Origin of the sequence: Azospirillum palustre (assembly GCF_002573965.1) — a bacterium.
GTDB classification, from domain to species: Bacteria; Pseudomonadota; Alphaproteobacteria; order Azospirillales; family Azospirillaceae; genus Azospirillum; species Azospirillum palustre.
Genome location: NZ_PDKW01000043.1, coordinates 2688008 through 2743327 on the forward strand (window position 1 = coordinate 2688008; position 55320 = coordinate 2743327).

General features: G+C 68.9%; 57 protein-coding genes and 1 tRNA gene (2 of these 58 only partly in view). 18 read left to right on the forward strand and 40 right to left on the reverse strand.

What is annotated here, in order from left to right:
- The 13 genes from infB to CRT60_RS35070 form a co-directional block, all read right to left on the reverse strand.
- Window positions 1-2404, reverse strand: partial view of a translation initiation factor IF-2 gene (infB, locus tag CRT60_RS35010; RefSeq protein WP_098740926.1) — the 5' portion only. The gene continues 479 nt to the left of window position 1, outside the view; 2404 of the gene's 2883 nt are visible here — the first part of the coding sequence; it begins with the start codon at window positions 2402-2404; its stop codon lies beyond the left edge, outside the window.
- A gap of 21 nt (window positions 2405-2425) precedes the next feature.
- A complete protein-coding gene (locus tag CRT60_RS35015; protein WP_098740927.1) occupies window positions 2426-3226 on the reverse strand; it encodes an RNA-binding protein in 801 nt (266 codons plus the stop codon).
- 74 nt (window positions 3227-3300) lie between these two features.
- Window positions 3301-4857 carry a transcription termination factor NusA gene (gene nusA / locus CRT60_RS35020; RefSeq protein ID WP_098740928.1) on the reverse strand — a complete coding sequence of 519 codons (1557 nt, stop codon included), beginning with the start codon at window positions 4855-4857 and terminating at the stop codon, window positions 3301-3303.
- A gap of 113 nt (window positions 4858-4970) precedes the next feature.
- Window positions 4971-5471, reverse strand: a complete 501-nt coding sequence (gene rimP / locus CRT60_RS35025) for a ribosome maturation factor RimP (protein WP_098740929.1) — start codon at window positions 5469-5471, stop codon at window positions 4971-4973.
- 264 nt (window positions 5472-5735) lie between these two features.
- The gene (gene trmB / locus CRT60_RS35030) at window positions 5736-6488 is read right to left on the reverse strand and encodes a tRNA (guanine(46)-N(7))-methyltransferase TrmB (RefSeq protein ID WP_098740930.1); all 753 of its coding nucleotides are present in this window, start codon (window positions 6486-6488) and stop codon (window positions 5736-5738) included.
- 164 nt (window positions 6489-6652) lie between these two features.
- A complete protein-coding gene (metK, locus tag CRT60_RS35035) occupies window positions 6653-7834 on the reverse strand; it encodes a methionine adenosyltransferase (protein WP_425290426.1) in 1182 nt (393 codons plus the stop codon).
- Window positions 7835-8163: 329 nt separating this feature from the next.
- Window positions 8164-8661: a helix-turn-helix domain-containing protein gene (locus CRT60_RS35040; RefSeq protein ID WP_098740932.1), complete on the reverse strand. Its 498-nt coding sequence runs from the start codon at window positions 8659-8661 to the stop codon at window positions 8164-8166.
- Window positions 8662-8791: 130 nt separating this feature from the next.
- Entirely contained in the window at window positions 8792-10405 is a 1614-nt protein-coding gene (lnt, locus tag CRT60_RS35045; protein WP_098740933.1) for an apolipoprotein N-acyltransferase, read from the reverse strand.
- A gap of 122 nt (window positions 10406-10527) precedes the next feature.
- Entirely contained in the window at window positions 10528-11484 is a 957-nt protein-coding gene (locus CRT60_RS35050; RefSeq protein ID WP_098740934.1) for a hemolysin family protein, read from the reverse strand.
- Complete coding sequence (gene ybeY / locus CRT60_RS35055; RefSeq protein WP_098740935.1) at window positions 11481-11987, reverse strand: rRNA maturation RNase YbeY; 507 nt, start codon at window positions 11985-11987, stop codon at window positions 11481-11483. The genes CRT60_RS35050 and ybeY overlap by 4 nt, the downstream gene beginning before the upstream one ends.
- Window positions 11984-13093, reverse strand: a complete 1110-nt coding sequence (locus tag CRT60_RS35060) for a PhoH family protein (RefSeq protein ID WP_098740936.1) — start codon at window positions 13091-13093, stop codon at window positions 11984-11986. The genes ybeY and CRT60_RS35060 overlap by 4 nt, the downstream gene beginning before the upstream one ends.
- The gene (gene miaB, locus CRT60_RS35065) at window positions 13090-14484 is read right to left on the reverse strand and encodes a tRNA (N6-isopentenyl adenosine(37)-C2)-methylthiotransferase MiaB (protein WP_098740937.1); all 1395 of its coding nucleotides are present in this window, start codon (window positions 14482-14484) and stop codon (window positions 13090-13092) included. Before miaB ends, CRT60_RS35060 begins: the two co-directional genes overlap by 4 nt.
- 181 nt (window positions 14485-14665) lie before the next feature.
- The gene (locus CRT60_RS35070) at window positions 14666-15370 is read right to left on the reverse strand and encodes a GNAT family N-acetyltransferase (protein ID WP_098740938.1); all 705 of its coding nucleotides are present in this window, start codon (window positions 15368-15370) and stop codon (window positions 14666-14668) included.
- 457 nt (window positions 15371-15827) lie between these two features.
- Between CRT60_RS35070 and apaG the strand changes: the two genes are divergently transcribed.
- From apaG to ybaK, 3 genes are all read left to right on the forward strand, one after another.
- Window positions 15828-16220 (forward strand): Co2+/Mg2+ efflux protein ApaG, encoded by a 393-nt coding sequence (gene apaG / locus CRT60_RS35075; protein WP_098740939.1) that lies wholly within the window; start codon window positions 15828-15830, stop codon window positions 16218-16220.
- Between the two features lie 394 nt (window positions 16221-16614).
- Entirely contained in the window at window positions 16615-17289 is a 675-nt protein-coding gene (gene folE, locus CRT60_RS35080) for a GTP cyclohydrolase I FolE (RefSeq protein WP_244592912.1), read from the forward strand.
- Between the two features lie 94 nt (window positions 17290-17383).
- Window positions 17384-17866, forward strand: a complete 483-nt coding sequence (gene ybaK / locus CRT60_RS35085) for a Cys-tRNA(Pro) deacylase (RefSeq protein ID WP_193548476.1) — start codon at window positions 17384-17386, stop codon at window positions 17864-17866.
- 17 nt (window positions 17867-17883) lie between these two features.
- On the opposite strand, the gene CRT60_RS35090 is transcribed toward ybaK, so the two are convergent.
- Both CRT60_RS35090 and CRT60_RS35095 read right to left on the reverse strand, forming a co-directional pair.
- Window positions 17884-17960: transfer RNA gene (locus CRT60_RS35090), tRNA-Arg, on the reverse strand.
- A gap of 330 nt (window positions 17961-18290) precedes the next feature.
- Window positions 18291-19028, reverse strand: coding sequence for a sulfite oxidase-like oxidoreductase (locus CRT60_RS35095; protein ID WP_244592913.1), 738 nt, complete (start codon window positions 19026-19028; stop codon window positions 18291-18293).
- A 323-nt stretch (window positions 19029-19351) separates the two neighbouring features.
- Here CRT60_RS35095 and CRT60_RS35100 point away from each other — a divergent pair, with 323 nt between their 5' ends.
- Complete coding sequence (locus CRT60_RS35100; RefSeq protein ID WP_244592914.1) at window positions 19352-21604, forward strand: mechanosensitive ion channel domain-containing protein; 2253 nt, start codon at window positions 19352-19354, stop codon at window positions 21602-21604.
- Between the two features lie 120 nt (window positions 21605-21724).
- Window positions 21725-22201 (forward strand): low affinity iron permease family protein, encoded by a 477-nt coding sequence (locus CRT60_RS35105; protein ID WP_098740941.1) that lies wholly within the window; start codon window positions 21725-21727, stop codon window positions 22199-22201.
- 8 nt (window positions 22202-22209) lie between these two features.
- Here CRT60_RS35105 and CRT60_RS35110 read toward each other — a convergent pair whose 3' ends face one another.
- On the reverse strand, window positions 22210-22794 hold the full coding sequence (locus tag CRT60_RS35110; protein WP_098740942.1) for a DUF2244 domain-containing protein: 585 nt from the start codon (window positions 22792-22794) through the stop codon (window positions 22210-22212).
- A 67-nt stretch (window positions 22795-22861) separates the two neighbouring features.
- Window positions 22862-23338: a hypothetical protein gene (locus CRT60_RS35115; protein ID WP_098740943.1), complete on the reverse strand. Its 477-nt coding sequence runs from the start codon at window positions 23336-23338 to the stop codon at window positions 22862-22864.
- A gap of 319 nt (window positions 23339-23657) precedes the next feature.
- On the opposite strand from CRT60_RS35115, the gene nth reads away from it, so the two are divergent.
- Window positions 23658-24293 (forward strand): endonuclease III, encoded by a 636-nt coding sequence (nth, locus tag CRT60_RS35120; protein ID WP_098741196.1) that lies wholly within the window; start codon window positions 23658-23660, stop codon window positions 24291-24293.
- A gap of 85 nt (window positions 24294-24378) precedes the next feature.
- Here the strand turns inward: nth and CRT60_RS35125 are convergent, their stop codons facing one another.
- From CRT60_RS35125 to CRT60_RS35140, 4 genes are all read right to left on the reverse strand, one after another.
- The gene (locus CRT60_RS35125; protein ID WP_098740944.1) at window positions 24379-25230 is read right to left on the reverse strand and encodes a bactofilin family protein; all 852 of its coding nucleotides are present in this window, start codon (window positions 25228-25230) and stop codon (window positions 24379-24381) included.
- 121 nt (window positions 25231-25351) lie between these two features.
- Window positions 25352-26047 carry an EI24 domain-containing protein gene (locus tag CRT60_RS35130; protein WP_098740945.1) on the reverse strand — a complete coding sequence of 232 codons (696 nt, stop codon included), beginning with the start codon at window positions 26045-26047 and terminating at the stop codon, window positions 25352-25354.
- Window positions 26048-26167: 120 nt separating this feature from the next.
- On the reverse strand, window positions 26168-27439 hold the full coding sequence (fabF, locus tag CRT60_RS35135) for a beta-ketoacyl-ACP synthase II (protein ID WP_098740946.1): 1272 nt from the start codon (window positions 27437-27439) through the stop codon (window positions 26168-26170).
- Window positions 27436-27909, reverse strand: a complete 474-nt coding sequence (locus CRT60_RS35140; protein WP_098740947.1) for a winged helix-turn-helix transcriptional regulator — start codon at window positions 27907-27909, stop codon at window positions 27436-27438. The genes fabF and CRT60_RS35140 overlap by 4 nt, the downstream gene beginning before the upstream one ends.
- Window positions 27910-28074: 165 nt before the next feature.
- Between CRT60_RS35140 and CRT60_RS35145 the strand changes: the two genes are divergently transcribed.
- Window positions 28075-29082, forward strand: coding sequence for an adenosine kinase (locus CRT60_RS35145; RefSeq protein ID WP_161958154.1), 1008 nt, complete (start codon window positions 28075-28077; stop codon window positions 29080-29082).
- 103 nt (window positions 29083-29185) lie between these two features.
- Here CRT60_RS35145 and CRT60_RS35150 read toward each other — a convergent pair whose 3' ends face one another.
- Complete coding sequence (locus tag CRT60_RS35150; RefSeq protein WP_244592915.1) at window positions 29186-29659, reverse strand: hypothetical protein; 474 nt, start codon at window positions 29657-29659, stop codon at window positions 29186-29188.
- Here CRT60_RS35150 and CRT60_RS35155 point away from each other — a divergent pair.
- From CRT60_RS35155 to CRT60_RS35185, 7 genes are all read left to right on the forward strand, one after another.
- Window positions 29658-30329 (forward strand): hypothetical protein, encoded by a 672-nt coding sequence (locus tag CRT60_RS35155; protein ID WP_244592916.1) that lies wholly within the window; start codon window positions 29658-29660, stop codon window positions 30327-30329. The genes CRT60_RS35150 and CRT60_RS35155 overlap by 2 nt on opposite strands.
- A gap of 81 nt (window positions 30330-30410) precedes the next feature.
- The gene (locus tag CRT60_RS35160; RefSeq protein WP_244592917.1) at window positions 30411-31130 is read left to right on the forward strand and encodes a hypothetical protein; all 720 of its coding nucleotides are present in this window, start codon (window positions 30411-30413) and stop codon (window positions 31128-31130) included.
- Window positions 31131-31297: 167 nt separating this feature from the next.
- Window positions 31298-32215, forward strand: coding sequence for a sulfite exporter TauE/SafE family protein (locus CRT60_RS35165; RefSeq protein ID WP_098740949.1), 918 nt, complete (start codon window positions 31298-31300; stop codon window positions 32213-32215).
- 11 nt (window positions 32216-32226) lie between these two features.
- Window positions 32227-33015, forward strand: coding sequence for a TIGR02186 family protein (locus CRT60_RS35170; RefSeq protein ID WP_098741199.1), 789 nt, complete (start codon window positions 32227-32229; stop codon window positions 33013-33015).
- Window positions 33016-33033: 18 nt separating this feature from the next.
- On the forward strand, window positions 33034-33543 hold the full coding sequence (locus CRT60_RS35175; protein WP_098740950.1) for a universal stress protein: 510 nt from the start codon (window positions 33034-33036) through the stop codon (window positions 33541-33543).
- Window positions 33544-33726: 183 nt separating this feature from the next.
- A complete protein-coding gene (locus CRT60_RS35180; protein ID WP_098740951.1) occupies window positions 33727-34284 on the forward strand; it encodes a NifU family protein in 558 nt (185 codons plus the stop codon).
- A 67-nt stretch (window positions 34285-34351) separates the two neighbouring features.
- Window positions 34352-35221 carry a DUF1848 domain-containing protein gene (locus CRT60_RS35185; RefSeq protein ID WP_098740952.1) on the forward strand — a complete coding sequence of 290 codons (870 nt, stop codon included), beginning with the start codon at window positions 34352-34354 and terminating at the stop codon, window positions 35219-35221.
- Window positions 35222-35237: 16 nt separating this feature from the next.
- Here the strand turns inward: CRT60_RS35185 and CRT60_RS35190 are convergent, their stop codons facing one another.
- The 4 genes from CRT60_RS35190 to CRT60_RS35205 form a co-directional block, all read right to left on the reverse strand.
- Window positions 35238-35603, reverse strand: a complete 366-nt coding sequence (locus CRT60_RS35190; protein ID WP_098740953.1) for a response regulator — start codon at window positions 35601-35603, stop codon at window positions 35238-35240.
- Window positions 35604-35762: 159 nt separating this feature from the next.
- On the reverse strand, window positions 35763-36362 hold the full coding sequence (grpE, locus tag CRT60_RS35195) for a nucleotide exchange factor GrpE (protein ID WP_098740954.1): 600 nt from the start codon (window positions 36360-36362) through the stop codon (window positions 35763-35765).
- A 51-nt stretch (window positions 36363-36413) separates the two neighbouring features.
- The gene (gene hrcA / locus CRT60_RS35200) at window positions 36414-37454 is read right to left on the reverse strand and encodes a heat-inducible transcriptional repressor HrcA (RefSeq protein ID WP_098740955.1); all 1041 of its coding nucleotides are present in this window, start codon (window positions 37452-37454) and stop codon (window positions 36414-36416) included.
- A 168-nt stretch (window positions 37455-37622) separates the two neighbouring features.
- Window positions 37623-38369, reverse strand: a complete 747-nt coding sequence (locus CRT60_RS35205) for a creatininase family protein (RefSeq protein ID WP_098740956.1) — start codon at window positions 38367-38369, stop codon at window positions 37623-37625.
- Between the two features lie 221 nt (window positions 38370-38590).
- On the opposite strand from CRT60_RS35205, the gene CRT60_RS35210 reads away from it, so the two are divergent.
- Window positions 38591-40123, forward strand: coding sequence for a YifB family Mg chelatase-like AAA ATPase (locus CRT60_RS35210; protein ID WP_098741200.1), 1533 nt, complete (start codon window positions 38591-38593; stop codon window positions 40121-40123).
- A gap of 27 nt (window positions 40124-40150) precedes the next feature.
- Here CRT60_RS35210 and CRT60_RS35215 read toward each other — a convergent pair whose 3' ends face one another.
- Together CRT60_RS35215 and CRT60_RS35220 are read right to left on the reverse strand one after the other, a co-directional pair.
- Window positions 40151-40405: a Pathogenicity locus gene (locus CRT60_RS35215; protein ID WP_098740957.1), complete on the reverse strand. Its 255-nt coding sequence runs from the start codon at window positions 40403-40405 to the stop codon at window positions 40151-40153.
- A gap of 22 nt (window positions 40406-40427) precedes the next feature.
- Complete coding sequence (locus CRT60_RS35220) at window positions 40428-41921, reverse strand: alpha/beta fold hydrolase (protein WP_244592918.1); 1494 nt, start codon at window positions 41919-41921, stop codon at window positions 40428-40430.
- Window positions 41922-42907: 986 nt separating this feature from the next.
- Here CRT60_RS35220 and CRT60_RS35225 point away from each other — a divergent pair.
- Window positions 42908-43282, forward strand: coding sequence for a MarR family winged helix-turn-helix transcriptional regulator (locus tag CRT60_RS35225; protein ID WP_014249257.1), 375 nt, complete (start codon window positions 42908-42910; stop codon window positions 43280-43282).
- Window positions 43283-43289: 7 nt separating this feature from the next.
- Here CRT60_RS35225 and CRT60_RS35230 read toward each other — a convergent pair whose 3' ends face one another.
- The 3 genes from CRT60_RS35230 to CRT60_RS35240 all read right to left on the reverse strand — a co-directional run bounded on the left by CRT60_RS35230 (window position 43290) and on the right by CRT60_RS35240 (window position 45424).
- Complete coding sequence (locus tag CRT60_RS35230) at window positions 43290-43949, reverse strand: pyroglutamyl-peptidase I (RefSeq protein WP_098740958.1); 660 nt, start codon at window positions 43947-43949, stop codon at window positions 43290-43292.
- 13 nt (window positions 43950-43962) lie between these two features.
- Entirely contained in the window at window positions 43963-44961 is a 999-nt protein-coding gene (gene trpS / locus CRT60_RS35235) for a tryptophan--tRNA ligase (RefSeq protein WP_098740959.1), read from the reverse strand.
- A 94-nt stretch (window positions 44962-45055) separates the two neighbouring features.
- Window positions 45056-45424 carry a cupin domain-containing protein gene (locus tag CRT60_RS35240; RefSeq protein ID WP_098740960.1) on the reverse strand — a complete coding sequence of 123 codons (369 nt, stop codon included), beginning with the start codon at window positions 45422-45424 and terminating at the stop codon, window positions 45056-45058.
- Between the two features lie 108 nt (window positions 45425-45532).
- On the opposite strand from CRT60_RS35240, the gene CRT60_RS35245 reads away from it, so the two are divergent.
- A complete protein-coding gene (locus tag CRT60_RS35245; RefSeq protein WP_098740961.1) occupies window positions 45533-46402 on the forward strand; it encodes a LysR family transcriptional regulator in 870 nt (289 codons plus the stop codon).
- A 72-nt stretch (window positions 46403-46474) separates the two neighbouring features.
- Here the strand turns inward: CRT60_RS35245 and gshB are convergent, their stop codons facing one another.
- Genes gshB through rsmI form a run of 4 tightly spaced genes read right to left on the reverse strand, consistent with a single transcriptional unit; the run spans window position 46475 to window position 49603 of the window.
- Window positions 46475-47422, reverse strand: coding sequence for a glutathione synthase (gshB, locus tag CRT60_RS35250; RefSeq protein WP_098740962.1), 948 nt, complete (start codon window positions 47420-47422; stop codon window positions 46475-46477).
- A 22-nt stretch (window positions 47423-47444) separates the two neighbouring features.
- Window positions 47445-48290: a SirB1 family protein gene (locus tag CRT60_RS35255; RefSeq protein ID WP_098740963.1), complete on the reverse strand. Its 846-nt coding sequence runs from the start codon at window positions 48288-48290 to the stop codon at window positions 47445-47447.
- 27 nt (window positions 48291-48317) lie between these two features.
- Window positions 48318-48686, reverse strand: coding sequence for a YraN family protein (locus tag CRT60_RS35260; RefSeq protein WP_098740964.1), 369 nt, complete (start codon window positions 48684-48686; stop codon window positions 48318-48320).
- Complete coding sequence (gene rsmI / locus CRT60_RS35265) at window positions 48683-49603, reverse strand: 16S rRNA (cytidine(1402)-2'-O)-methyltransferase (protein WP_244592919.1); 921 nt, start codon at window positions 49601-49603, stop codon at window positions 48683-48685. The genes CRT60_RS35260 and rsmI overlap by 4 nt, the downstream gene beginning before the upstream one ends.
- A gap of 104 nt (window positions 49604-49707) precedes the next feature.
- Between rsmI and CRT60_RS35270 the strand changes: the two genes are divergently transcribed.
- Window positions 49708-50865: a penicillin-binding protein activator gene (locus CRT60_RS35270; RefSeq protein WP_244592920.1), complete on the forward strand. Its 1158-nt coding sequence runs from the start codon at window positions 49708-49710 to the stop codon at window positions 50863-50865.
- Between the two features lie 203 nt (window positions 50866-51068).
- On the opposite strand, the gene CRT60_RS35275 is transcribed toward CRT60_RS35270, so the two are convergent.
- The 5 genes from CRT60_RS35275 to CRT60_RS35295 all read right to left on the reverse strand — a co-directional run.
- A complete protein-coding gene (locus CRT60_RS35275; protein ID WP_098740967.1) occupies window positions 51069-51758 on the reverse strand; it encodes an ABC transporter permease in 690 nt (229 codons plus the stop codon).
- A gap of 4 nt (window positions 51759-51762) precedes the next feature.
- Window positions 51763-52467: an ABC transporter permease gene (locus CRT60_RS35280; RefSeq protein ID WP_098740968.1), complete on the reverse strand. Its 705-nt coding sequence runs from the start codon at window positions 52465-52467 to the stop codon at window positions 51763-51765.
- 161 nt (window positions 52468-52628) lie between these two features.
- The gene (locus CRT60_RS35285; RefSeq protein ID WP_244592921.1) at window positions 52629-53483 is read right to left on the reverse strand and encodes a lysine/arginine/ornithine ABC transporter substrate-binding protein; all 855 of its coding nucleotides are present in this window, start codon (window positions 53481-53483) and stop codon (window positions 52629-52631) included.
- Window positions 53484-53569: 86 nt separating this feature from the next.
- Complete coding sequence (locus tag CRT60_RS35290; RefSeq protein ID WP_098740970.1) at window positions 53570-54376, reverse strand: ABC transporter ATP-binding protein; 807 nt, start codon at window positions 54374-54376, stop codon at window positions 53570-53572.
- A 137-nt stretch (window positions 54377-54513) separates the two neighbouring features.
- Window positions 54514-55320 carry the end of a putative transporter gene (locus CRT60_RS35295; protein WP_244592922.1) on the reverse strand. The gene runs 873 nt beyond the window's last position, so the window shows 807 of its 1680 coding nt (coding positions 874-1680); its start codon lies off the right edge, out of view — the gene reads right to left on this strand; its stop codon occupies window positions 54514-54516.

Genomic DNA, 55320 nt, shown 5'->3' on the forward strand with positions numbered 1-55320 from the left:
ACTCGTTGATCGCACCGACCGAGTTGTGCAGGACGCGGACCTTGACCTCGGTGTTCTCGGCCGTGAGCTTCTCCAGCGAGCTGGCGATGGCTTCGATCGAGCCCTGCACGTCGCCCTTGATGACGACCGGCAGTTCCTTGGCCTCGCCGGCCTGGATGCGGCTGAACATGTCCTGCAGCGAACCGCGGGCCGAGGCCGCCACCGCCGCTTCGCGCTTCTTGCGCTGGCGGAACTCGGCGATCTCGCGGGCACGGGCTTCGGACTCGACGACGGAGAAATCGTCGCCGGCCATCGGCGTGCCGTTCAGGCCCAGAACCTCGACCGGGACGGCCGGGGCCGCCTCGTTGACGTTCTGGCCGCGGTCGTTGATCAGGGCGCGGACGCGGCCCCATTCGGCACCGGTGACGAACACGTCGCCGACCTTCAGCGTGCCGCGCTGGACCAGCACGGTGGCGACCGAACCGCGGCCACGCTCCAGCTTCGCCTCGATGACGACGCCTTCGGCGGCGCGCTCGGGGTTGGCCCGCAGCTCCAGGATTTCGGCCTGGAGGAGGATGGCCTCTTCCAGCTTGCTCAGGTTGCGCTTGGCCTTGGCCGACACTTCGACGTCGAGCACGTCGCCGCCCATCTCTTCGACCACCAGCTCGTGCTGGAGCAGTTCCTGGCGGACGCGCTCCGGCTTGGCATCGGGCAGGTCGCACTTGTTGATGGCGACGATGATCGGAACCTTGGCCGCCTTGGCGTGGCGGATGGCCTCGATCGTCTGCGGCATGACGCCGTCGTTGGCGGCGACCACCAGAACGACCACGTCGGTGACGTTGGCGCCGCGGGCACGCATCTCGGTGAAGGCGGCGTGACCCGGCGTGTCGATGAAGGTGATCTTCGCACCCGACTCCAGCTGCACCTGATAGGCGCCGATGTGCTGGGTGATGCCGCCGGCCTCGCCCGACACCACGTCGGTCTGGCGCAGCGCGTCGAGCAGCGAGGTCTTGCCGTGGTCGACGTGGCCCATGATGGTGACGACCGGCGGACGCGGCACCAGGACGGCGCCCTCTTCCTCGGTGGCACGCAGGCCGATCTCGACGTCGGACTCCGACACGCGGCGGACGCGGTGGCCGAACTCGGTGATCAGCAGCTCGGCGGTGTCGGCGTCGATGGTCTGGTTGATGGTCGCCATCACGCCCATGCGCATCAGCGCCTTGATGACGTCAGCGCCACGCTCGGCCATGCGGTTGGCCAGCTCCTGGACGGTGATGACCTCCGGCAGGACGACGTCACGGGTGACCTTGGCGGTCTCCTGACGGCTCATCTGGCGCAGGCGTTCACGCTCGCGGGCACGGCGCACCGCGGCCAGCGACCGGGTGCGGTCGCTGCCGTCGTCGCTGAGCGCCTGCGAGACGGTCAGCTTGGTGCCCTTGCGGCGGTCGGCGCCGGCGGGAGCCTTGGCGGCCGGACGGGCCGGCGCGGCCTTGGCCGGGGCGCCGCCGCGACCACCCTTGCGGCGGTTGTCGTCCTCTTCCTCGGCACGGGCCGGCGGGGCGCCGACGCCCGGCTGGGGGCGGCCGGGAGCGGCGTCGGCGGCGGGACGGGCGGCGGGACCGCCGGGGCGCTGGTCGCCGGCCGGGCGGGCACCGACCGGACGCGCGCCGTCACGGCCCGCACCGTCGCGGGCGCCATCGCGGGCACCGTCGCGGCGCGGGGCCGGCTCGGCGTCGCGACGCTTGGCGTCCTCAGCTTCCTTGCGCTTGGCCTCTTCCTCCTTGCGGCGGCGTTCGGCCTCGGCGGCGATCTTGCGATCTTCCTCCTGGATGGCGCGCATCTCGTCCAGCTCACGCTGGCGCAAGGTGTCGGCATCCAGGATGATCGGCGGCATTTCCGGCGTGGCCGGCGCCGGAGCGTCGGACGGGGCGGCGGCGGCGGGAGCAGCGGCTTCGGAGGGGGCGGCCGGAGCGGCGGCCTCGTCTTCGGCGATCTGGGCGGCGCGGGCCTCGGCCTCGGCGGCGCGGGCTTCGGCCCGGGCCACTTCCTCTTCGGCGTCGATCCGGCGCTGCTCTTCGAACGCGGCGGCGCCACGAAGCGCACGCAGGCGGGATTCCAGCTCCTCGCGGGTCAGCTGGCGCCCGGCAGGGGCACCGCCGCCACGGGGGCGCTGGCCCTGTGCGCCGCGCATGGGCAGGCCCTGGGCGGCTTGACGCGCAGCGGCGCCGCCGTCGGCAACGCCGGGCACGGCGCCCTTTTCAACATGACGCTTGCGCTTGACCTCTACGGTCACCGCTTTTGACCGGCCATGGGAGAAGCTTTGCCGGACCTGGGTCTCGACCGGCTTCTTCGACTCCAGCTTTCCTTTGCTGGCGCCGGTTAGGTGCAAGACTTTTTTCTGGTCCTGGTCGTTGCTGTCGGTCATCGGTTCCCGAATGGTCAGACGTTACATCGCAGGCCGGCCGGCCGAATCGCCGACTCCCAAGCCCTTATCAGAGTCCCGGTGCGCGTCCCGGTCCCCTTCGGGACCTGTCGAGCCCAGCTGCCCCTGGGGACCTTTCAGCCCCCTCAGGCGTGCCGCATCGCGGGCCAGCCCTGCGGCCAGCCTGCCCCGCGCCACCACGGCGTGCACCGCGTGATCGCGTCCCAGCGCCGCGGCCAAGGCCGGGGACTGGAAGAGGTCGATCACCGGCAGCGACGGCGCGAGCGCCGTCACCTTGCCGCGCTGGTCCAGCGAGCCGTCCGCGGCTTCGACCAGCAGGGCCGGCGGGGGACCCGCACGGCCGACCTGGTTGGCCCTCAACGCCTCGCGCACCTTCTCGTATCCCGCCAGAACGTGGCCGGCACGGCGGGCAAGGCCCAACGCGTGCAGACAGCGCCGCTCCAGCAGCCGTTCCAGCCTTTCGGCCAGATCGGGCGGTACTTTCACCGCCCGGCGGGCCGCTTTGGCGAAAACGGATTTACCCGTGGCTTTCGCCAGGGCATCCCGGTCGGCCGTGACCCAAAGGCCGCGGCCGGGCAGACGTTCCTCCAGGTCCGGAACCACCTCGCCGTCGGGGCCGATCACGAAGCGGATCATGCTCTCCTTCGGCCCCACCGTGCCCGACGCGATGCAGCGGCGCAGAGGCCCCTTCTCGTCGTCGGCCGGCAGGCGGTCCGTACCGGCACCTTCGTCCTGTGCCAAATCCTGGTCCGGCACCGCATCCGCGGTGGCGGTCGGTGTCCGTTCGTCGTTCCGTTCGGTCATCCGATCGTCATCCGCTCGCGCGGTCCCGAATAATCGTTCCTCTTGGGCGCAGTTCCAACCGGCATTGCTGCCGGTCAGGCCTGCGCGCCCTGGCCGTCGGCCGAGCCCCCGGCGGCGGGAGCCGCGGCGGCGCCCTCGCCCTCGCCCTCGAACCAGTGGGCGCGCGCGGCCATGATGATCGCGTTCGCCTCCTCTTCCGAGGGAGCGTCCTTGGCGCCGTCCTTGCCCAGGATCTCGACCAGCTCGTCGCCGGCCAGATCGGCCAGATCGTCCAGCGTCTTGACGCCGTTCTCGCCCAGTTTCACCAGCTGCGTGGCGCTGAAGCCGGTCAGCTCGGCGATGATGTCCTCGACGCCCAGCTCCAGCCGGCGCTCGTTGGCCTGCTCGTCCCGGACTTCCAGGAAGGCCAGGGCGCGCTGCTTCAGCTCGTCGGCGACCGACTCGTCGAACCCTTCGATCTCGGCCAGCTCCTCGGTCTCGACATAGGCGATCTCCTCGACCGAGGTGAAGCCTTCGGCGACCAGCAGGTGGGCGATCACGTCGTCGACGTCCAGCGCCTGCATGAACAGGGCGGAGCGGTTGTGGATTTCCTCCGACCGGCGCTCCGACTCTTCCTGTTCGGTCAGGATGTCGATGTCCCAGCCGGTCAGCATCGAGGCGAGGCGCACATTCTGGCCGCGGCGGCCGATGGCCAGCGACAGCTGGTCGTCGGGCACCACCACCTCGATGCGGTGGTTGTCGTCGTCGAGCACGACCTTGGCGACCTCGGCCGGGGCGAGCGCGTTGACGACGAAGGTCGGCGCCTCGCCGTTCCACGGGATGATGTCGATCTTCTCGCCCTGCAGCTCGCCGACGACCGCCTGGACGCGGCTGCCGCGCATGCCGACGCAGGCGCCGACCGGGTCGATGGAGCTGTCGTGGCTCAGCACCGCGATCTTGGCGCGCGAACCCGGGTCACGGGCGACCGCCTTGATCTCGATGATGCCGTCGTAGATTTCCGGCACTTCCTGGGCGAACAGCTTCGCCATGAACATCGGATGCGTGCGCGACAGGAAGATCTGCGGCCCGCGCGGTTCCTCGCGGACGTCGAAGATGTAGGCGCGCACGCGGTCGCCGTTCTTGAAATGCTCGCGCGGCAGCAGCTCGTCGCGGCGCAGGATCGCTTCGGCGCGGCCCAGGTCGACGGTGACGTTGCCGTATTCGACGCGCTTGACCAGACCGTTGACGATCTCGCCGTTGCGGTCCTTGTACTCGTTGAACTGGCGCTTGCGCTCGGCGTCGCGCACCTTCTGCACGATCACCTGCTTGGCGGTCTGGGCGGCGATGCGGCCGAAATCGATCGGCGGCAGCGGGTCGACCAGGAAATCGCCGAGCTTGGCGCCGGCCTTGCGCTTCTGGGCGTAGGGCAGGGTGACCTGGGTCGCCTCGTTCTCCACCGTCTCGACCACTTCGAGGTGGCGGGTCAGATGGATGTCGCCGGTCTTGCGGTCGATGCGGGCGCGGATGTCGTGCTCATGGCCGTACTTGGAGCGGCCGGCCTTCTGAATCGCCTGCTCCATCGCCTCCAGGACTTCGTCCCGGTCGATGTTCTTTTCGCGGGCGACCGCGTCAGCGACTTGCAGCAGTTCCATCCGTTACACTTCCTGAATCGGTCTTGTGTGGTGCCGGTCTTGTGTGATGTCCGGTCGGGTCGGCGGGTTCGGGGCGGGGGTCCTGGCGGCTATCGTCCTGGCGGACCGGGCCGTCAGTGCTCCAGGCCCTCCTGCTGTTCCTGGCTGGCGCGGATCAGCTCGTCCGTCAGCACCAGCTTGGCGCGCAGGATGTTGTCGAACTCCAGCCGGGCGGGTCCCTGTTCGGTGTCGACGCACACGAGGCCGTCCTCGACGCCCTTCAGCATGCCCTTGAAACGCTTGCGGCCGTCGATGGCCATGCGGCTTTCCAGCCGGGCTTCGAAGCCGGCGAAGCGCTCGAAATCCTTGAGCCGGGTCAGCGGCCGGTCGATGCCGGGCGAGCTGACTTCCAGCGTGTAGGCCTCGCGGATCGGGTCTTCCACGTCCAGCAGGGCCGAAACGGAGCGGCTGATGTCGGCGCAATCCTCGACAGTCATGGGCGCGCCGTCGGCGCGCTCCGCCATGATCTGGAGTATCGACCGCTGGCCGCCGGAGATCTGAACGCGCACGACCTCATAGCCCATGGCTTCGACCGACGGCGTGATGATCTGTTCGATGCGACCTGTAGCGTCCATTCCACCTGACCCAAAGCCTGCGGCCGGGATCGAACCGGACGAGGTTTCCACAACAGAAGGTTCAACAAGCGCGTGCTTCCACACGCTCATAAAAAAATAAGTGGGCAAAAGCCCACCCGCAAAGCGTCTCGCCGGCCCGGTTGCCCGGGCCGCCGATCCGTATGGGTTCTCAGAGGCTGAATATAGTCATTCCGGCCGATGCCGCAAGCCTTTTCGGGACCGATCGTCGTCGCGGCCCGGATTCTCAAGCGGAACGGGTATGCGTCACCCCCGCGGGCGGCGGACGAAGCGCAGGAAGACCGGCTTGCGACCGGCGGCAATGGCCTTTTCCTCATAGCGCGTCGCCGGCCAGTCGTCGGGGCGGATCCGCCAGTCGGACGGGCGGCGCGCCGTCCATTCGAAATCGGGATGCTTCACCGTATGGTCGAGCATCCAGCGCACCAGGCCCATGTCGTCGCTGGCCAGGCGCAGCTCGGCGCCGTCCTTCAGCACGCGGGCCAGCCGCGGCAGGTTCTCCGGCCCGATGAAGCGGCGGTCGGCATGGCGCTTCTTCGGCCAGGGGTCGGCGAACAGCACGAAGGCGCGGCCGACCGAGGCGTCGGGCAGGGCGTCCAGCAGCGGCCGGGCATCGTCGGGATGGATGCGCACGTTGCCGAGATCGTCGTCGTCGATCATCCCCAGGAGGCCGGCGATGCCGTTGAGGAAGGGTTCGGCGCCGACGATGCCGACATCCGGGTTGTGCTTGGCCTGCCAGGCGAGGTGATGGCCCATGCCGAAGCCGACCTCCAGCCAGATCTCGCGTTTCGGCGTGTCGAACAGGCTGGCGGGGTCCCAAGATCCCGGTGTCGGGCCGTCGCCGGATTTCGGCACCGTGATCTGGAGCTGCGGCAGCAGATCCTCGATCAGGCTCGTCCGGCGCTTGCGCAGGGGGCGGCCCTTGCGCCGGCCGAACAGCCGGTTTCCGGTTTCGCTCTGCGGAGCGTCGTCAGTCGGTCGGTCGGTTTTGCTGTCGGTCATCGGCTGTCGGTTATGGGCTGTCGATTATGGGCTGTCGATCATGGCGGCCGATGCGGTTCGAAGAGCGGCACCGGCAGGAAAAGGGCTTACACAAAAAGGCGGCGGAGGCCGTTTCCAGCCTCCGCCGCCTCATTTCATGTCTGGCGATCCGCCGGTCTGGGCGGTCAGAAGGCGCCGCGCAGGGCCTCGACCAGATCGGTCTTCTCCCACGAGAAGCCGCCGTCCACCTCGGGCTCGCGGCCGAAATGGCCGTAGGCGGCGGTGCGGGCGTAGATCGGCTTGTTCAGGCCGAGATGCGTGCGGATGCCGCGCGGGCTGAGGTCGACCAGCTGCTGGAGGATGTCGGACAGACGGTCCTCGTCGACGTTGCCGGTGCCGTGGGTGTCGACATAGACCGACAGCGGCTTCGACACGCCGATGGCGTAGGAGACCTGGATCGTGCACTTGTCCGCCAGTTCCGCCGCGACGACGTTCTTGGCGAGGTAGCGGGCGGCGTAGGCGGCCGAGCGGTCGACCTTGGTCGGATCCTTGCCGGAGAAGGCGCCGCCGCCGTGCGGGGCCGCACCGCCGTAGGTGTCGACGATGATCTTGCGGCCGGTCAGGCCGGCGTCACCGTCCGGGCCGCCGATGACGAAGCGGCCGGTCGGGTTGACGTACAGGTTCCTGTCGTCGCACATCCAGCCTTCCGGCAGGCAGTTGACGATGTGCGGCAGGACGATCTCGCGCACCGCGTCCTGGTCCAGCCCCTCGGCATGCTGGGTCGACAGCACGATGGCGGTGGCGCGGGTCGGGCGGCCGTCGATGTACTGCAGGGTGACCTGGCTCTTGGCGTCCGGGCCCAACTGCGGGGCGGCGCCGGAATGGCGCGCCTCGGCCAGCGACTTCAGGATGGCGTGGCTGTAGTAGATCGGCGCCGGCATCAGGGCCGGGGTCTCGCGGCAGGCATAGCCGAACATGATGCCCTGGTCGCCGGCACCCTCGTCCTTGTTGCCCGCGGCGTCGACGCCGACCGCGATGTCGGCGGACTGGGAATGGACGAAGCACTTGACGTCCATCTTCTCCCAGTGGAAGCCGTCCTGCTCGTAGCCGATGTCCTTCACCGCGGCACGGGCGGCTGCGACCAGCTGGTCGGCCTTGATGCTGTCGGGGCCGCGAACCTCGCCGGCCAGCACCACCTGGTTGGTGGTCGCCAGGGTCTCCACGGCCACGCGGGCCTGCGGGTCGTGCGAGAGGTAGAGATCGACGATGGCGTCGGAAATGCGGTCGCAGACCTTGTCGGGATGACCCTCCGACACGGACTCGCTGGTGAAGACGTAGTTCAACTTTGCCACGGGAAACCTCGGCATTCGGCGGCACGCTATTTCATGAGCCGAAACGGCAGACCGGTACAGCGGCCGCAGACACCGATCCAAATCCGGTTTTGACAAGGTTTCGGGCCGGGGTCAAGAAGCCTACCGGCGGTAAGGCCTTGGGCCTATCATCGCAGGCACCACACGAAGGGGGTGGATACGGTCGCGCCGCATCTTCCCCGTTCGGTGGGTGTCGCAGGCCGCGGACAACCGGCAGGAGGTGCTGCCGGGAGCCCAACGCCCCCAGTTTGCCGCTCCCCGTTGCCGCCGCCGATTGCCGCGGTGAATTGCTGGCGTGGGTCACTGCCGCAACGTACCGCCGCAACTTACTCCGCGGCGGCTTCCGCCACGGCGGCGCTGGCCACTGCCTTGGTCAGCTCGAACAGGCGCTTGCGCACCGACGGATCGCTGATCTTGTAATAGGCGCGGACCAGTTCCAGCGTCTCGCGCTTGGCCATCGGATCGGGCTCGTAGGTGCTGGCCGACCGCTCTTCCGAGCCACCCGCCTCGTCGTCGTCCTCGACGCGGGCATTGGCGGCATCGGCCGGCATGTCGTCGAAGAAGAAGGACACCGGCACGTCCAGCACGCGGCTGAGATCGAACAGGCGCGATGCGCCGATGCGGTTGGCGCCGCGCTCGTACTTCTGCACCTGCTGGAAGGTCAGACCGATGGCCTCGCCCAACTTTTCCTGGCTCATGCCGAGAAGGGTGCGGCGGAGACGGACGCGGGATCCGACATGGACATCGATGGGATTCGGCTTTCCGGTCTTCGGACGGCCCGCACCCGCACGGCGCCCGCGCGGCGCTCCAGTTTCAGTCTGCATCTCGTTTATCCCTGTAACGGTTGTGCAACCTAGTTACGACATATCCACGTATGCAGTCAAGCCCGCTCCGGTCATGCCGGTTACACGAATTTGTTCTGCCTGTGGCGGGCAGAATGCCCGTATTGCAGCGTCATCGGTGATATCGCGAAGCCAAGGCCGCCATGAAACAGCCTAGAAGCACTATGCCGAAAATCCAGTCGCCCATACGGGCATAGGCTGTAACGCCAGATGAAGCTTTCGGCAACGTGGTGTCGATGAAGCCACGCTCACCCAGACCGAGCAATTGTCGCACACGACCGTAGGAATCCACCACCCCGGATATTCCCGTATTCGCCACCCGGACGAGCGGCAGCCCTTCCTCGACGGCGCGCACCTGATTGATGGCGAAATGCTGGTGCGGACCGGCGGTGCGGCCGTACCAGGCGTCGTTGGTCAGGTTCAGCAGCCATTGCGGCCGGTCGGCGGCATCGACCACCGCGCCGGGGAAGATGCTCTCGTAGCAGATCAGCGGGCTGAAAGGCGGCAGGCCCGCCACGCGGTCGCCCAGATGCAGGGTGCGCGGGCCGGGACCGGCGGAGAACTCCGCCCCGTTGCCGGCGATGGGGTCGACCGGCAGCCATCGCCGCAGCGGCATATATTCGCCGAAGGGGACGAGGTGGAACTTGTCGTAGTCGGCGACCGCGGCGCCGCTGCCGTCCACCGCCACCATGCCGTTGAAATAGCGGCGCTCGCCGTCGGCATCCACCGTCGTCCGCGGGGCTCCGGTGATCAGCAGCCCGCCGGACGGCGTGACCGAGGCCAGGGCCTGCCGCACCCGCGCATCGTCCTCGATGAAGAAGGGCACGGCGGTTTCCGGCCAGATGATGACGTTGGGCGGCGGGGTGGAGGGATCGGCCGGGGCGGCGGCGGACAAAGCGAGATGGCTCTGGAAATTCTGCACCCGTTCGCCGGGCGCCCATTTCAGCCGCTGGTCGATCGCCGCCTGGACCAGCCGCAGCCGCACCCCCGGCACCGGTTCGTCGACCGCACCGGCCAGCCGCCACGCTCCCCAGCCGCCGAGGACCGCCAGCAGCGCCAGGCCGGCGGCGACGGCGGCGCCGGCCCGGCCGGGCGTGGTGTCGCGGTCGGGCAGGGCGGCCGGCAGCGACGCCACCAGCACCGTCACCAGCGTCAGGCCATAGATGCCGACCAGCGAGGCGGTCTGCAAAACCGGCAGCACCCCGACCCAGCCATAGCCGATCAGGTTCCAGGGGAAGCCGGTGAAGACATGGCCGCGCAGCCATTCCCACAGGCACCAGCAGGCGGCGAACAGCAGCGGGCGACCGAGCCCGGCGCCGAAGCCGCGCCGGCGCAGCAGTTGGAAGGTCAGGGTGGCGCCGCCGCTGAACATCGCCAGCACGACCGGCAGGCCGACCGCCGACAGCGGCAGCGCCCACCAGAAGCGGTCGATGTCGGTGAACAGCGCGGCGCTGATCCAGTAGAGCCCCAGCAGGTGGTGGCCGAAACCGAAGAACCAGCCGACGGCGAAGGCGCTCTTTTTGGTCTCCGCCCCGTCCAGCAGCCAGATCAGGCCGGGAAAGGCCACCAGCACGACCGGCATCAGGTCGGCCGGCGGCAGCGCCAGCGTGGCGAACCCGCCCAGCAGCATCGCGGCGGCCAGCCGGCGCCAGCCGGTCAGCGCGGCCAGCCGCGCGGAAACGCGGCCCAGCTTGGCCGGGACGGGCAGGGTGTCGGTGGCGGTCAAGGCGGAAACTCCGGCAGCGGCAAGGCGGGCGGCGCCATAGGTAATGCTGCCGGGCAGGGGTGCCAAGGTCCTTGTGGGCGGGGCTGTGTTGTGGGGGTGGGGAGGCCGCCCCCACCCAGTCTTCAGGCCGTCTCCGCAAGCTCCACGCTGTTGGCCGGCACGTTGTGGACGCGCAGGCGCTTCAGCCGGCGGGAATCGGCGTCGACGATCTCGAACTCCAGGCCCGAGGGGTGGACCAGCCGTTCGCCCAGCCCCGGCACGCGGCCGGCGATGGAGACGACCAGACCGCCGAGCGTGTCGATGTCCTCGCGCTCCTCCTCGGTCAGCACCGGGCCGACCCGGACCTCGAAATCCTCGATGGGCAGGCGGGCGTCGGCGATCAGGCTGCCGTCGGGACGTTCGACCAGCCGCGGCGCCGCGGCCTCGTCATGCTCGTCCTCGATCTCGCCGACGATCTCCTCGACCAGATCCTCGATGGTGACGAGGCCGTCGATGCCGCCGAACTCGTCCACCACCAGCGCCATGTGCTGGCGGGTCTGGCGCATCTGCACCAGCAGGTCGAGCACATGCATGGAGGGGGCGACGATCTTCGCCTCGCGGATGATGCCGCTCAGGTCCGGCTTCTGAAGAAGCCCCTCGGCGGAGATGGCCTGCTTGGCCATCAGGGTCATCACATCCTTGATGTGGATGATGCCGACCACGTCGTCCAGGGTCTCGCGGAACACCGGCAGGCGGGAATGGCCTTCCTCGGCGACGCGCTGGACCAATGCCGGGAAGGGGGTGTCGATGTCGACGGCGATGATGTCGGCGCGCGGCACCATGACGTCGGCGACGGTGCGGTCGCGCAGCTTCAGGATGTTGGTCAGCAGCGCCCGCTCGCCGGTTCCCAGCGAATCCTCGCCGTCCTCGCTGGCCGCATCGTCCAGGCCGGAGATCAGCTCTTCGATGGTGCCGCGCAGGGATGTGTCCTCGCGGCCGCCCCAGACGGTGCGGAGCCACCCCTTGAACAGGTGGCCCAGGGAATGGTCTTCGGCCCCGTTGTCATCACGGGGCGTGCGACTGTCGGATATTTCGCTCATCGGTCCGGCGGTTGGTGGTTGGCAGCGTAAGGATCGGCGATTCCGAGCGTGGCGAGCAACCGGGTTTCCAGCGCCTCCATCTCCTCGGCCTCGTCGTCCGTCTCGTGATCATACCCCAGCAGATGCAGAACGCCATGCATCACAAGGTGAGTCATGTGGTCGTTGAAGCTTTTCCGCTGTTCGGCGGCTTCGCGTGCAACCGTTTCATAGGCGAGGATGACGTCGCCCAGCATCACCGGCACGCCCTCCTGCGCTTCCGGTTCCTCCGCCTCGGTCAGGGCGAAGGACAGGACGTTGGTCGGCTTGTCCTTGCCGCGATACTCGCGGTTCAGGCGGTGGACCAGTTCGTCGTCGGCAAGCACGACCGACAGCTCGGCCGGGCCCTCCTCGTCGTCATAGGCGGCAGCCAGTGCGGCGAGTGCCGCGCGCTCGGCCAGCCACTCGGCATCCTCGGCCCAGGCGCCGGCTTCACGTGAAACAGCGATATCGACCGAAGTGGTCATTCCGGTTCTCCAACGATCCCAGCATCTCTGCCGGTCGTTTCGGATGCGTAACCGGCCGGCGCGGCGTTGGTGCGGCGGGCCTGCCTGCGCTCCGCCTCGCGGGCATCGGCCTGGTCATAGGCGCGGATGATGCGGGCCACCATCGGGTGGCGGACCACGTCGGCGTCGGTGAAGCGGACGAAGCGCACGCCCTCCACCCCGCCCAGGATGTCCAGCGCGTCGCGCAGGCCGGACCGGGTGCCGGTCGGCAGGTCGATCTGCGAGATGTCGCCGGTGATGACCATCCGCCCGCCTTCGCCCAGCCGCGTGAGGAACATCTTCATCTGCATCGGCGTGGTGTTCTGCGCCTCGTCGAGGATGACGAAGGCGTTGCCCAGCGTCCGGCCGCGCATGAAGGCCAGCGGCGCGATCTCGATCTCGCCGGACTCCAGCCGCTTCTTGACCTGCTCGGCCGGCAGCATGTCGTGCAGCGCGTCGTAGAGCGGGCGCAGGTAAGGATCGACCTTTTCCTTCAGGTCGCCGGGCAGGAAGCCCAGCCGCTCGCCGGCCTCGACCGCCGGGCGCGACAGCACGATGCGGTCGACCTGGCCGGTGGTCAGCAGCGCCACCGCCTGCGCCACCGCCAGATAGGTCTTGCCGGTGCCGGCAGGGCCGAGCCCGAAGACCAGCTCGCTCTCCGCCAGGGCCTGGAGATAGGCGGCCTGGGTCGGGGTGCGCGGCGTGATCGGGCCGCGGCGGCGGGTGCGCAGCGCGATCTCGGCGCGGGTGATGGTCGCCTGCGGGCCGGGCGCACGCGGCTCCTCGCCGCCAGCGACGCCAGCGAAACCGGCCTCGGCGGTCGCCATGCGGACGGCGCCGTCGACCTCGCCGCCGTCGATGGTCTGGCCGCGGGTCAGCCGGCCATACAGGCCGTTCAGCGCCGTCCGCGCCGTTTCTGCGGCGTCCGACGGGCCGGAGATGGTCAGGGTGTTGCCGCGGGAGATCAGCGACACGCCGAGAAGCGATTCGATGCGGGCGAGGTGGCGGTCATGCTCCCCGTACAGCATCGGCAGAAGACGGTTGTCATCGAATTGAACGTCGATGCGCCGTTCGGGCAGACCGTTCAAGCGCTGGCCTCCAAGGTTACGGCAGGCTGGAAGGAAGAGGCGGTGACGTACTCGCCGGTCACCACGGTGCCGGCGAGGCTGTTGGCCCGCGCGGCGTCGACCCGCACCTCGACGATGCGGCCGAGCAGCCGTTCGTCCGCCTCGGCATGGACCGACTGCATCCACGGGCTGCGGCCGAGCAGCTGGCCGTCGCGGCGGCCGACGCGGTCGAACAGGACGGGCACGCTGCGGCCGACGAAGCCGTGGTTGAAGGCGATCTGCTGGGCGTCCAGCAGCTGGCGCAGCGCCTCCAGCCGCGCCTCCTTCACCGCGTCCGGCAGCTGGGCGCCCTCGACCGCGGCCGGAGTGCCGGGACGCGAGCTGTATTTGAAGGAATAGGCCTGGGCATAGCCGATCTCGGTGACCAGCTTCAGCGTCTGGGCGAAATCGGCGTCGGTCTCGCCGGGGAAGCCGACGATGAAGTCGCCGGACATCGCCAGATCGGGCTTGGCGTCGCGCAGCCGGTCGACCAGCCGGCGGTAGTCGTCGGCGCTGTGCTTGCGGTTCATCGCCGCCAGGATGCGGTCGGAGCCGGCCTGCACCGGCAGATGCAGGTAGGGCATCAGCTGCGGCACCTCGGCATGGGCGCGGATCAGGTCGTCGGCCATGTCGCGCGGGTGCGAGGTGGTGTAGCGGATGCGCGCCAGCCCGTCGATCTCCGCCAGTGCGCGGATCAGCCGGCCGAGACCCCAGGTCGCACCATCCGGCCCGTCGCCGTGCCAGGCGTTGACGTTCTGGCCCAGCAGGGTGATCTCGCGCGTGCCGCCGGCGACCAGCCGCTTCGCCTCGGCCAGGATCTGGCCGGCGGGGCGGGAGAACTCGGCGCCGCGGGTGTAGGGCACGACGCAGAAGGTGCAGAACTTGTCGCAGCCCTCCTGCACCGCCAGGAAGGCGGCGACGCCTTGGGATCCTGCTTCCTCCGGCAGGAGGTCGAACTTGGATTCGGCCGGGAAATCGGTGTTCAGCACGCTGCCGGCGGCACGGCTGGCCTTCGCCACCATCTCCGGCAGGGTGTGGTAGGTCTGCGGGCCGAAGACCATGTCGACGAAGGGGGCGCGGGCGACGATCTCCTCGCCCTCGGCCTGGGCGACGCAGCCGGCGACCGCCAGGATCATCCGGCCGTCCTCGGCCTCCGCCTTGCGGTCCTTCAGCTGGCGCAGCCGGCCCAGCTCGGAGAAGACCTTTTCGGCGGCCTTCTCGCGGATGTGGCAGGTGTTCAGGATCACCATGTCGGCGCCGTCCGGCTCATCGACCGGTCGGTAGCCCAGCGGTGCCAGGACGTCCACCATGCGGGCGGAGTCGTACACGTTCATCTGGCAGCCCCAGGTCTTGATGAACAGCTTCTTGGTCAACCCGCACCCTTCCGCTTGGAACAAAAACGAATAGCGCGCTCACGGTTCTGCGTGGCGCGCGGCACGCCGTCGGTCCGGCGTCGCTCCTGAAAAGATGGTATCGCGTGCGGGGCGAATCGAGTCAATCCCGCTTCGCCCCGCTCCATTTCGCACAACAAGCCGTTTCCGCGATCCGGAACCGTCACGCCGCCCCGGCCTGGAGGCCGTCGCGCCAGAACCAGTCGGTCCGGCGCACCCGGTCAGTCCAAAGTCGCTCCGCCGCCGTCCGGCCGAACAGGGCGCTGAAAGGGACGGGGGTGTCTCCCGCCGGCAGGTCGATAGACGTGGCCAGGACCGGGCCGAGCACCGGCGTGGCGCCGGCCTCGCTCTCCTGCGCGTCGGCCTGCCCGGGCTTGCCGATCATGCCGGCGGCACCGGTCAGCGCGCCTTCGACCAGCTCCAGCCCCAACAGCCGGCTCATGTCGACCGGACCCGGCATCTCCATGCCCAGCGTCAGGGCGCGGGAGAAGCCGAACCGCTCGTAATAGGGGGCGTCGCCGACCAGGATCACCGACTTGTGGCCCAGCGCCACCGCCTTGTTCAGGCTCATCCGGATCATCTTGCTGCCCAGCCCGCTGCCCTGGAGATGGGCGGCGACCGCGATGGGGCCGAGCAGGATGGACGGGGTGGCGCCGCCGACCAGGATCGGCCAGTAGCGGATGGTGCCCACCACCACCTCGCGGCCATGCTCGTCATGCTCGATGGCGACGAGGTTCAGGGCGGGGATGGAGTCGACGCCGTCGCGCAGCCGGTAGGCGGTCTTGTTGAAGCGGTCCGGACCGAAGGAGGCGTCCAGCAGGGCTTCGATGGCGGCGGCGTGCTTCGGCTCTTCGACGGTGATGATCATCAGGTGGGGCTCCCGGCGGGAAGAAGGTCTTCTCAGAAGGCTTCTGAAGGGCGGATCGCGCCGCCGCCGGAAGGCCGGGGGTGTCAGGTCCCCGATGTGCCTTTGGCGTTCGCACGCGACCCAAGGACGGCCGCAACCGCAATGCGCGGTGCGAGGCTCCGTCGTCGGATGCGAAGGGCGTGCGAACGAGACATGGACAAGGCTCTTCGGCCGTTGCTGGGACTTGCGCATATATCATCGTCGCCCCCCCGTCGCAAGACCGTGGAGACCCTGAAGCGATGCATGACTGTATCCACCTGGATGCGGGCCCCATACGGTCGTGTCGCAGGATTGTCCGGACCGGTTCTGGACAGTGCGGAGGGGGAACCTTATTCTGCCGTCCAGCACCGCCCGGCTACCCGGACCCCCCAGCCGCCGGCCCGTTTCCCGGCCGGCGCCGCCCATCGGATCGTCTGCCATGTATACCGCCGTCACCCACGACATCCGCGTCACCGTCCAGCCCGTGTTCCTGGAGGACCAGTCGTCCCCGGCGGAGGGACGCTTCGTCTGGGCGTATCACGTCCGCATCGAGAATGAGGGCGAGGAGACGGTGCAGCTGCGCACCCGCCACTGGCGCATCACCGACGCCATGGGCCGCGTGCAGGAGGTGCGGGGGCCCGGCGTCGTCGGCGAACAGCCGGTGCTGGAGCCGGGCGACCATTTCGAATACACCAGCGGCACCCCGCTCGGCACGCCGTCCGGCATCATGGCCGGAACCTACGGCATGGAGGGTGAGGACGGACGCGCCTTCGACGTGACGATCCCGGCCTTCTCGCTGGACAGCCCGCACCAGCCGATGCAGCTGAACTGATCCGTGAACCGGCTGCAAAAAGCAGACGCGGGCGAATAATACAATAGAATGTGTGTGGTTATTGGAAGAATTCAACACGCGGCTTTGACAAGCCGCATGGCTGCCCGTACTTTGTCCATCGCTTGAAGGTCATAGGCGGGACCCTAATTAGGGTCTTCCGAATGGCGTCCGGCGACAGAAACCGGGCGGAAACGGGAAGGCAGGCGCCGCCGCTCCGCTCTAGACAATTCCTTTTCGTCTTACGGGCCGTTCGGTTGATCCGCCGAGCCATCGGCTCCGTACTGACGGCAAACCCGAGTGACGCCAGACAGGATGGGCGTGTTGCGCGACAGCCGTCGGCTCACGGCCGATGGTCCACGCAAGGCGTGTTATCAGTTATGGAAAGGATGTTCCCGTGACGGTTACAAAGACCCCGCACGCCAAACCTCCGGCGGCCGACAACGTGCTCCGCGGTCCCGGCCTGTCCCGGCCGGACGCCCTTGCCCGCCCGTCCCGCGCCGAGGCGGAGGAGGCCGTGCGCACCCTGATCCGCTGGGCCGGCGACGACCCGGCGCGCGAAGGGCTGGTCGGCACGCCGGACCGCGTCGTCCGCTCCTATGAGGAGTTCTTCGCCGGCTACGGCATCGACCCGGTCGAGATCCTGTCGCGCACCTTCGAGGAGACCGACGGCTACGACGAGATGGTCGTGCTGCGCGACATCCGGGTCGAGTCCTATTGCGAGCACCACATGGTGCCGATCATCGGCAAGGCCCATGTCGCCTACCTGCCGCGCCGCCGCGTCGTCGGCATCTCCAAGCTGGCGCGCCTCGTCGAGGCCTATGGCAAGCGCCTGCAAATCCAGGAGAAGATGACGGCGCAGATCGCCAACACCATCGACGAGGTCCTCCAGCCCGAGGGTGTCGCCGTGGTGGTCGAGGCGCAGCACCAGTGCATGACGACCCGCGGCATCCACAAGACCGGCGTGACCATGGTGACCAGCCGCATGCTGGGCGCCTTCCGCACCGACCCGTCGACCCGCCGCGAATTCCTGACGATGATCGGCAACCCGTCGTCGCGCGGGATGGAGTGAGCGTCTCCCTCTTTCCGGTCGGGGAGAGGGCTTTACACCCCTTGCACCGCCTGCCAAGCTCCCGCCGCACTTTGTTCAGCGGGCGGTGTGGAGCATGGCGGCGAAGGTGACCCCGGCGGTCAATGCGGCGAAGGCGGCGGGCGTCGCCTTCCGGCTGATGGAGTACGAGTACGACCCGTCGGCCGACGCCATCGGCCTGCACGCGGCCGAATCGCTCGGTCTCGACCCGGCCATCGTCTACAAGACCCTGATCGTCCAGCTGGAGCCCAAGGCGCTGGCCTGCGCCGTCATTCCGGTCGCGGCCAAGCTGGATTTGAAGGCCATCGCCGCGGCGGCGAAGGCGAAGAAGGCCGATCTGGCCGATCCGGCGCTGGCGGAAAAGACCACCGGCTTCCTGGTCGGCGGCATCAGCCCGCTCGGCCAGAAGAAGGCGCTGCCGACCTTCATCGACGCGAGCGCCGAAGCGCTGCCGGAAATGGTGGTGAATGGCGGCCGGCGCGGCTTGCAGATCGTGCTGGCGCCCGCCGATCTGGCCAAGGCGACGAAGGCGGCGGTCTGCGCCATCGTCGCGCACTGAACCGCGATTTTTTGTGGTGGTGACCCCGGCAGGACTCGAACCTGCTGCCTCAAGTTTAGGAAACTCGCGCTCTATCCTGATGAGCTACGGGGCCACTTGCGCCGCACCTTAACGGTTTCGCCCGCAAGGGGAAAGTGGCTTTTGGTGAAAGTGCGGCGTCGCTGGAGCGCTCGCCTGAAAGGCGGGCGTCACGCCGTTGGAAGCAACATAGAACACGAATTTCACGGATTTCCACATGGATTACACGGATCAGGCTGTATCCGCGACGTCGATCCATAGGAATGGCGACCGGGATGGACCGTGCTGAATCGGGCGGTTCCGTGAAATCCGTGTCAAAATCCGTGAAATCCGTGTCGATTGTTGCCTGCGTCTCCAGCACCTCGCGTTCAGGCGAGTGACTTGGCGGCTTTGCCCCCGCCCCCCCTCAGTCCGAATAGCGCTCCTCCAGCCACGGGTCGGCGTGGTTGTTGTAGCCGCGGACCTCCCAATAGCCCTTGCGGTCGCCGGCCAGCAGTTCGATCCGCTTCACCCACTTGGCGCTCTTCCACAGATACAGCTTGGGCAGGATGATCCGCACCGGGCCGCCATGCTCGCGGCTGATCGGCTGGCCTTCCCAATTGGTGGCGAGCAGCACGCCGTCGTCGTCGAAGTCCGACAGGGCGACGTTGGTGGTGTAGCCGTCGAAGGAATGGAAGACGACGAAGCGCGCCTCCGGCTTCGGCCGGGCCAGTTCCAGCAGGCGGCGGGCGCTGACGCCCTCCCACCGGTTGTCGTAGCGCGACCAGGTGGTGACGCAGTGGATGTCGGAAACGAAGCTCTCCTGCGGCTGGGCCTGGAAATCGTCCCAGCTCCACGACAGCCGGTTCTCCACCAGCCCGTCCACCGCGAGCGTCCAGTTGGCCGTCGTCACCTTCGGCGTGATGCCGAGATCCAGCACCGGCCAGTCGGTCACCAGGCGCTGGCCGGGCGGCAGCCGGTCGCGCGCCGGGTCGGCAGCATGGCCGGTGAGCGCACGGCCATCGCGCGCCCATTGCTCCTTGGTGGCGACAAGCTTGTCGCGGACGGCGCCTTCCTGCTCAACCTCCCGGCCCACCTCCCGGCCCACCTCCCGGCCGGGATCCGGCTGGTCGGTCGCGTCCGCTCCGCTGGGTGTGTCGTTCATCGCTCGTCCTCCGTTTCCGCCGCTTCCGGCAGGGGTCCCGCTAAAAAAAGGAACAGACAGTCGGGTTGGCAAGCGGAAGCGGGAGAACTAACTTCCCGGAGCCCGGCATATTGGAGCCACAGTTCCACGCCAGGGTGCCGGCCGGCCGTGTTTTCGCCGCCCACCCTTGTCGCCGCCCCGTCAAAGACCACCCGAGTGAATTGCCGATGATCCGGTCCGCAACGCCCGCCGCAAACCCTCTGCCAAGCGCTTGGCGTCGGCTCCTGTCCGGCGGCCTGGCCGTCCTGCTTCTCGCAGGCCTGCTCGCCGGGGCGGGAGCGCCTGTGCTCGCCGCCTCGGCAGCGCCCGCCGGCGCCGTTCCGGCTCCGGCTGCCGGGGCCGCCGCTCCCGCCGCCACTGCTCCGGTGGTGGTGGACGAGGCGACCGTGCAGCAGCTGGAGGCGCTGGTCGGCACGCTGGAGAACCAGGATGCGCGCACCCAGCTGGTCACCCAGCTGCGCAACCTGATCACCGCCCAGCGCGGCCTCGCCCAGGCCAAGGAGGCGGAAGGCGAGTCGGCGCTGCCGCAGACCCTCGGCGCCCGCGCGCTGGCCTTCCTGGCGGCGCGGATGGACGTGGTCAGCCGCCAGCTGGTGCAGGTCGCCAACGTCTTCTCCGACCTGCCGGGGGCGCTGTCCTGGGTGCAGCGGCAGGTGCAGGACGACACCGCCCGCGAACGCTGGGTGCAGATCGCCATCCAGCTGGCGATGATCCTCGGCATCGGCGCGGTGGCCGCGCGCGGCATCGGCTGGCTGCTCGGCCGGCCGCGCCATGCCATGGCCGCCCGTCCCGTCGGCTCCTCCCTGCTGCGCATCCCGATGCTGCTCGGCCGGGCGGTGCTGGAACTGGCGCCGATCCTGGGATTCATCGTCGTCGCCTACACCATCCTGTCGGTGACCGAACCGGCGCCGCGCGTGCGGCTGGTGGCGCTGGCGGTGGTGAACGCCACCGTCATCACCCAGGCGCTGCTGATCCTGGTGCGGATGCTGTTCGCGCCCGACGCGCCCAACCTGCGCATGGTCCACACCAGCGACGCCGGGGCGAAGCGCTGCTACATCTGGTCGCGCCGGCTGATCGCGGTCGCGGTCTACGGCTATTTCCTGGCGGAGGGGGCCTATGTGCTGGGCCTGCCGCTGGGCGCCTACGGCGCGCTGCTGAAGCTGCTGGGCGTGGTGATCGCCGCCATGCTGATCGCGCTGATCCTGCAGAACCGGGTCGGCGTCGCCGACTGGATGCGCGGCAACCCGCTGTCGGGCGACGGCGACCCGCTGGCGACCGCCCGGCGCGAGGCGGAAGGGCAGGGGGCGGTCCTGCGCACCGCGCGCCGCCGCTTCGCCGAGATCTGGCATGTGCTGGCCATCCTCTATGTCGTGGTGACGCTGGGCGTCTGGGTGCTGAACGTCTATGGCGGCTTCGAATTCCTGGCCCGCGGCACCGCGGTGACCGTGGTGGCGGTGGTTGTGGCCCGGCTTCTGGTGACCGGGCTGAACCGGACGCTGCGCCGCGGCCTGACCATGAACCGCGAGCTGGCCGGCAACCTGCCGCAGCTCCATACCCGCGCCTTCCACTATCTCCCCATCGTCCAGCGCATCGGCAAGGCCATCATCTGGCTGGTGGCGCTGGGGGCGGCGCTGAACGGCTGGGGCATCGACACGCTGGGGCTGGTGGAATCCACCGCCGGCCGCCGCATCGTCGGCAGCACCATCTCGATCGGCCTGCTGCTGGCCGGCGCCATCGTCGCCTGGGAGGTGGTGAGCGCGCTGATCGAGCATTTCCTGCGCACCACCGACCGCAACGGCACCCGCATCGAACGCAGCGCCCGCATGCGCACGCTGCTGCCGCTGCTGCGCAACGCCTTCCTGATCCTGCTGGTGACGATGGTGTCGCTGATCACCCTGTCGGAGCTTGGCGTCAACATAGCACCGCTGCTGGCCGGTGCCGGCGTCGTCGGTCTGGCCATCGGTTTCGGATCGCAGACGCTGGTCAAGGACATCATCACCGGCCTGTTCATCCTGTTCGAGGACACGGTGTCGGTCGGCGACGTGGTGGATGTCGGCGGCGGCCATTCCGGCACGGTGGAGGCGATCTCCATCCGCTCGATCCGCCTGCGCGACGGGGCGGGCGCGGTCCATTCCGTGCCGTTCAGCGCCGTCACCACCGTGAAGAACATGAGCAAGGACTTCTCGGTCACCCTGTTCAACATCACGGTGTCCAACCGCGAGGATCCCGACCGCATCATCGCCGCGCTGAAGGAGACCGGCGCCGAGGTGCAGGCCCAGCCGCAGTTCGCCGCCGACATCCTGACCCCGCTGGAGGTGCTGGGCGTCGACAAGCTGTCCGACACCGGCATCAACATCCTGGCCCAGTTCAAGACCCGCCCGACCCGCCAGTGGGGCGTCACCCGCGAGTTCAACCGCCTGCTGAAGAAGAAGTTCGACGAGCAGGGCATCTCCATGCCGACCCAGTCGATGCAGCTGGTCGTCGGCCAGAACCCGCAGGACCGCGCGCTGGCGGAAGCGCTCAGCCAGGGCTCCTGACCGCCGGGGGTACCGCCCGCAGGCGACGGTTCGGACCTTACGCACAGGGAACGCCCGGCTTTGCCGGGCGTTTTCCTTATGTACGTCCTGTACGTCCGATCAGCGGGAGCCAGTCGCAAAATGGTCAGCGATGCCTTTTCCCGGTTTGCCCGCTGGATGGAGCGCCAGTCCGGCCGTCCGGGCGCCTTCGTCACCGCCTTCGCCGTCGTCCTGGTCTGGGGGCTGACCGGACCACTGTTCCACTTCTCCGACACGTGGCAGCTGGTGATCAACACCGGCACCACCATCGTCACCTTCCTGATGGTGTTCATCATCCAGAACGCCCAGAACCGCGACACCCAGGCCATCCACCTGAAGCTGGACGAGCTGATCCGCGCCACCCACTCCGCCCGCAACGGCATGATCGACGTGGAGGAGATGCCGGAAGCCGAGCTGGCGAAGGTGAAGCGCAGCTTCGAAAAGCTCGCCCAGACCGCCGAGTGCCTGGACCACCGCATCGACGAGAAGGTGGAGCGCGCGGTCGAACGCGAAGTGGAGCGCGAGGTCGAGGAGGAACTGGAGGAACGCGGCCTGCCCGACCCGGCCGACAAGCGTTGAGGCTTGCCCTATCCGGCGGGCGCCGGCGGGCAGGGGGGACGGCGCCAGAGGCGCAGCGCATCGTCCAGCGCGCGGGCGAAGCTGGACCGCTCGTCCGGCGACAGGAAGGACCCGACGCCCACGGACTGGCCGTGCGAACTCAGCGTGACCTGCCCGGCGGCGCCGCGGCGCTCATGGTCGGCCGGCTCGGTGTGGGTGATCCGCAGCCAGTAGGGATGGAAGGACCAGCGCCGCTCCGGCGCCTTCCAATGCACCCGCTGCACCGTCAGCGCGGTCTCGGTCAGCCGCACCCGCTCATACTGGCGGGCGGAGCGGTAGCTGACGCGGAAGGCCAGCCACAGCGCCAGCACGTCCAGCCCGCAGAAGGGCACGACCGGCCAGGCGCCATGGGCGACGAAGATGCCGGCGACGATCAGGTTCATCGCCACCACCACCGCCATCAGGACCCGGAAGCCGCTGCGGCCCAGGCTGCGGTGCGGGTGGAGGATGGCGTCGAACAGCACGCGCACGGAGCCGCCGCCGCTTTCCGCGGGGGAGGGACCGTCGCCGGGCTGCCGGCCACCGGGTTGCGGGCCGCTGATGTCGATTGGCATGGCGGCCATCCTACCCCAGCGCCGCCCGCCGGAAAACCGCGAGGAAAGCGGGGTTATGCCGCCCCCGTCATGCCGCTTGCGACACCATCGGCACCACGCCGCCGTTCAGCACCCAGGCCATGGCGCTGTCCATGCCGGGATAGTCGGCGGCCGGGCGGCCCTCGATCTCTCCGGCCATGCTGCCCTCGACGGTCGGACCCTTGGCCAGGACGAAGATCCGCGCCTGGTCGTCGATGCCGGCGGCGATCATCACCTCCGCCATCACCGAGGCCCAGTGCCAGTCGGTCATCACCACGCCGCAGCGCACCTGTCCGCAAGCCCGGGCCAGCTTCATCAGGGCGACGACGATCTCCGGCCGGAACCCCTCGGCCTCGAAGCGGTCGAACTCGACAAGGCCGCTCCAGCACGTGCCGCGGGCGCCCAGGGTGGCGCACTGCATCTCCACCTGCCGGGCGATGGTGTCGCGCTGCTCCAGCGACAGGGTGCCCTGCAACCGGACATGCAGTCCCCAATCCTTCAGTTCCACAAGAAAAGACGCGGTCATATCAAGATACCCTTATCCGACCGGAACGCCACAACCAGGGTGATCCATGGTTTTTTGCAGGCATTCAAGCGGTGTCCCGGCAGTCAGCAAATCATACGCCACCGTGAGCGGGACCGGAAAGCCGCTATTCTGCGTCCAATTCTGTTGAATCACCGTCGCTTGTTCGAATATTTGTCGCAAATTGCGACGCAAGGCCGCAGTTTGGTCTGCGTTCTGCGCTGGATCGTTTCGCTGTTGTCATCGACCCGTTCCGCAGTCCCTCCGCACGGCCCGCTCCGCCTCTGGCGCAGGCGGGGCCGTTGCGGCTATGGTGGCGGCCATGAAGCCCGCCGCCGTCCAGGAATTCTTCCGCCGCCTGTCCGCCGCCAATCCGGAACCCCGGAGCGAGCTGGAATACGTCAATCCTTACACGCTGCTGGTCGCCGTGGTGCTGTCGGCCCAGGCCACCGACGTCGGGGTGAACCGGGCGACCGGACCGCTGTTCCAACTCGTCACCACGCCGCAGCAGATGGTCGCGCTGGGCGAGGAGGGGCTGCGCGCCTACATCAAGACCATCGGCCTGTTCAACACCAAGGCCAAGAACGTCATCCGCCTGTCGGAGCTGCTGATCGAGCGCCATGGCGGCGAGGTGCCGCGCGACCGCGACGCGCTGGAACAGCTTCCCGGCGTCGGCCGCAAGACCGCCAACGTCGTCCTGAACGTCGCCTTCGGCGAGGAGACCATCGCGGTCGATACCCACATCTTCCGGGTCGGCAACCGCACCGGGCTCGCCCCCGGCAAGACGCCGGACGCGGTGGAGGCGAAGCTGCTGAAGGCGGTGCCGAAGCTGTACCGCCGCCATGCCCACCACTGGCTGATCCTGCACGGCCGCTACGTCTGCAAGGCGCGCAAGCCCGATTGCCCGGTCTGCCCGGTCGCCGACCTCTGCGGCTTCAAGGACAAGATCATCGCGTGAATTGGGCCTGACCGAGAACGCAAAACGCCCGGCATGGCGGGAGCCAGCCGGGCGTTTTGCGTTTTCTGCCGGTCGCAGGGGCCGGTCAGACCGTCTCGGCCGCCGGGATCTGCTCGATCGCGGGCTGGGCCACCGGCTGAACCGCGGCGGCGGCGGGCTTGGACCCGGTGCTGTAGATCTGGATGTCGCCGACCAGCTGGCCGCCGGCATCGACCGCCAGTTCGCCGAAGCGGATCGACCCGGTGATCTTGCCGGTGGAGCGCACGGTCAGGCGGCCGCGGACGGCGATGTCGCCTTCGAAGCGGCCGGCGATGTCGGCTTCCTCGATGTCGACCGAGCCCTTGAACAGGCCGGTCTCGGCGATCTCGACCAGCCGGCCTTCGCGCAGCTTGGCCTCGACCGTGCCTTCGACCACCAGCACGTCGCAGGAGCCGATCTCGCCGGCCAGCGAGATGTCGCGGCCGACGGTCAGGCGGCGCTGCTCGGGCATGGCCGGGGCGACGGGGGCCGGCGCGGCCGGAGCCTGGGCGGCGGGAGCGGCGGCCGGGTTGGCGATGGGGATCGACGGCTGGCGCGGGGCGGAGCCGGGCATGTCGACGACCCGGCGCGGCACGTCGGTCTTGAAGCCGGCACCCGGCACGGACGGCGCGGACGGGGGCTTGGGAATGCTGTTCATGTCGGGTCCCTTCGAGGCGGAAGGCATGTCGGGATAGGCCGGGGCGGCGTGCTGCGTGTCGGCCAGGGCGTGAGCCATGCTGGGGGCGGCTGCCCCGGCCGCGACAGCGGACGCCGGGACATGTGCCGGATTGTTCAGCGAGGCGAGCGGCGACGAGACGGCGCCGGGCTCGCCCGCGGTGTACGGACGGACACCCGGCTGCGGCGGGACGGGGCTGTCGGCCTTGGGAGCGGCGGGCGGTGTCTTTCGTCCGAACAGCATGAGCGGTTCCCCCAGTCTGGACATTCGGGTGGCGGGATGGCCTGGAAATCGTGTGGCGGTCGCCGCACTCGGTGTCCGGGTGGCCGGTTTCCGGGCAGGCGACGGTGTGCGGCCGTGCCGCCTAGCGGCGTATCACGGTCGTCCGGCCTGCCGCAAGGGGCGCCGACATGGACTGTAGGACATGAACCATGAAGGCGCTCGCGACGACCGGGACCAGCAAATTGGCGAAGGGGATTGTCGAAAGAAAGGCAATGACGACCCCGGCCAAAAAAGGTTTCAGCGGTCTGGCACGGCGCATCGCCCGCGCGGCGGCGCGGTCCATCCGCCGGTATGCGACCATCTCGAAATACTCCCGGCCCAGCAGATAGCCGTTGATGGTGTAGAAGACGATCAGGTTCAGGCCGGGCGCGAAGATGTAGATCGGCAGCGCTGCCAAGTTGACCGCCAGCACCAGCACCAGGAAGCGCAGCGCCGTCGCCAGCTCCTCCAGCCAGCCGGCCCGGCGCGGGGCGGGCAGGCCGGGGTAGTGCCGCGCCTCGACCCGCTCCACCACCTCGTCGAGGAAGAAGCTCGACACCGTGCCGACGGTGGCCGGGAACAGCAGCCACGCCAGCACCAGCACCCCCAGCCCGCCCATGACGTCGATGGTGGCGTCGATCCAGCCATAGCCGGTCAGCGGCGTCGCCGACAGCGCCCACGAGGCGCCGACCGCCAGCAGCGCATAGGCGAGCAGCGAGACGAACACCCCGATCCACACCACCCGGCGCACGCGCGGGTCGGACAGCTGGGCGAAGGCAAGCACGAGGGCGCGGATCATCGGCGGTCCGTAAGGCGGCGAAACGGGGCGGCGGGGCATGGCTGCCGCCGCCGCCCGCATATCTACGGTGGCCGGCCGCCGGGTTCCAGTCCCCCCCCGTGCCGCCCTGCCGCTCTCCCGTTACGGTGCGGGGCTGAACACCAGCGCGGCGTTGGTCCCGCCGAAGCCGAAGCTGTTCGACAGGACATGGCGGATGCGCCGCTCCTTCGGCCGCAGCGGCACGAGGTCGAGGTCGCAGCCCTCCGACGGCGCCTCCAGGTTCAGGGTGGGCGGGGCGACCTGATCGCGCAGGGCCAGGATGGCGAAGATCGCCTCCACCGCACCCGCCGCGCCCAGCAGATGGCCGGTCGCCGATTTGGTCGAGGACATCGAGAGCTCCGCCGCCGCCGGGCCGAACAGGCGCTTGACCGCCGCGATCTCCACCGGGTCGCCGGCCGGGGTCGAGGTGGCGTGGGCGTTGACGTAGTCGATGGCGTCCGGGGCCAGCCCGGCCCGCTTCAGCGCGGCGCGCATGGCGCGGAAGGCGCCGTTGCCGTCCTCCGCCGGGGAGGTGATGTGGTAGGCGTCGCCCGACAGGCCATAGCCGGTGACCTCGGCATAGATCGTCGCCCCGCGCCGCTTGGCGTGCTCCAGCTCTTCCAGCACCAGCACGCCGGCGCCTTCGCCCATGACGAAGCCGTCGCGCTCGCGGTCCCAGGGGCGCGAGGCGCGGGCCGGGTCGTCGTTGAAGCCGCTGGACATGGCGCGGGCGGCGCAGAAGCCGGCGATGGCGAGACGGCAGATCGTCGCCTCGCTGCCGCCGGCCAGCATGACGTCGGCATCGTCCATGGCGATCAGCCGGGCGGCGTCGCCGATGGCATGGGCCCCGGTCGCGCAGGCGGTCACCGCGGCATGGTTCGGTCCGCGGAAGCCGTAGCGGATCGAGACATGGCCCGACGCGAGGTTGATGAGGGTCGACGGCACGAAGAAGGGCGAGATGCGGCGCGGCCCCTTCGCATGCAGGGTCAGCGCCGCGTCGGCCAGGGCCGGCAGGCCGCCGATGCCGGAGCCGATCATCACGCCGGTGCGCTCCTGCGCCTCCGCATCCGCCGGGCGCCAGCCGGCATCGGCCACCGCCTCTTCCGCGGCGGCGAGCGCCAGCAGGATGAAGCGGTCCATCTTGCGCTGGTCCTTGGGCGGCACCACCGCATCGGCGTCGAAGGCGGCCTCCCCGCTGTCCGGCACATGTCCGGCGATGCGGCAGGGCAGGTCGGAGACATCGATCCCGCCGGTATCGACCCCACGTATCGCGCGGATGCCGCTGCGGCCGTCCAGCATGGCGCGCCAGCTAGGATTTACCCCGGCCCCAAGCGGAGTGACCGCGCCCAATCCGGTGACCACGACTCGTCTCATTCGGTTTCGTCCTTTGCCCATGTCGTCTTTGCGGGGATGGTGAATTCCGGGCGCAGCCGCTCCGGCCGGAGCGTTTCGCCTGTCGTCCTGTCGATCAGCACCGGCTCGACCGGCCGTCCGGTGTCCCTGTCGACGATCCGGAACGCCCCGCCGGGCGGCAGCCAGCGGCTGCCCCAGTCGGCCATGGCGATCAGCACCGGCAGGAAATCCCGCCCCTTGCCGGTCAGGTGATAGCCGTGGCGCAGCGGGCGGTCCCGGTAGGGCCGTTTCTCCAGCAGCCCGGCTTCCACCAGGGCCTGGAGGCGGCGGGTCAGCATGTTGGTGGCGAGCCCGATGCTGCGCTGGAACTCGTCGAAGCGGGTCAGGCCGAGCATCGCGTCGCGCAGGATCAGCAGGGACCACCATTCCCCGACCTCGTCAAGGCTCCGGGCGATGGGGCAGGGAACGTCGCTCAGGCGGGTGCGTCGCATGGCGGCGACTGTCGCACGGTCACTTTCATCATGCAAGTGATGGGGATGGCGGCTTGGCCGCGGAGCATCGGGAGTGCGTGCCCGGGCCGCACTTGTGATGCGGGCGGCGGCGGCTATACTCGCGCCGCAACTTCGCCCCGACCGCAAGATTCCCCAGGAGAGCCCATGACCACGTCCGTGCCTGATGCGGCCTACGACGTCACCGGCATCGGCAACGCCATCGTGGACGTGATCGCCCACGCCGACGACGCCTTCCTCGCCGCCAACACCATCGAGAAGGGGGCGATGACGCTGATCGACGCCGCCCGCGCCGAGGAGCTGTATGGCCGCATGGGGCCGGGCGTGGAGGTCTCCGGCGGCTCGGCCGGCAACACCATGGCGGGCATCGCCATGCTGGGCGGGCGCGGCGCCTATATCGGCAAGGTCGCCAAGGACCAGTTGGGCGACGTGTTCCGCCACGACATCCGCGCGGCCGGCGTCGCCTTCGACAGCGCGCCGCTGCTGGGCGGAGCACCGACCGCCCGCTGCCTGATCCTGGTCACGCCGGACGCCCAGCGCTCGATGAACACCTATCTCGGCGCCTGCGTCGAGCTGGGGCCGGAGGACATCGACGAGACGCTGATCGCCGCCTCGCAGGTGACCTATCTGGAAGGCTACCTCTGGGATCCGCCCCGCGCCAAGGAAGCCTTCCGCAAGGCGGCGGAGATCGCGCACGCCGCCGGCCGCAAGGTGTCGCTGTCGCTGTCCGACAGCTTCTGCGTCCACCGCCACCATGCCGAGTTCGTCGATCTGGTGGAACGCCACGTCGACATCCTGTTCGCCAACGAGCATGAGATCGGCGCCCTCTACGGCACCGACAGCTTCGAGGACGCGCTGGCGGCGGTGAAGCGGCTGGGCAAGACCGCAGCGCTGACCCGCAGCGAGAAGGGCGCGGTCATCGTGTCGGCCGGCGAGGTGGTCGAGGTGACGGCCGAGCCGGTGGAGCGGGTGGTCGACACCACCGGCGCCGGCGACCTTTATGCCGCCGGCTTCCTGTTCGGCCACACCCGCGGCCTGTCCCCGGCGGTCTGCGGCCGTCTGGGCGCCGTCGCCGCGGCGGAGATCATCGGCCATGTCGGCGCCCGGCCGGAGGTGAACCTGCGCGAGCTGGTCGCCGCCAAGGGCATTCTGTAACCTGCGATTTGCCTGTCAGATCGCGACAACGTTGCCGGCCGCACTGCATTTTGCAACTGCGGCCGGTTCTCATTCCGGTCGGGTTTTCTTCGGTTCAGCCGGCTCAGTTCAGCTGGTCGTCCACCACCGGCCGCTCCGGCACGGTGACCCGGGCGCACAGCAGCGCCAGCGCCGTCCCGCTGTCGGGGGCGGCCACCGCCCAGCGCTCCGGCCGGTCGGGCCGCGGGACGGTCAGCAGCCACAGCCGGTCCTTTTCGCCGAAACGCTCATTCATCAGCGTGTATTCCCGCGGCCCCTGGCGGCGCAGATCGTTCAATTGGCTCTGCAATTCCGCCGCCTGGGCGTTGCGCACGGATATCGCGTCCTCCAGCTGGCGCAGTTCGGTTTCCTGCCGGTGCAGGTCGCGCCGCAGGGAGTCGGTGGTCTGGGCCAGCTCCGTCCGTCCATGATGCAGCTGCGACCGGCGGCGCTGCACCGACGCGATCCGGTAGCCGATCCGCAGGATCGACACGGTGCCCCAGCTGAGGCAGGCCATCATGATGACCATTTCCAGCACCAGCAGCAGCGGCGTCTGCATGCCCATCCTCCTCCGCTCCTTCGGCACGCTCCTTGCTGCGTGCATGGCCGCCGGGGCTGGAGCAACCGGCGTGCCAGGGCAGGCGCCGGCATTTGCGGCAGAGTTCGATTGGGCAGGGTTCGATTGGGATGGGGTGGTGATGGAGGTGGTGCGGACGATCCTCGACTCGGCGGTGCCGCTGGTGGCGGCGCTGGCGATGCTGTGCCATCTGTGCTGGGTCGGCATCCGGCGCAGCTGGGAACGGGTGGCCGGGCTCGACCGGCTGCGCCAGTCGGTGCGGCCGCTGAAGGAACGCCAGCGCGCCGAGACGGAGGCGCTGGCCGACATCGCCTGCCGGCTGGAAGAGGCGAGGGGCCGTCTGACCGCCGCCGAACTGCGGATCAGCCATCTCCAGCGCCAGATCGACACGCTGGACAAGGAACCGCCGGTCTTCCTGCATGTCCTCGGCACCCCCGGCGGCAACCGGCGCGGCTTCAAGGCGGAGGCGAAGTTCGACACCGTTGTCGCCGCCGCCGCCCGCGCCGCCGGCAAGCCGGTGAACCCGGCCTGGCGCTACGGCAACCGGATCGTGGTGCATGCGCTGGACATGGCATCCGCCCGGCGCGAGGCGGACCATGTCTTCCCGCAGAAGGGCGGCTATCAGGTCTTCTTCCACGCGGCGGTGCACTGACGCTTTTTGCGAAAGCCCACCGTCTGGAGAAATAATTCCTATAACCTCTCCGCAATGCCCACCCATTCGCGGAGCCGCGCCATGCCCCTCGACAGCCGTACCCTTGCAAACGACCAGTTCCCGGTGTGGGCGGAGGAGCCGCCGGTGCCGTCGGACGGCTCGCTGGTCCCCGGTTCGCAGTTCCATGAGGAGCAGTGGATCATGGCCGCCGGCATGCTGGCGCGCGGCAGCAGCTTCCTTTATGTCGCCCGTGCCATGGGATGCAGCCGGACGACGTTGTGGCGCGCCTATTACGGCTCCAAGGATTTCCGTCACAGGGTGTGGTGGGAGCGGCAGGCATTGCGCCGCGAGGCCGACCTGCGCCTCTCGTCGCTGCGCAGCCTGGTGGTCGAGCAGATCGAACGGCTGGTCTCCTCCGGCGATCCGTCGACCGTGCGCTGGCTGGCCGACCGGCTCGGCATCCTCGACGGGCTCAATGCTCCAGCCTCCAAGCGGCAAACCACGCAACCGGTTCGTCAGCCTGTCCCCGAATTTGACGACGATATCCCTGGCGATTTGCGCGAGGGCGCTGCCGATTGCCCTCTCTCCCCCGGGGAGAGGGAGGGGACCCGCGCCGAAGGCGTGGGGAGGGTGAGGGGGCCGGCGCGCGATCCGCGCGCCGCCAAGGGGCATGCTGCCCCTTGGCAATCCCCTGGCGCGGTCGTTCCGTCCGCGCTGCCCCCCTCACCCAACCCTCTCCCCAGGGGGGAGAGGGCGTATAAGCTGTCGCCTTGCCCAACCGCTGTGCCGCGCCACCGGTAGGCGGCGGATGGAACATCGGCCGGAAACCGTTCCACGCCGTTCCACCCCTCCCGCCGGCCCCGTCACCGGAAGCGATCCCCCCGAAAGGCCGGCGCTGCGGTCTTCCGCCGCGGCACCGGCTCGGGTAAGCTGCCGATCCCGCCGCCCATCCTGACAGATTGCCCCCCATGCAAGTCTACCTGCCGATTGCCGAGATGTCGGTCAACGCGCTGCTGGTGCTCGGCATGGGCTGGCTGGTCGGCTTCCTGTCGGGCATGTTCGGCGTCGGCGGCGGCTTCCTGATGACGCCGCTGCTGATCTTCATCGGCGTTCCCCCGGCAATCGCCGTCGGCACCCAGGCCAACCAGCTGGTCGCCGCCAGCGTGTCGGGCGTGCTCGCCCACTGGCGGCGCGGCAATGTAGACGTGAAGCTGGGCGTGGTGATGCTGGGCGGCGGCGTGGTCGGCACCGCGGTGGGGGTGTGGGTCTTCGGCATCCTCCAGCGGCTGGGCCAGATCGACATCGCCATCACCCTGTCCTACGTCTTCTTCCTCGGCACCATCGGCGGCATGATGCTGGTGGAAAGCAGCCGCGCCATCCTGCGCCGCCGGGCGCCGACGGCCAGGCGCGGCAAGCTGCACCGCCACATCTGGCTGCACGGCCTGCCCTTCAAGATGCGCTTCCAGCGCTCCAAGCTCTACATCTCCGCCCTGCTGCCGGCGGGGATCGGGGCGGTCGGCGGCATGCTGGTGGCGATCATGGGTATCGGCGGCGGCTTCCTGCTGGTGCCGGCGATGATCTATCTGCTGAACATGCCGGCCGGTCTGGTCGCCGGCACCTCGCTGTTCCAGATCATCTTCACCACCGCGGCGGCCACCCTGCTCCAGGCTGCCACCAACCAGACGGTGGACGCCATGCTGGCGCTCCTGCTGCTGATCGGCGGCGTGATCGGCGCGCAGTTCGGCACCAGGGCCGGCACCCGGCTGCGCGGCGAGACCGCCCGGATGGCGCTGTCGATGATTGTGGTGGCGGTGGCGCTGAAGCTGGCCTGGGACCTGTTCTCCCGTCCCGACGACCTCTACACCCTGACCATGGGGCTGCGCTGATGGCGGCGGGCATGACCGAACGCAGGTCCATAAAACGCAGGCCCATCAAGCGCCGGCTGGTCCAGGCCGCCGCGGCGCTGGCCGGGCTGCTGCTGGGCGGCACGGTGGCGGCGACGGTGTGGGCGCAGCAGCTGGTCGCCGACCTGTCGAGCCACCTGATCGCCATCACCACCGGCTTCACCGGCACGGAGGTCGTGCTGTTCGGCACCACCGACGGGGCGGGCGACGTCGCCATCGTCGTCACCGGCCCGCGCTCCCCCGCCACCGTCCGCCGCAAGCAGCGGGTGGCCGGCATGTGGATGAACACCGACAGCCTGCGCTTCGACCAGGTACCCAGCTTCTACACGGTGGCGGTCAGCCGGCCGCTCGACCAGCTGGTCGGCCGGCCGGTTCTGGAGCGCCACCAGCTGGGCCTGCCGCAGCTCCAGCTGCCGGCCGACTCCACCCTGCCGCCGGAGGAGCTTGCCGCCTACCGCAGCGCGCTGATCCGCAACAAGCAGCGCCAGGGGCTCTACGCCATCTCGATGGGGCAGGTCGCCTTCCTGGGCGAGCGGCTGTTCCGCACCAACATCTATTTCCCGGCCAATGTCCCGACCGGGCTGTACAATGTCGAAGCCCTGCTGATACGCGACGGCGAGGTGGTCAGCGCCCAGACCACGCCGCTGGTGGTGTCCAAGATCGGGTTCAGCGCCGAAGTGTCGGACTTCGCGCGCAACCGCCCGGTCATCTACGGGGTGGCCGCCGTCCTCGGCGCCATCGCGGCCGGCTGGGCGGCCGGCGCCGCATTCCGCCGGGTCTAAGCCGAGAGGGTGACAGAGATGACCGACACGACGCAGTCCGCCACGCCGGAACAGCAAGCCCCGAAGCCGGTGCGCATCTTCCTGGTGGTGGTGGACGACAGCCCGGAGCTGAAGGTGGCGCTCCGTTATGCCTGCCTGCGCGCGCGCAAGTCGGGCGGCAAGGTGGCGCTGCTGACCGTCCTGGAAAAGGGCGAGATGCAGCACTGGCTGGCGGTGGAGAACCTGATCCGCGAGGAACAGCGCGCCGAGGCGGAGCAGATGCTCCAGAAGCTGGCGCGCGAGGTCAACCAGCTGACCGGCACCCTGCCGGCGCTCTATGTCCGCGAAGGCAACCGCACCGAGGAGGTGCTGGCCCTGATCGGCGAGGAGCCGAGCATCTCCATCCTGGTGCTGGCCGCCGGCACCGACCCGGAGGGGCCCGGCCCGCTGATCTCCTACTACACCGGCCGCGGGCTGGGGCGGCTGCACATCCCGCTGACCATCGTCCCCGGCGGGCTCAGCAACGAGGAACTGGACGCGATCACGTAAACGGGGGCACGTAGGTAAGGATAGGTGCTGCGGGGACGGTCCGCGCATGCCGGATGCCGAATACCCACACAACCGGGGTCCTTGATCCGCCCGGCGTTTCGGCCCAAATTTCCCCCAATCGTGCCGCAGCCCAATCCTGGGCGCGCCGGCGGTTCCATTCCGCCGCCGATGGAGGACCAGACCATGTTCATTCAGACCGAGCAGACGCCCAACCCGGCGACTCTCAAGTTCCTGCCGGGGCGTGACGTGCTCGGACGCGGCACCGCCGACTTCACCGGCCGCGAGGATGCCGCCCGTTCGCCGCTCGCCCAGCGCCTGTTCGAGATCGAGGGCGTCGTCGGCGTCTTCCTGGGTGCCGACTTCATCACCATCACCAAGACCGACGCCCGCGACTGGTTCCTGCTGAAGCCGTCGATCCTCGGCGTCATCATGGAGCATTTCACCGCCGACCGCCCGGTCCTGCTGGAAGACGGCGGCGACGGCCATGCCGCGGCGGCGAACGCCGACGACGAGGAGATCGTCGAGCAGATCAAGGAGCTGCTGGACACCCGCGTCCGCCCGTCGGTCGCCCAGGACGGCGGCGACATCACCTTCCAGGGCTTCGAGCGCGGCGTCGTCTATCTGGCGATGAAGGGGGCCTGCTCCGGCTGCCCCAGCTCCACCGCCACGCTGAAGCACGGCATCGAGAACATGCTGCGCCACTACATCCCCGAAGTGGTCGAAGTCCGCGCGGTCCAGTAAGGCCCGCCCTTTATGGTTATGCCGGTCCGCCCTTGATGCGGCGGGCCGGCATTCCCATGCTGGCTGCATGATCATCTCCGCCAGCTACAAGACCGACATTCCCGCCTTCTACGGGCGCTGGTTCCTGAACCGCCTCGACGCCGGTTACTGCCGGATGGTCAACCCCTATGGCGGCCAGACCTACCGCATCGATCTGACCCGGCCGGCGGTCGACGGTCTCATCTTCTGGACCAAGAATCTGGGACCGTTCCTGCCGGCGCTCGACAGCGTGGCGGAGCGGGGCTTTCCCTTCGTCGTGCAATACAGCATCACCGGCCTGCCCACCGCGCTGGAGCGCTCGGTCCCCGCCTGGAAGACCGCGGTCGGCCATATGCTGCGGGTGCGCGAGAGCTGGGGCCCGCGTGCCGCGGTCTGGCGCTACGACCCCATCGCCCTGACCGACGCCACGCCGCCCGCTTGGCACCGCGAGACCTTCGCCGCCATCGCCCGCCCGCTGCGCGGGGTGACCGACGAGGTGGTGGTGTCCTTCCTCCAGCCTTACCGCAAGACCGCCCGCAACCTCGCCGCCGCCGGCATCGGCTGGCGCGATCCGGAGCCGGAGGAGAAGCGCGCGCTGCTGGCGGATCTGGCCGGCATCGCGGCGGGGGAGGGGATGGCGCTGACGCTCTGCACCCAGCCGGACCTGGCCGGTACGCCCGGCACGGCGCCGGCGCGCTGTGTCGATGCGCTGCGGCTGTCCGATGTCGCGGGCCATGCCGTGCCTGCGCGGGAGAAGGGCAACCGGCCCGGCTGCCTGTGCGCCGAAAGCCGCGACATCGGCGACTATGACAGCTGCCCGCACGGCTGCGTCTACTGCTATGCCGTCGCCGACCGCGGCAAGGCTCAACAGCGCTTCGCCGCGCACGATCCGGAAGGGGAGTTCCTGATTGCCCGTTGATGGGGAAGACCGGTCCTTACGGGCAGACCTTCCGCACCGTCTCCACCAGCTTTTCCGGGTTGAACGGCTTCACCAGCCAGCCGGTGGCGCCGGCTTCGCGGCCGGCGGACTTCTTGGCCGGATCGGCCTCGGTGGTCAGCAGCAGGACCGGGGTGGCGCGGTTGGTGGCCGAGGCGCGGATGGCGCGGGTCAGCGCCAGCCCGTCCAGGCCCGGCATGTTCAGGTCGGTGATGATGCAGTCGAACTTGCGCTGGTTGACCAGGGCAAGGCCGGCAGTGCCGTCCGACGCCTCCGCCACCTCATAGCCGGCGCCTTTCAGCGTGAACCCGACCATGTCGCGGATGGTCTTGGAATCGTCGACGGTCAGGACGCATTTGGGCATGGAACGCGGCTCCGGTTGCTCGGCCGAAAGAGTTATGGGAAAGGCCTAGGCAATTTCCCGTCGACCGTCAACCGCTGGCGTACCCTATTCCGCACAACAAGGAAGCCCCCGGCCAGTCGGCGGCGCCGCTGAACCGGGGGCTTTGCAGAAGTCGTATGGTTACGCCTTCGTATCGACGTGTTGGCCGCCGGCGTCACCGCCCTTGGCGACGCCGACCATCGCCTCGCGCAGCAGGCGGCCGTGGATGGTGTAGCCGGGCTGGAGAACCTGCACGACGGTGCCGGCGGCCTTGCCGGTGTTCTCGATCTCGAACATCACCTGATGGAAGTTCGGGTCGAACGGCTCGCCCGCCGGGTCCAGCTTCTTGATGCCGGCGCGGTCGAAGGCGGCGAACAGCTGGCGCTCGGTCGCCTCGACGCCGACGGCGAGGCCCTTCAGCACATCGTCCTGCTCGCGGCCCTCGGCCGGCACGGCGTCGAGCGCGCGGCGCAGATTGTCGGCGACCGACACCAGCTCCTTGGCGAAGCTCGACACGGCGAACTTGCTGGCGTCCTCGCGGTCGCGCTGGGCACGGCGGCGGGTGTTCTCCGTCTCCGCCATGGCGCGCAGAAGCTGGTCCTTCAGGCTGGCGACCTCGGCTTCCAGCTTGGCGACGCGGTCCTCGGGCGAACCGGCATCCGTCTGGTTGGCGGCGGTGTCGGCGGTGGCCTCGGTCGGCTCCACCGTGGCGTCGGCGGGCTTGTTCTGCTCTTCGCTCATGGTTTTCTCAATTCTTGCTTCGTCAAAAGGCGGAGTTGGTGAGGGCGGTGCTCAGCCGATCAGCCGGCTGACCACCTTGGCGGTGTAATCGACCAGCGGAATGATACGGGCGTAATTGATGCGGGTCGGGCCGATGACGCCGATGGCGCCGATCACCTGTTCCCGGCTGTTCTGGAAGGGGGAGATGATCATCGAGCAGCCGGAATGGCTGAACAGCACATTCTCGGCGCCGATGAAGATCTGCACGCCATCGCCGCGACCGGTGGCGTCCAGCATGCGCAGCATCGTCTCCTTGGTCTCCAGCGCCTCGAACAGGCCGCGCACGCGCTCCAGATCCGACAGCGCGGTGACGTCCTCCAGCAGGCGGGACTGGCCGCGGACGATCAGCTGTCCGGCGTTCGACCCGCCGCTGCCGGCCCAGGTGGCCAGACCGGCGGCGACCACCTTGCGCGACAGCTCGTCCAGCTGGGTCTTCTGCTGCTCGATCTCCTGCAGGACCTCCTGCCGGGCCTCGTCCAGCGTGCGGCCGGCGAGCTTGGCGCTGAGGAAGTTCGACACCGTCTGCAGGGTGGAGGTGGGAACCCCCATCGGCACCTCGATCACCCGGTTCTCGACCAGCCCGTCCTCGTTCACCAGGACGACGAGGGCGCGGCCGGGGCCGAGCGACACGAACTCGATGTGCTTCAGCGGCCGGTCGGTCTTGGGCGCCACCACCAGCCCGGCGCAGTGCGACAGGCCGGACAGCATGGTCGACGCCTCGCCCATCACGTCGGCGAAGGCGCGGCCGGAGGCGGAGCATTTCGCTTCGATCGAGGCGCGCTCGTCCTCGGTCAGCGACCCGATCTCCAGCAGGCCGTCGACGAACATGCGAAGGCCGGCATCGGTCGGGATGCGGCCGGCGGAGGTGTGCGGGGCATAGAGCAGCCCCTGCTCCTCCAGGTCGGCCATCACGTTGCGGATGGTCGCGGGCGACAAGGCCATGCCAAGCCGCCGCGAGATCGTGCGCGAGCCGACCGGCTCCCCCGACGCCACATAGGCGTCGACGATCAGCCGGAAAATCTCGCGCGATCGCTGGTTCAGCTCGTTGATCATGGACTGGGGCGGTCGTGCTCTGTTCGGGCCGGTCGGTTGCGGAACGCGGGTTCCGTCAACCGGTCCGAATTTAGGCAGGTCCGACCGCCGAATCAACGTGCGGGGCGAAGATGCCCCACCGGCATGCCCCCATTGGGATGCGGGCGGCATACAGGCATGTGGCCGCCCTTACTGTTCCGCCAGGAAGGCGCGGTACTGGGTGGCGATGGCGCCGACCGCCGCCTCGTACAGGCGCTGGCCATGTTCGGGACGGGCGAGGCCGGGGGCGGAGCCGATGCGGCCATCGGGATAGCGGCGGCGGAAGTCGCGGGCATCGTGGAAGCCGCCGGCCGGCGCCTGTTCCGGGTCCATCGCCGCGCTCTTGATCGAGTCGGGATAGGCGTACTGGGTCAGCGACACCTCGCTGGGGGTGGCGTGCGAGCCTTCCTTGCCCTGGTACAGCTCGCGCGACAGCCGGCCGACCTCGCCATTCTCCCACCAGTTCACCAGGGTGCAGCGCAGGTCCGGCGCGTCGCGGCCGCGCAGCGCCCGGTTCTCCGCATAGATCTCGTAGAAGGCGGCACGCAGCGTGGCGATGTTGCCGCCATGGCCGTTGACGAAGAAGAAGCGCTCGAACCCGTGTTCGGCCAGCGAGCCGACATAGTCGCGCAGCAGCGCGATCAGGGTGGACGGCTTCAGCGTCATCGAACCGGGGAATTCCATGTGGTGGACGGCCATGCCGACCGGAATGGTCGGGCCGACCAGCGCGCCGGTGGCGTCGCCGACGCCCTTCGCGACGACCTCGGCACAGATGGCGTCGGTGCCGACCAGCCCGTTCGGCCCGTGCTGCTCGGTCGAGCCGATCGGCATGATGATGCCCTTGGAGGTCTTCAGATAGGTTTCGACCTCGGCCCAGGTGCTCAGGTGAAGCTGCACGGTGGCTGATCCTTTTCGACGATGCGTGCCGGCAATGCGGCCGGGAATGCGTTTGCCCTCATGTTAGGCGGCCGGCGGGCCGGGACAACCGCTCCCTGCGCCGGGCGGGCATGACGGGGCCGGCAGTTGGGCTTTGTTCATCCCGTGCTGGCGTATCAGTCTCATGGTGACTACAATCGCGTGTATCATGCCCTGACGGGCGTCTGTTTCGGGGTGCGGTGGTGGTTGCGCGCGTCAACACGGTGGCGTTCCAGGGCATCGAGGTGCTGGGGATCGACGTCCAGGTCCAGATGTCCGGTGGAATCGTCGCCTTCACCGTCGTCGGCCTTCCCGACAAGGCGGTGGGCGAAAGCCGGGAGCGGGTGCGCGCCGCGCTGCACGCGCTGGGACTGGCGCTGCCGGCCAAGCGCATCACCGTCAACCTCGCCCCCGCCGACGTGCTGAAGGAGGGAAGCCATTTCGACCTGCCCATCGCGCTCGGCCTGCTGACTGTGATGGGGGTGCTGCCGGATGCGGAGATCGCCCGCTACGTGGCGCTGGGCGAGCTGGCGCTGGACGGCGCCCTGACCCCGGTGGCGGGTGTGCTGCCGGCTGCCATCGACGCGCTGGCCAACGACCGCGGCCTGATCTGTCCGGCGGCTTGCGGCGGGGAGGCGGCCTGGGCCGGTCCCGACCTCGACGTGCTGGCGCCGGCCAATCTGCTGGCGCTCATCAACCATTTCAAGGGCACCCAGGTGCTGACCCCGCCCAAGCCGCGGATGCAGGAGCAGGACGCGCCGCCGCCCGACCTGCGCGACGTGAAGGGCAACGAAACGGCCAAGCGCGCGCTGGAGGTCGCCGCCGCCGGCTCGCACAACCTGCTGATGATCGGCCCGCCCGGTTCCGGCAAGTCGATGCTGGCCGCCCGGCTGCCCGGCCTGCTGCCGCCGCTCGATCCGGCGGAGGCGCTGGAGGTGTCGATGATCCACAGCGTCGGCGGTTTGCTGGAGGACGGTCGTCTGCTGCGCCAGCGCCCCTACCGCGCCCCCCACCAGTCGGCCAGCCTGCCGGCGCTGGTCGGCGGCGGCACGCGGGCGAAGCCGGGCGAGATCTCCCTGGCGCACCAGGGTGTTCTGTTCCTTGATGAGTTGCCCGAGTTCCCCCGCGCGCTGCTGGAGGCGTTGCGTCAACCGCTGGAGACCGGCAAGGCGGTGGTCAGCCGTGCCAACCACCATGTGACCTACCCGGCGCGCGTACAGCTGGTGGCGGCGATGAACCCCTGCCGCTGCGGCCATCTCGACGACGCCTCGCTCGCCTGTGCCCGCGCGCCGAAATGTGCCGCCGACTATCAGTCGAAGATCAGTGGACCGCTGTTCGACCGCATCGACCTTCACATCGATGTCCCGGCGGTCAGCCCTGCCGACCTCAGCCTGCCGCCCCCGGCGGAGGGCAGCGCCGCCATCGCCGCCCGTGTCGCCGTCGCCCGCGCCATCCAGGCGGAGCGCTACGGCGGTTTCGGTCCTTACCCGGCCGGCCGGGCGGTGCGGACGAATGCCGAGGCGGATGGCGAACTGCTGGAGAAGGTGGCCTCCCCCGACGCTCCCGGCCGCGCCCTGCTGACCGAGGCGGCGGAGCGGCTGAAGCTCTCCGCCCGCGGCTACCACCGGGTGATGCGGGTCGGGCGGACGCTGGCCGACCTGGACGGGGTCGAGGGGGTTAGGCGTCGTCACATCGCGGAGGCGCTGAGCTACCGGCGGATCGCGCCGGGGCGGTGAGCGGGGCGCGCAGGACGACCGCCGGCATCAGTCTGCGGCGGTTGCCGCCCCATGCTGCTGCGCGGCACGGATCGCCGCCGCGATGGCGCCGCGTGCCTGAGGGCTGTTCTTCCAGCAGCTCGCGCCAAGCTCTCCGGCGATTGCCGTGCACAGGGCCGCGGCGTCCGCACCGGCCAGCGCCGCCAGATCATGGATGCCGACCTGTTCGAGCCGGCCGATCACAGTCGGGCCGACGCCTTTGACCGCCAGCAGCACGGCGCGTTCATGGGATAGAAAGGGCATCGGGAACCTCTTCTCCTGCGGGTTATGGCCCTTCGAACACCGGCGGCTTGGCCGCGCCCGGACAGGCGGTCGCCGGAACCGACTCCTGCTCGACGAAGGTCACGGCGGCGGCCATGGCGCAGTCCTCGCTGGAGGTGACGATGTGGCTGGCGGCGCGGAAAACCAGATGGCGGCTCTTCGGCAAGGTGGCGGCGGCGCGGTCGCCCCAGTCCGGCGGTGTGACGGGGTCGTAGGCCCCGGACAGCAGCAGCACCGGCACCGGACTGGCGACCGGCAGGCGCTCGGTCAACTCCTGATGGCCGGCCGGCCACAGGCGGCAGACGCGCTGGCCGGGATCGTCGGCGGCGACCAGCCCGTAGGGGGCATAGCGGCGGGCGTTGTCGGCGCGCTTCAACGGATCGGCGATGGTTACCGACTCACGGCATTCGACCGAGAAGGCCAGCCCGTCGGCGACCTCCGGGTCGCCCAGCCAGTTGGTCGGCGCCCATTCGGCCAGCGTGGCGTACTGGCCGCGGATGGCGCGGTCGAGCATGATCGGCAGGGCCGGCACCGCCTCGCTGACCGCCATCGCCTCCAGCCCGGCGGCGATGGCCGCCCCGCCGGTCAGCCGCAGGACACGACGTGTCTCATGGTCGCCGACCACGATCTCGACCGGGTTGCGGTCAAGCCGGTCGATCAGGCCGAGGAAGCGCTTTTCCAGATCGGGAAAGGCGGAGCGGCAGGCGCGGTTGGCGGCGCAGTCGTCGAACAGCCGGCGATAGGCGCGTTGCGCCAGCCAGGCCATCTCTTCTTGTGCATTGACGTCGGGCGGATAGACGCTGTCGAAGACGGCGGTGCGGACACGGGCGCCCTGCCGCCGCAGGATCTCCAGCCCGACCCGCGTGCCGTAGGACACCGCAAACAGGTTCACGCGCTGGGCCCCCAGCGCGGTGACGATGTCCAGCGCATCCTCCGCCGCGACGGGGGTGGAGAATTGGGTGGCGTCCAGCCCGGCCGCCTGCAACCGCGCCGAACAGGCGCTGACCGCCGAGCGTTCCGCCGCCGCCCGCTGCTCGCGCGTCAGCGGCCGGGTGCCACGGGTGGTGCCGACGGCGTCCAGTTCCGGGCAATCGGTGTCGGGTTCCGCCCGGCCGACGCCGCGCGGATCGAACAGGATCAGGTTGCGGGTGCGGCGGAACGGAGCCGACAGCTCCCACCACACCTCCATCCGTTCCTCCGTCGCCTCGCCGCTGCCGAAGGGGGAGGCGCCGGGGCCGCCCTCCAGGAACAGCACCGGATCGGGGGCCGGCTGGCGGGCGGTGCTGAGCAGGACGGCGACCGGCAGGCGCAGGATTCGGCTGTTGGGACGGTCCCGCCGCTCTGGCACCGCGACCGTTCCGCACAGGGCCGCTTCGCCGTCCGGCACGGTGAACCAGCAGGGGCCGGGGGTGAAGCGCGCCTCTGCCGCCGCCGGCAGGCTCCACAGCGTGCCCGCCGCCACGGCTGCAACCGCCAGCAGCTTGCGGGTGGAACGCACCGCTCTCGGCCATGCGGAAGAGGGGAGGATGGACACGGACGGACGACCCGGAACTGATGGATGGGAGACCGATGAGAGGAGTACCGCAGACGGCTTTTGCCGCCGGCTTTGTGTTTGACCGACCGACCTCCGCTTGTCCAGAGATGCCCGGCCTCATCCCGGCGGCTGGCGAAACGGCGGAAAAGCGGTGCCGATTTGCAACATGCGTGCGGCGAAGGTCACGCCATTTGCAAACGAACGGTCATCTCGGGAGGAACCGGTTGACGGAACACATCCGCACGCGGAATTATTTCGTCACAGAGGCCCGGTCGTCGGGCCTTTCGGTTACAGGAGCAGATCATGCCGACCTTGTGGACGGCGTTGCGGAGCCGTTGGCTCGATTCCGGGCTATCCTCGGGACCGGGCCGATTGTGCGACCATTTGCGGCGCGACATCGGATTGACGGACGGAGACGTCGGGGATGGCGAAGAGCCTCCACTCGCCGGCCGTCTTCCGCCTTTTCACATCCGCGATCGGAACCTATCGGACGCGCGGACATTTTTGACCTTGCAACCGTATCGCTGACCGGCGATACCGGATCCGCCGGCTTCTCACGCCGGCCTTCACTCAACCCCTGGAGAGTTTCGATGAAAGCCATCGTAGCCACTGCCTGGACCCGCCGATCGGGCGACCCGGCCATCACCGCCGCCAATTGGGCCGCCCATATGGCCGCCAATCAAGCCCAGCCGGCCCGACTTCTTACCGCAGCCTTCGAACGTGAATTCCGGATATCGAGAGGATCCCATGTGTGTCTTTCTGGGTTTTTGCGGTCACCGTCTCTTCGTTGAACACGCCCGCTGGGCATCGCCGGCCGGGTCCTTCGACCTGAGGCGTGAAAACGGGGAAGTCATCCTATGGCTTGGACGCCTGAACATCATCTACACACCGGCCCGCTGGGGACCACCCTCCCGCGCTGCATAGCGCGCGGCGCCGCGGAGACCTGCTGAATGCCGGCCCGCGTTCGTCATGACGAGGTCCTTACCGTCGTCCAGGTGCTTGAGGCGTTCCGCAAGCTCGACCCCGATCTGCCCATCCAGTATGCGCTGAGTTTCATGACCATCGCGCAGAGCGAAGGCATCTCCATCGGCGAACTGGCGGAACGCCTGGGCATCGCCCAATCCTCCGCGTCGCGCAACGTCGCGGCGCTCAGCCGCTGGCACAGCTTCGGCAAGGCCGGCCTCGATCTGGTGCAGGCGCAGGAAGATCCGCGCGAACGCCGCCGCAAGATCGTCACCCTGACCGACAAGGGCCGTGAGTTCCTGGACGCGTTGCGCGCCATCGTGAATCCGCCCGACCAGCGCCGCCCCGCCAGGACGGCCTGATCCTTACCTAAGCGATCCCGTCCAGCGCCCGGCGCAGCATGCCCACCAGCGTGCGTACCGCCAGCTCCTGCCGCTCCAGACCCAGACCGCCGAAGCGGCGCAATGTCGCCGCCCGTTCCGGCAGCGGCGGCAGGTGGAAGAAGCCGTAGGGCACGTCCAGCCCGGCGCTTTCGATGATATGGCGCGCCCGGTAGAACAGATGGTTGCCGAGGAAGCCGCCCGAGAAATCGCCGAAGGTCACCGGCAGCCCGGCCATCGACAATTCCCGCATCACCCGCGGCACCGGCAGGGTGCTGCCATAGGCGGTCGGCCCGTCGGGCACGATATCGGCATGGTCACGCACCGTGCCGGCCGCGTCCGGCAGCGGGCTTTCGTCGCGGTTCCAGGCCAGCCGTTCCAGACGGATGTAGTCGCTCGACTCGAGGTAGGCGAAGCCGAGCGCCGCCAGCGGCCGGTGTTCCGCCAGCAGGTCCGCGAAGGCCTCGCCGCAGGCGTCATACAGAGGGGGAAGGGTGGCGGTGACGACCCCCGGCTCTCCCGCCAGCCGCTCCATCAGCAGGGCGGTCGGATCGGCCATCCAGGGATGATCGGTGGGGGAGTGAACCGCTTCGCCGTCCGGGAGTGTCCCGAACGGCGCGAAGCCGGTGATCAGAATGGGGGCCGTCACGGGCAAGCCGTCCTTAAGGCCGCAGCAGGCCGATGATGTCCTTCACGTCGTTCAGGTTCTTTTCCGCGATGGCGGCGGCGCGCTCGCCGCCCTTCTTCAGCAGCCGGTCGATCTCCGCCTTGTCGGCCAGCAGTTCCTTCATGCGGGTGGTGATCGGCGCCAGCTTGTCCACCGACAGGTCGACCAGCGACTTCTTGAAGTCGGAGAACTGGGAACCGGCGAACTGCGCCAGAACCTGCTCGCGCGACTGGCCGGCCAGCGCACCATAGATGGTGACGAGGTTGTCGGCCTCCGGACGGGCCTCCAGTTCGGTCACGGTTTCCGGCAGCGGCTCCGGATCGGTCTTCGCCTTGCGGATCTTCTGGGCGATGGTGTCGGCATCGTCGGTCATGTTGATGCGCGAATATTCGGACTCGTCCGACTTCGACATTTTCTTCTTGCCGTCGCGCAGGCTCATCACCCGCGTCGCCTCGCCCAGGATCTGCGGCTCGGGCAGCGGGAAGTATTCGGTCTCATAGCGGCGGTTGAAGGCGCCGGCGATGTCGCGCGCCAGTTCCAGATGCTGCTTCTGGTCCTCGCCCACCGGCACATGGGTGGCCTTGTACAGCAGGATGTCGGCGGCCATCAGCGTCGGGTAGGCATAGAGGCCGAGGTTGGCCATGTCCTTCTGCTTGCCGGCCTTTTCCTTGAACTGCGTCATGCGGTTCAGCCAGCCCAGCGGCGTGTGGCAGGACAGGATCCAGCCCAGTTCGGCATGGCCGGAAACCACCGACTGGTTGAACAGGATGTTCTTGTCCGGGTCGATGCCGGCGGCGATGTAGGCCGCTGTGACCTCGCGGATGTTGTTGCGCAGAACCTCCGGGTCCTGGTCGATGGTCAGCGCGTGCAGGTCGACGACGCAGAAGATGCACTCGTAGCTGTTCTGCAGATCCACCCAGTTGCGCAGCGCCCCCAGATAGTTGCCGAGGTGAAGCTGCCGGGTCGGCTGCATGCCGGAGAAAATGCGGTTCACGGGTGGTCTCGCTCGAAAACTCTGGGAGGCGGCAGTTATCGCCCCCCGAAGTCCGCCGGTCAAGGCACGGCACGCCGCAGCCGGGCCCGCTTTCCTAGGCCAGCTGTTGGGTGATGGAGCGCGTTCTCGGCGTCTCGACATCGCCGGTGTGCTTCGTCGTCACCGTTTCGATCAGCAGAATACAGCATTCCTCGTCGGCGACCGGATTGTGCATCACTCCACGTGGGATCACGCACAGTTCGCCCGGTGACAGCAGCGTCTCGCCGCCATCCTCGAACTGGATGCGCAGCCGGCCGCGGATGACCTGGAAGAGTTCGTCCTCATCATCGTGGCGGTGCCAGACGAATTCGCCCGTCAGCTTGGCAACCTTCACATACTGGTCGTTCACCCGTGCGATCACCTTGGGCGACCAGTGATCGGTCAGGGCGTCGAGTGCGGCGTCGATGTTGAGGGCAGGGATCATCGGAACGGCTTCTCCGGTCGGGGTGCGGATGGAACCGGAATAGCGCTCAGTCGATCTCTTGGATAACTAATAGTGGAGATGAGTGTCATTAGTATCCATAATGCTGCCATGCCCAGAAATCTCGACACGACCCTGCTGCGCAGCTTCGCCCTGGTCGCCGACCACGCCAGCATGACGGCGGCGGCCCAGAACCTGAACCTGACGCAGGGAGCCGTCAGCCAGCAGATTGCCCGGCTGGAAGCGCTGGCCGGCGGTCCCCTGTTCATCCGTGACCGCAGCGGATTGCGCCCGACCGCGTTGGGGGAGCGTTTGCTGGGGAAATCCCGGCGGTTGCTGGCGCTGAACGACGAGATTTGGGCCGACATCACCGGCGGCGCCATCGACGGGCCGGTGCGGATCGGCGTTCCCTACGACCTTGTCGCTCCCTGCATCGCCCCGATGCTGCGGAGTTTCACCGCTGCCTTCCCGAAGGTCGAACTGACGCTGATCTGCGGATCGTCTCCCGAACTGGCGGGCCGCATCGGCGATGGCGATCTCGACCTTGCGCTGGTCGAGGAGCCGGTGGAGGCGGCGCAGGGTGAGCATCTGCTGATCGACCGTCTGGTCTGGGTCGGTGCGCGCGGCGGCAGTGCTTATGCCGCGACCCCGCTGCCATTGTCGCTGGTGGTGGAAACCTGCGCCTTCCGGCCGGCGGTGATGGCGGCGCTGCGCCGGCAGGGGCGGGACTGGCGCAGCATGTTCGAGAATGGCGGCCTCGACGCCACCTTCGCCACCGTGCGGATGGATCTCGCGGTCTCGGCCTGGCTGGCCTTCACCGTGCCGCCCGATCTGGAAATCCTGCCGGCGGACAGCGGTCTTCCCGACCTGCCGTCCTTCGCGGTCACGCTGCATCGGCCGGTCCGCACGCCCTCGCTGGCGGCGGCGGAACTGGCCCGGCAAATCCGCGACGCCTTCGCCCGGTTCAAGCGCACGGGCTGACCGGTCCCGCGGTCCAGCCCGCCCGTTTGACCCGGTGGCGCCCTATCCTTACTTCCGCACGCGCCGCAGTTCTTATTTCGCCGCGCGGCGGCGCTCGATGGCATCCCATAGCAGGGCTTCCAGCTGAACGCCGTTCAGGTGGTTGATCTCCTGGATGCCGGTGGGGGAGGTGACGTTGATCTCGGTCATGTAGTCGCCGATCACGTCGATGCCGACGAAGACAAGACCCTTCTCCCGCAGCACCGGGCCGATGGCGGCGCACATCTCGCGCTCGCGCGCGGTCAGCTCGGTTTTCCTGGCGCTGCCGCCGGCGTGGAAGTTGGCACGGGCCTCGCCTTCCAGCGGCATGCGGCTGACCGCGCCCACCGGCTCGCCGTCGACCAGGATGATGCGCTTGTCGCCCTGGCGGATTTCCGGCAGGTATTTTTGCACGATCACGGGCTCGCGGTAGAGCTGGGTGAACATCTCCAGCAAGGAACCGAGATTCTCGTCGTCGGGCTTCAAGTGGAAGACGCCGGCGCCGCCGTTGCCGAACAGTGGCTTGACGATGATGTCCTTGTGCTCGGCCCGGAAGTCCAGGATGGCCTGCTTGTCGCTGGTGATCAGCGTCGGCGGCATCAGGTCGGGGAACTTGGTGATGAACAGCTTTTCCGGCGCGTTGCGCACCTCGGCCGGGTCGTTGACCACTAGAACCTTGGGCTGCACATGCTCCAGCAGGTGGGTGGAGGTGATGTAGGCCATGTCGAAGGGCGGGTCCTGCCGCAGCAGGATGACGTCCATCGTCGACAGGTCGGTCATAACCGGCTCGCCCAGCGTGTAGTGGGCGCCGCGCTGGCGCACCACCGTCATCTCGCGCACACGGGCGGTCAGGCGGTTGCCGGTCAGGATCAGGTCGCGCGGGTGGTAGTGGTACAGGCGATGGCCGCGCTTCTGCGCCTCCAGCGCCATCATGAAGCTGGAGTCGGTGTCGATGTTGATCGACTCGATGGGGTCCATCTGGAAGGCGACGGCGAGGCTCATGACGGGTCCCTCTGGAACGGGGTCAGTTCAGGCGGTTCTTCAATTGCTGGATCAACGAGGCGGTCTGGTGCCGGTGATGGTCGTCGCCGGTCAGCGCCATGAAGGTCTCCAACGCGGTGATGGCGTCCTTCAGATTGCCGGCATGGGCTTCCAGAAGGCCGGTCTCTCGCCACAGCGCCGGCTCGTGCGGGGCGAACAGGCGCATCGCCTCCAGCACCTCCAGCGCCTTCGGGACATCGTGCGCCGACAGGTGGCGCAGCTTGATGTTGTTCTGCAGGCGCAGCAGCACGTCGCGGTTCGACACCGGCTGGTAATGGCCGGGTTCCAGCTCGGCGGCGCTGCCGGCCGTGGCTTTCAGCAGATCGCGCAGATCGACGACGCTGCGGGTCTGCCCCTCGTTGAAGGGGTCGATAATGGCGCGGGCGCCGGCCTTTTCGATGCGGACCAGGAAATGGCCAGGGAAATTGAGGCCCACCATCGGCCAGCCCTGCGAGCGGGCGGCATGCATATAGAGGATGCCGAGCGACACCGGCAGGCCGCGGCGGCGATCGACCACCCGCAGCAGGTTGGCGTTCTGCAGGTCGTCGTAGGTGTCGTGGTCGCCGGAATAGCCATGGCGCTCGCCGATCACGGCGTGCAGGTGTGCGATGCGTGCTTCCAGGCTGTCGCCCGCGGCCTGATCCTGCGCCGCGACGCGGGCGGCCAGATCCTCGACGATGGCACGGATATGGGCGCGGTAGGGGGCGAGGTCGGCGCTCGGCAGCTCCAGCGCGCCCAGAGCCAGGGCGGCTTCGGCCAGATCGATCTCGTCGTCCGGCTGGTCGCCGATGCGGCGCAGGATTTCGCGGGCTTCCGCGCGGTTGCTCAAGACTGTCGCCCTCTCAAATTCATCCCCTCACAGTCTCCAGGCATCGACCAGATGACGGGGCCAAGCCCAAGGGGTAACCAGCATCACGTCGAAGCGCAAGACATAGCCGGCATAGCGCGGGTTGGCGCCGAGGAAGGCATGGGCGGCGCGGGCGAGCCGGCCGCGCTGGCGGGCGTTCAGCGCCTCGTTGGCGGTGTCCCAGTCGCCGCGCGCCTTCACCTCGACGATGGCGATGGTTTGGCCGCGTCTGGCGACGATGTCGATTTCGCCCATCGGCGTGCGCAGGCGGCTGGCCAGGATGCGGTAGCCGCGCAGCCGCAGCGACAGGCGGCACAGCGCCTCCGCCCGGCGGCCCAGGCTTTCGGCCCGCAGGCGACGTGCATCCAGGTCGGTCATTTCGCCCTTTCCTCCCGCTGCAGTTCCAGCGCGCGGGCATAGACGGTGCGCTTGTGCTGGCCGGTGCGGGCGGCGACATCGGCGGCGGCATCGCGCACCGACAGGCGGGTCAGCGCCTCGCGCAGCAGGGCGTCGACATCGGCTTCGCCCGGCGTCGCCTCCTCTCCCGGCGGGCCGATCACCAGCACGACCTCGCCGCGCGGCGGGCCGGCCTCGGCATAATGGGCGGCCAGCTCGGGCAGTGTGCCGCGCCGCACCTCCTCGTACAGCTTGGTCAGCTCGCGAGCGACGGCAGCCTCGCGCGGACCCAGGATGTCGGCGAGATCGGCCAGCGACTCCGGCAGGCGCTGCGGCGATTCGAAGAAGACCAGGGTGGCAGGCACGCCCTTCAGCTCGCCGGCGGTGGCGCGCCGCGCGCTGCTCTTGTTGGGCAGGAAGCCGGCGAACAGGAAGCGGTCGGTCGGCAGGCCGGACAGCACCAGCGCCACCAGCGGGGCCGAGGCGCCGGGCAGGGTGGTCACCGCCACCCCCTCCGCCACGCACTCCCGCACCAGCTTGTAGCCGGGGTCGGAGACCAACGGCGTGCCGGCGTCGGTGACCAGCGCGATGGCCTCGCCCTTTTTCATGCGCCCGATCAGGATCGGACGCATCTTTGCGGCGTTGTGCTCATGGTAGGAGACGAAGGGTGTGTGGATGCCGTGGATGCCCATCAGCTTGGCGGTGACGCGCGTGTCCTCGCAGGCGATGGCGTCGGCCCGCTTCAGCGTGTCGAGCGCGCGCAGCGTGATGTCCGCGGCGTTTCCGATGGGGGTAGCGACGACATACAGTCCGCCCGCGAGTTTACTTGGCGCGGCGAGGGGGCTACCTTGAGCGCCACTTTGGTCTGGGCCGTTGGGGTCCGGGCCGTTGGGGTCCATGCCTTGGGTTTCGCCTTCGGTATCGGCGGCCGTTTCAGCAGATGTGGAGACGATTGGTGGCACGCTTGGCAACAGCTTTCTCACAGGGTCTGAAACGTCACGGCGTGGCAGCCTTGCTGGTCGCCGGCCTGTTGTCGGCCTGTTCGACTGTAAGCGCGCCGCCGCGGGTGGCACAAGCGCCGCAACCGGTCCCGGCTCCGGTGGCTCCCCTGCCGGAAGCGCAGGGCCCGATCAAGGTGGCCGTCCTGGTGCCGCTCAGCGGGCAGAGCGCCGCCATCGGCCAGGCCATGCTGGACTCCGCCCAGATGGCGCTGTTCGACATGGCCGGCGACCAGCTGCAGCTTCTGCCGCGCGACACCAAGGGCACGCCGGGCGGGGCGGCCGACGCCGCGCGCCAGGCGCTGGCCGAGGGCGCCCGCCTGATCATCGGCCCGCTGTTCGCCGCCGACGTCGCTGCGGTGCGGCCGATTGCCCAGAATGCGGGCGTCGACGTGCTGGCCTTCACCAACGACGCCACCCAGGCCGGCAACGGCACCTATGTGCTTGGCTTCGTTCCGGCCGATCAGGTCAACCGCGTGGCAGGCTATGCCCGCTCGCGCGGGGCGACGCGCTTCACCGTGCTGGCGCCGCGCTCGCCCTATGGCGATGCTGTGGTGAACGCCATGCAGCAGATCGCACCGAAGCTCGGCACCATGACCACGCAGGTCGAGCGCTACGATCCGGCGGTCACCGACCTGTCGATCCCGGCCAAGCAGGTGGCCCAGGAAACCCCGCAGCCGCAGGCGGTGATGCTGGCCGAAGGCGGGCAGCGCGCCCAGGGCATCGCCCAGGCGCTGGCCGCCAACGGCGTGCAGCCGCAGCAGGTCAAGCTGCTGGGAACCGGCCTGTGGGATGACACCTCGCAAGGCGCGCTGGGGCAGGAGACGGCGCTGGTCGGCGCGCTCTATGCCGCACCGGCGCCGCAGACCCGCGCCCGCTTCGAGTCGCAGTTCGAGCAGGTTTATGGCCGCAAGCCGCCCCGCATCGCCACGCTGGCCTATGACGCCACCTCCATCGCCGCGGTGCTGACCCGCACCGGCGGTCCGGTGCCCTTCGACCGCATGGCGATGACAAACCCGAACGGCTTCGAGGGGCTGGACGGCCTGTTCCGCCTGCGCGCCGACGGCTTGGTCGAACGCGGGCTGGCGGTGATGGAGATCACCCCGACCGGATCGCGCGTGGTCGACCCGGCCCCGCCGTCCTTCGAGATGCTCGGGCAGTAAGGACACACGCTCTCTCCTCCGGGAAGAGAGGTTGGAAATGAAAACGCCGCGGCCGTCATCGGGACGGACCGCGGCGTTTTCGTTTCTCAGGTAAGGATACTCGGGGATCGTCGCTGTGCGTCTCTCTCACCCTGACCTTGCTTTCCAAGGGAGAGAGGGGAAAACCTCCGAGTGGGAGAGAGCCTGTTCGACGCTATCCTTACTTACGCCCGTGCCCGCAGGTAGGGAGTCAGGCGCCATTCGGCGAACTTGATCAGGCGGGTGGCGATGAAGTTCAGCACCAGATAGATCACGCCGGCGACGATGAACAGCTCGAAGACCGCGAAGGTCTGGGCGATCATCCGGCGGGCGATGCCGGTGACCTCCATCAGCGTGATGGTGCTGGCGAGCGAGGTCGCCTTCACCATCAGGATCACTTCGTTGCCGTAGGCCGGCAGCATCTGGCGGATCGCCACCGGCAGCACGATGCGGCGGAAGGCGAGCGCCCGCGACATGCCGCAGGCCCGCGCCGCCTCCACCTGTCCCTGCGGCACCGACAGGATGGCGCCGCGCAGGACCTCGCTGGTGTAGGCGCCGGTGTTCAGTGTCAGCGCCAGGATGGCGCACCAGTAGGGTTCGCGCAGGAAGGGCCAGAGAATGCTGTCGCGGATGAACTCGAACTGGCCGAGCCCGTAATAGACCAGGAAGATCTGCACCAGCAGCGGCGTGCCGCGGAAGACGAAGACATAGGCCGCCGCCAGCGTCTCCACCACGCGGTTGCCCGACAGACGCAGCAATGCCACGCCGAAGGCGACCAGCGCCCCCAGCGCCAGCGATCCGACGATCAGCTGCAGAGTCAGCGTCAGCCCGCCGAGCATGCGGGGCAGGCTGTCCCACATCAATTGCCAGTTCATGGCCTCAGGCCCTCCGGACGCCGCGATTGGCGGAGATTTCGGCACGGTTGAACAGCGCCGTCGAAATGGTGGTCAGCATCAGGTACAGCACGGCGGCGGTGCTGTAGAACAGGAAGGGCTGGCGCGTGGCGCCAGCCGCCAGATGGGTGATGCGCATCAGCTCGGCCAGCGCCGTCACCGACACCAGCGCCGTGTCCTTCAGCGTCAGCTGCCAGACATTGCCGAGGCCGGGCAGGGCGAAGCGCAGCGTCTGCGGCACCAGCACCCGGCGCAGGATCAGCCAGCGGCTCATCCCGCAGGCGCGCGCCGCCTCGATCTGGCCGAAGGGGACCGACTGCACCGCACCGCGGATCACCTCGGTCGAATAGGCGCCGGAGATCAGCCCGACCGCCAGCACGCCGATGGTGAAGGCGTTCAGGTCGACCCGACCGTCATAGCCGAAGGCGGCGGCGATGGAGGTGGCGACCCCGCTGCCGCCGAAGAACAGCAGGTAGATCACCAGCAGCTCGGGGATGCCGCGGACGATGGTGGTGTAGACATCGGCCACGACGTTCAGCGCCAGGGAGTGGCTGAGCTTGGCCGAGGCGCCGAGCGACCCGACGAGGATGCCGAAGGCGAAGGCCGACACGGCGACCGCGACCGTCATCGCGGTGCCCATCAGCAGCTGTCCGCCCCAGCCGTTGGGACCGAAGGAAAGGAGTTCCAGCATTGGCACGCCCGGTAAGGCCCGCCGGGCGCGGCGCGGAGCGCCGGCCGGACGGGGGTCAGCGAACGGAGGTTACTGAACGACTGGCGCCCGGTCGCCGTGAAGGCCGCCGGGCGCCGTACCGATCAGACAGGCGGACCTGGGGTCCGCCTTGCTTCGCCCCCTTACTTGGTGGGCGAGATGTCGTAGCCGAAATGCTGGGTGCTCAGCTTCTTGACGGTGCCGTCCTTCAGCGCTTCGCCGATGGCCTTGTCGAACATCGCCTTCAGGTCGGCGGTGTCCTTGCGCAGGCCGACGCCCATGCCTTCGCCGATCACGCCGCCGATGAAGTTCGGGCCGACGATGACCATCTTGTCCGGCGTGGCCTTCACCACCGCCTCGACGACCGAGCGGTCGCCCAGCATGGCGTCGACGCGGCCGGAGCCCAGGTCGATGCCGGCATTGTCGATCTTGTCGTAGGTGCGCATGGTCACCTTCGGCAGATGCTTGTCCATGAAGTCGGCCTGGATGGTCGACACCTGGACGCCGACCGACTTGCCCTTCAGCGCCTCGGCCAGCTTGTCGAGGACCGGCTTGGCCTTGCCCTGGTCGTTCAGGTCGACGCGGTCGGCGCCGAGGTTCAGCGCCTTGGCCAGCGGCGAACCGATCACGACGGCGAAGACCGACGGCTCGGTGCCGTAGGGGACCGAGAAGTCGATGACCTTCTTCCGCTCGTCGGTGATGGTCATCGCCGACATGATGGCATCGTACTTGCCCTGCTGCAGGGCCGGGATGATGCCGTCCCAATCCTGGGCGACGAACTCGCAGGTGACCTTCATGCGCTTGCACAGGTCGTTGCCGAGGTCGACCTCGAAGCCGGTCAGCTTGCCCGAGGTGTCGGTGGCGTTCCACGGAGGATAGGCGCCCTCGCTGGCGATGCGGACCGTCTTCCATTCCTTCGCACCGGCGGCGCCGGCAGCGGCGACGGCCATCATGGCGCCGAGCGCCAGGGCCGAAACGATCTTCTTCAAGGAACACACTCCTCTGTTCGGTTCGCCCGTTCTTTGGCCCCTGTTGGGAGCCGGGCTGTTTCTGACGGTCCGGTCCTGCCCTCTGCCTCGTCCCCTCACGCCGCGCCGGACAGATGGCGCGAGAGGAACTGCCGCACCCGGTCCGAGTCGGGGTTGGTCAGCACCTTGTCGGGTGACCCCTCCTCCTCGATCCGCCCCTGGTGCAGGAAGACCACCTTGGACGCCACTTCGCGGGCGAAGCCCATCTCGTGCGTCACCAGGATCATCGTGTTGCCTTCGTCCGCCAACTGGCGGATGACGCGCAGGACCTCGCCGACCAGTTCGGGGTCGAGCGCCGAGGTCGGCTCGTCGAACAGCATCACCTTCGGCTGCATGGCGAGCGCGCGCGCGATGGCCGCGCGCTGCTGCTGCCCGCCCGAAAGCTGGACCGGATAGCTGTCGGCCTTCGACAGGATGCCGACCTTGTCCAGCAGCATGCGGGCGCGGTCGACGGCCTCCGCCTTCGGCACGCCCAGCACATGGACCGGCGCCTCGATCACGTTCTGCAGGATGGTCATGTGGGTCCAGAGATTGAAGCTCTGGAACACCATGCCGAGCCGGGTGCGGATGCGCTCCACCTGCCGGGAGTCGGCGGGGACGCTGGCGCCGCCGCGCGTCTTCTTCAGCGCGATGGACTCGCCGCCGATCACCACGCGGCCGTCGTCCGGGATCTCCAGCATGTTGATGCAGCGCAGCAGCGTGCTCTTGCCCGAGCCGGACGAGCCGATCAGCGTGATCACGTCGCCTTCGCGCGCGGTCAGCGACACACCCTTCAGCACCTCCAGCTCGCCGAACCGCTTGTGCAAATCCTCCACGGCGACGGCGGCGGGAGCGGAATCGCTGACGGGCGGATGGCGATGCATGCGGGAGAACCGGCTGGGTTGTGGAGGCTGGCCATGGTCTGACCATTACGGCACAGGCTAGACCGGGGCGCAGGGGTTCCGCAACGCGGATTTCACACGCCGCGCGCGTTGTGCCGCTTGTGTCGGAAAATGGTGCGTTACCACAACAATAGTACCAGAATTTGCGGCCCCAAGATACGCAGGCACATCGCCAGCGGGTAGACGGTGGCATAGGCCAGCGCCGGAGCCTCCGATGCGACCAGTGCGTTGGCATAGGCCAGCCCCGGCGGGTTGGTCTGGGCGCCGGCCAGGACGCCGCAGATGGTCAGGAAGTTCAGCTTCATCAGCCCGCGCGCGACCAGCCCGGTCAGCAGCAGCGGCACCAGCGTCACCAGCACGCCCCACATCATCCAGGGCCATCCGGCGCCGCTGGCCAGCGTGGCGACGAAGCGGTCGCCGGACGCGATGCCCAGCACGGCCAGGAACAGGATGATCCCGATCTCGCGCAGTGCCAAGTTGGCGGCCGGCGGCATGAACCAGACCAGCGGCCCGACATGGCCGATGCGGCCCAGGATCAAGGCGACGATCAGCGGCCCGCCTGCAAGGCCAAGACGCAGAGGTGCCGGCATCCCCGGCAGGAAGATCGGGATGGCGCCCAGCGCTGCGCCCAGCGCGATGCCCAGGAACATCGGGATCATCTCCACCTGCTGCAGCTTGCGGGTGGAGTTGCCGAAGATCTGCCCGACGGCGGCGAGACTGTCCGGCCGGCCGATCACCGTCAGGATGTCGCCGAACTGAAGCTTCAGCGCCGGGGTCGGCACCAGCTCCACACCCGACCGGTTGACCCGGCTGACCACCACGTCATGGGCATCCTGGAGGTTCAGCGTGGCGATCGACTTGCCCAGAACCGCGTTGTTGGTGACGACGATGCGCTCCCATTTCAGGTCGGTGCCCTTGGTGGTCAG

Bases quoted from the DNA above. Each gene is read 5' to 3' on its own strand.
- CRT60_RS35245 (WP_098740961.1), top strand. From the start codon at position 45,533: ATGCCCAGAAATCTCGACACGACCCTGCTGCGCAGCTTCGCCCTGGTC.
- CRT60_RS35115 (WP_098740943.1), bottom strand. From the start codon at position 23,338: ATGACCGCGTCTTTTCTTGTGGAACTGAAGGATTGGGGACTGCATGTC.
- CRT60_RS35215 (WP_098740957.1), bottom strand. From the start codon at position 40,405: ATGCCCTTTCTATCCCATGAACGCGCCGTGCTGCTGGCGGTCAAAGGC.
- nth (WP_098741196.1), top strand. From the start codon at position 23,658: ATGAAGCCCGCCGCCGTCCAGGAATTCTTCCGCCGCCTGTCCGCCGCC.
- metK (WP_425290426.1), bottom strand. From the start codon at position 7,834: ATGCCGAGGTTTCCCGTGGCAAAGTTGAACTACGTCTTCACCAGCGAG.
- nusA (WP_098740928.1), bottom strand. From the start codon at position 4,857: ATGGAACTGCTGCAAGTCGCTGACGCGGTCGCCCGCGAAAAGAACATC.
- CRT60_RS35070 (WP_098740938.1), bottom strand. From the start codon at position 15,370: ATGATCATCACCGTCGAAGAGCCGAAGCACGCCGCCGCCATCGAAGCC.
- CRT60_RS35225 (WP_014249257.1), top strand. From the start codon at position 42,908: ATGCCGGCCCGCGTTCGTCATGACGAGGTCCTTACCGTCGTCCAGGTG.
- apaG (WP_098740939.1), top strand. From the start codon at position 15,828: ATGTATACCGCCGTCACCCACGACATCCGCGTCACCGTCCAGCCCGTG.
- grpE (WP_098740954.1), bottom strand. From the start codon at position 36,362: ATGAGCGAAGAGCAGAACAAGCCCGCCGACGCCACGGTGGAGCCGACC.
- CRT60_RS35095 (WP_244592913.1), bottom strand. From the start codon at position 19,028: ATGAACGACACACCCAGCGGAGCGGACGCGACCGACCAGCCGGATCCC.
- CRT60_RS35110 (WP_098740942.1), bottom strand. From the start codon at position 22,794: ATGCCAATCGACATCAGCGGCCCGCAACCCGGTGGCCGGCAGCCCGGC.
- CRT60_RS35170 (WP_098741199.1), top strand. From the start codon at position 32,227: ATGACCGAACGCAGGTCCATAAAACGCAGGCCCATCAAGCGCCGGCTG.
- hrcA (WP_098740955.1), bottom strand. From the start codon at position 37,454: ATGATCAACGAGCTGAACCAGCGATCGCGCGAGATTTTCCGGCTGATC.
- CRT60_RS35180 (WP_098740951.1), top strand. From the start codon at position 33,727: ATGTTCATTCAGACCGAGCAGACGCCCAACCCGGCGACTCTCAAGTTC.
- CRT60_RS35160 (WP_244592917.1), top strand. From the start codon at position 30,411: ATGCCCCTCGACAGCCGTACCCTTGCAAACGACCAGTTCCCGGTGTGG.
- CRT60_RS35280 (WP_098740968.1), bottom strand. From the start codon at position 52,467: ATGCTGGAACTCCTTTCCTTCGGTCCCAACGGCTGGGGCGGACAGCTG.
- CRT60_RS35140 (WP_098740947.1), bottom strand. From the start codon at position 27,909: ATGCGACGCACCCGCCTGAGCGACGTTCCCTGCCCCATCGCCCGGAGC.
- trmB (WP_098740930.1), bottom strand. From the start codon at position 6,488: ATGACCGACAGCAAAACCGACCGACCGACTGACGACGCTCCGCAGAGC.
- CRT60_RS35125 (WP_098740944.1), bottom strand. From the start codon at position 25,230: ATGCTGTTCGGACGAAAGACACCGCCCGCCGCTCCCAAGGCCGACAGC.
- CRT60_RS35175 (WP_098740950.1), top strand. From the start codon at position 33,034: ATGACCGACACGACGCAGTCCGCCACGCCGGAACAGCAAGCCCCGAAG.
- CRT60_RS35155 (WP_244592916.1), top strand. From the start codon at position 29,658: ATGCCCATCCTCCTCCGCTCCTTCGGCACGCTCCTTGCTGCGTGCATG.
- CRT60_RS35260 (WP_098740964.1), bottom strand. From the start codon at position 48,686: ATGACCGACCTGGATGCACGTCGCCTGCGGGCCGAAAGCCTGGGCCGC.
- rimP (WP_098740929.1), bottom strand. From the start codon at position 5,471: ATGGACGCTACAGGTCGCATCGAACAGATCATCACGCCGTCGGTCGAA.
- rsmI (WP_244592919.1), bottom strand. From the start codon at position 49,603: ATGGACCCCAACGGCCCGGACCCCAACGGCCCAGACCAAAGTGGCGCT.
- CRT60_RS35165 (WP_098740949.1), top strand. From the start codon at position 31,298: ATGCAAGTCTACCTGCCGATTGCCGAGATGTCGGTCAACGCGCTGCTG.
- CRT60_RS35150 (WP_244592915.1), bottom strand. From the start codon at position 29,659: ATGCAGACGCCGCTGCTGCTGGTGCTGGAAATGGTCATCATGATGGCC.
- ybaK (WP_193548476.1), top strand. From the start codon at position 17,384: ATGGCGGCGAAGGTGACCCCGGCGGTCAATGCGGCGAAGGCGGCGGGC.
- CRT60_RS35050 (WP_098740934.1), bottom strand. From the start codon at position 11,484: ATGAGCGAAATATCCGACAGTCGCACGCCCCGTGATGACAACGGGGCC.
- CRT60_RS35185 (WP_098740952.1), top strand. From the start codon at position 34,352: ATGATCATCTCCGCCAGCTACAAGACCGACATTCCCGCCTTCTACGGG.
- ybeY (WP_098740935.1), bottom strand. From the start codon at position 11,987: ATGACCACTTCGGTCGATATCGCTGTTTCACGTGAAGCCGGCGCCTGG.
- CRT60_RS35190 (WP_098740953.1), bottom strand. From the start codon at position 35,603: ATGCCCAAATGCGTCCTGACCGTCGACGATTCCAAGACCATCCGCGAC.
- fabF (WP_098740946.1), bottom strand. From the start codon at position 27,439: ATGAGACGAGTCGTGGTCACCGGATTGGGCGCGGTCACTCCGCTTGGG.
- CRT60_RS35290 (WP_098740970.1), bottom strand. From the start codon at position 54,376: ATGCATCGCCATCCGCCCGTCAGCGATTCCGCTCCCGCCGCCGTCGCC.
- CRT60_RS35130 (WP_098740945.1), bottom strand. From the start codon at position 26,047: ATGATCCGCGCCCTCGTGCTTGCCTTCGCCCAGCTGTCCGACCCGCGC.
- CRT60_RS35275 (WP_098740967.1), bottom strand. From the start codon at position 51,758: ATGAACTGGCAATTGATGTGGGACAGCCTGCCCCGCATGCTCGGCGGG.
- CRT60_RS35040 (WP_098740932.1), bottom strand. From the start codon at position 8,661: ATGCAGACTGAAACTGGAGCGCCGCGCGGGCGCCGTGCGGGTGCGGGC.
- CRT60_RS35015 (WP_098740927.1), bottom strand. From the start codon at position 3,226: ATGACCGAACGGAACGACGAACGGACACCGACCGCCACCGCGGATGCG.
- CRT60_RS35105 (WP_098740941.1), top strand. From the start codon at position 21,725: ATGGTCAGCGATGCCTTTTCCCGGTTTGCCCGCTGGATGGAGCGCCAG.
- gshB (WP_098740962.1), bottom strand. From the start codon at position 47,422: ATGAGCCTCGCCGTCGCCTTCCAGATGGACCCCATCGAGTCGATCAAC.
- CRT60_RS35240 (WP_098740960.1), bottom strand. From the start codon at position 45,424: ATGATCCCTGCCCTCAACATCGACGCCGCACTCGACGCCCTGACCGAT.
- CRT60_RS35145 (WP_161958154.1), top strand. From the start codon at position 28,075: ATGACCACGTCCGTGCCTGATGCGGCCTACGACGTCACCGGCATCGGC.